Raw genomic sequence first — 55,884 nt, forward strand, 5'->3', positions numbered from 1 at the left:
CGATGTGTTTGTTTAATTACCCCCCGGGTGGGGGTTGTGCGATCGATACGCCCGCTGGGCGGGTTTTAACCCACCAAACGACAGCGGTTGTGGAACAGGCCGAGCCCCTGGCTGAGGCAGGCCCGTGGAACAGGCCGCGGGGGAGGTCAGTCGAGGTCGGCGAGGGCTTTGCGGGCGGCTTCCAGTTCGGCTTCGAGGGCGGCTACCTTGGCGGCCTGCTGCTCGCGGGCGGCTTCGATGACCTCGTCGATCGGGGTGGAGAGGTCCTCGTGCAGCTCCTTGGCGGCGCGGGAGACCGCGGCGGCCGCGACGGCGAGGTTGCGGGCCAGGTAGGTGGTGCCCTGCTTGAGCTCGGCGTGCCACTCGCCGTCGGCCGTGCCGGTGACGGTCAGCGTCAGCTCGAGGGTCTTGGTCTTCTTGCCGGCCGCCTTCTTCGCCGGAGCCTTCTTCGGCTTCTCCGCGGCCACAACAGCCTCGGGAGCCTCGACAACCTCGGAAGCCGGCGCCGGGTCGGCAGCCGGGCCAACGGTGTCGGGAGTGTCGGCGACGTCAGACGGCGCTTCTACTGCCAGAGTGTCTACAGTCATCGTTGCGGCGATCTCCTTCTGAACATCGCCCGCCGTGAGCGGGCTGGCGCTGAGCGTCTATTAGAACATACGTTCGAAGCCCAGCGCCAATCCGCCACACCACATCAAACCTCAGCTTTGCGTCTCCGACCGGTCGCCCGACCACTCGAGGTGGAAGGTCCCCTCGCGGTCCGTCCGCCGGTAGGTGTGCGCGCCGAACAGGTCACGCAGACCCTGGATCAGCGCAGCCGGCAGCCGCTCCGCCCGCAGACCGTCGTAGTACGACAGTGCGGCCGAGAACCCAGGCGCCGGTACGCCGACGGTCGCAGCCGTGGCGACCACTCGACGCCAAGCCTCCTGACCGTTCGAGACGGCGTCCTTGAAGTAGTCGTCGACGAGCAGCGACGGCAGGTCGGCGTTCCGGTCGTACGCCTCCTTGATGCGGTCCAGGAAGCGCGCCCGGATGATGCATCCGCCCCGCCAGATCGTCGCCATCGCACCCAGGTCGATGTCCCATCCGTACTGCTCGCTCGCCGCCCGGATCGCGTCGAATCCCTGCGCGTAGGCGACCAGCTTCGACGCGTACAGCGCGTGCCGCACGTCCTCGATGAACGCGTCCCGGTCCACGTCCGCCTTCGTGTCGGCCGGCCCCGGCAGCACGCCGGCGGCAGCAGTACGCCGTACGACGTCGCCCGACAGCGACCGGGCGAACACGGCCTCGGCCATGCCGCTCACGGGGATGCCCAGGTCGAGCGCAGACTGCACGGTCCACCGACCGGTGCCTTTCTGCTCCGCCTGGTCCAGTACGACGTCCACGAACGAGCCGCCCGTGGTCGGGTCGGTCTGGCTGAGCACCTCGGCAGTGATCTCGATCAGGAACGACTCGAGGTCGCCGGTGTTCCACTCCCGGAACACGTCGGCCAGCTCGGCCGGCGACAGACCCAGGACGTGCCGGAGCAGGTCGTACGCCTCCGCGATCAGCTGCATGTCGGCGTACTCGATGCCGTTGTGCAGCATCTTGACGAAGTGACCGGCGCCGTCCGGCCCGACGTGCACGCAGCACGGCTCGCCGTTCACGTGCGCGGAGATCTTGGTCAGCATCGGCTCGAGCGCCGCGTACGACTCCGGGGAGCCGCCGGGCATGATGCTCGGGCCGTTCAGCGCGCCCTCCTCGCCGCCGGACACGCCGCTGCCGACGAAGTGCAGGCCCTTCTCGCGCAGCGCGGTCTCCCGGCGCCGGGTGTCGGCGAAGTGCGCGTTGCCGGCGTCGACGACGATGTCGCCCTCGTCCAGCAGCGGCACCAGCTCGTCGATGACCGCGTCGGTCGGCTCGCCCGCCTTGACCATGATGATGATCTTGCGCGGCTGCTCCAGCGACGCGACCAGCGCGGGCAGGTCGGCGGCGGGGACGAACTCGCCCTCGTGGCCGAACTCCTTGACAAGGGCGTCGGTCCGGCTCTGCGACCGGTTGTGGACGGCGACACGGAACCCGTTGCGCGCCAGGTTCCGGGCCAGGTTGCGGCCCATCACCGCGAGGCCGGTGACGGCGATCTGGGCTGGAGCAGAACTCATCGAATCTCCCGCTGGTCAGTGTGGTGTCGGGACCCAGTCTGTCGCGCGCGGCAAGGGCGCGATCCGGCGGGCCCGACCCGTGGGACGGCCAGCCAATTTGCCCGCGAGGTCTTCTCAACCACCCGATCGCGATGGTAGACATCTCAGAAATCGATTTCCCACGAAGTCGGAAGGCCGCCCACATGCTCCGTCGTGTCGCCGCGCTCGCCCTCAGCGCGCTGCTCGCCCTCCCTGTTCTGACCACCCCGAGTACGGCGTCAGCCGCCAAGGAAGCCGCCAAGGAAGCCGCCACGGAAGCCGCCAAGGAAGCCGCCGAGCAAGCCGCCAAGCATGCGGCGCTGAACGGCCCGGTCGGCTGGGACGTGTACCGCAATCTCGACCGCCTGCCCGAGCTCCAGACCGGCGTCCGGACCAAGCAGTTCTCCAGCTTCGGCCGCGACGGAACCAACAACGACGGCTTCGACGGCAAGTACTCCTGCGTGCGGACCACCGCGCAGGGCTGCGTGATCGCCGAGGACGAAGGCCCGGGCGAGGTCGGGACGATCTGGTTCACCCGGGACGACGGCAACGTCACCAAGACCGGCACGATCACGATCGAGCTCGACGGCAAGCAGGTGATCCACACGTCCCTGCAGGACCTCGCCGACGGCAAGCTGGGCGCGCCGTTCGTGTTCCCGCTGGTCGCGAACGCGGAGGAGACCAGCGGCGGCGTCTACGTCCGGGTGCCGATGCCCTACCAGCGCTCGATGCGCATCACCACCCAGAGCAACCCGTACTTCTACCACGTCGGCTACCGCGAGTTCCCCGACGCGAGCGGCATCCGCACCTTCGACCCGGCCGACAAGGCCGAGGACGTCGTCGCGCTGCTGAAGGCGTCCGGCACGAAGGACCCCAAGCCGGCCCAGCCCAACAGCCAGACCAGGACCACGAGCCTGAACCTTGCCCCCGGCAAGCAGATCACGCTGGCCGACACCACGGGAGCAGGTGAGCTGAGCGCGCTGCGGCTCAAGCTGCCCGAGATCGTCGGCCTCGACCTGAAGTCGTTCGCGGACGACGGACGCGCGTTCACCGGCAGCAGCAAATTCACGGTCAAGGTCGATCCGGCCAACACCGGCGTGCAGCTGATCCGCCGGATGGACCTACGGATCGGCAACCAGCGGGCGAAGGTGCTCGTCGACGGCGTCGAGGCGGGCGAGTGGGCGCCGTTGAAGGCAGAGGGCGCGCAGTGGCACGACCAGGTCGTCGACCTCCCGGCCGCGCTGACCGCCGGCAAGTCGCAGCTCACGATTACCAACGAGTTCGTCTCGTCCGACCTCGACTTCAACGAGTTCACCTACTGGGCCGACTCGATCGTCGGCGGTACGGCGAAGCGCACCGACACCCTCGACCTCGGCCCGAACCACCTCGCGGAGGAGCAGGCGCACGGCTACGTCATCACCAAGCAGAACTGGAGCGGCATGCACTCGATGGCGTACGCCGCGACCGAGGAGGACGCGGCCCGCGTCAAGCCGTCCGACTCGCTGCTGGCCGGTGTCCGGGTGCAGGTGACGATCGACGGCAAGAAGCGCGTCGACGCCCCGATCGGGGAGTTCTTCGGCTCCGGTCTCGGCGAGAACCCGGTCCGCTCGCTGTTCTTCGCGATGGACCCCGACGGCTGGTACTCGTCCTGGTGGCCGATGCCGTACGCCGCCCGTGCCACGGTCACTCTGGTCAACAAGTCGACGTACCCACTGACCGGGCAGGCCGAGACGACGACGGCGCGGGACGCGCGCAAGGCGGTCGACCTGCTGACCGGGAAGACCGGCTACTTCACCGCGATCTCGCATCGCGGCGAGACCACGCAGGGCAGCGACTGGACGTTCGCGGACGTGAGTGGGCGCGGGAAGTTCGTCGGCGTCTCCCAGACGATGGAAGGTTTGCTTGCCGACGGCAACACGCGCGGCTACCTCGAGGGTGACGAGCGGGTGTACGTCGACGGCGAGCGGACGCCGGCGATCCACGGCACCGGGACCGAGGACTACTACGAGTCCGGCTGGTACTTCAACGCCGGCACCTACTCGACCCCGTTCCACGGCAACTCCGCACACGAGGTCAAGGCCGGGTTCTGCACCTATGAGTGCGACGGCGCCTGGCGGTTGCACATCACCGACGCGATCGGGTTCCAGAACCTGCTCGACTTCAGCATCGAGCACGGCCAGCAGGACGATCACCCGGCGATCTACGGCTCGACGGCGTTCCTCTACACCGCCGCGCAATTCGGCGCGCGCGAGACCGACCGGGTCGACACCGGCTCGGCGCAGAGCCGGCAGCAGCACGGGTACGTCGACACCGCGACACAAACTGAGCTGACGTCCGTGTACGAAGGTGAGTACGACGACATCGTGCTGACCGACCAGGTCCGGTCGACGACCCAGCCGATCAAGTTCAGCGTGACGATCGACCCGGCCAACCGCGGCGTGACGTTACGCAGGACGAGTGACCAAAACACCTCCGGCCAATCGGCCAAGGTGTTCGTCGACGGCAAGGACGCCGGCACCTGGCTGCAGCCGCTCGGCAACGATCGGCAGCGTTGGCTGGACGACAACTACCAGTTGCCTTCGGTACTCACCTTCGGTCGCACCGAGCTCGACATCGAGCTCCGCCCGACCGGGCCGAGCTGGACGGCATCGTCGTACGTCGTCCAGTCCCTGGTCCTCCCGTACGGCGACAACCGTGCGCCCGGCGCGGTTGCCGCAGTGACTGCGGCCGGGCGGACGAACAACGCGATCGACGTTCGCTGGTCCGACGCGGTCGACGAGAGCGGCGTCGCGCAGTACAAGGTCTATGGCACAAAGGCCGGCGGCTCCGAGAAGCTGATCGGCACGAGCCCGCTGCCCGGGTTCCTGCACCGGGATCTCGGGCTGCACGAGACCTGGTCGTACCGGGTCGCCGCGGTCGATCTCGCCGGACACACCGGCGCGAAGTCGGCGGTCGCCCAGGCGACGACCGGCAACACGCTGCGGGTCGAGGGTGAGTCGATGCTGCCGCCGGTTTCCTCGACCGTGCCGGTGGATCCGCAAGGCAACTGCTGCGGGGTGAGCTGGTCGAACGGCACCCAGGCCTGGATCCACGGAACCAAGGCCGGCGACAAGGTCGTCCTCGGGTTCACCGTCCCGACCACCGGCTCCTACGACCTGTCGACGGTCCTCACCAAGGCCGCCGACTACGGCATCGCGGAGCTCGAGGTGGCGGGAGCCAAGGTGACGTTCGACGGCTACGTGGCGGCCGGAGTGAGCACGCAGCAAGTGGATCTGGGGACCGCGCAACTCACCGCAGGCAGCCATCAGCTCACCATCACGCTGACCGGGAAGAACCCGGCCGCGACCGGCTACCTGGTCGGCCTCGACTTCCTCGACCTGGTGCTCAACTCATGATCCGCAAGGTTCTTGCCACAATTGTCGGCTTGGCATTCCTCACGACGCCGCTGCAGGCCGCGGCGTCTCCCGATCAGGTGCGCATCACGCCGTACGTCGAAGTCGACAAGGTGGTTGCGGCCGGGCCGTTCACCAAGGTCTACGACCCGAGTGTCGGCGAGACCGGGCCCTGGTACTACAACGATCACACGCTGGTGCAGAACCGTGAGACCGGCGTCTGGCACGTGTTCGCGATCACGCATGCCGAGCCGGCGAACCCGCTCGACGAAAAGAGCTTCGGGCACGCCACCGCGCCGACACCCAACGGTCCGTGGACCAAGCAACCACCTGCGCTGGTCGCCGATCCGGCGGCGGGCGAGAGCCACATCTGGGCCCCGTACGTGCTGTACGAGGCCGGGACGTACTACATGTTCTACGCCGCCGGCACGCCGGACCACACGGCGTACCGGATGCACCTCGCGACATCGACCGATCTCGTGCACTGGACCCGGGACGCGGCGAACCCGTTGTTCACCGACGGATTCGACGGGCGGGACCCGATGGTGCGCAAGGTCGGCGACCAGTGGGTGATGTACTACACGGCCAACTCGACCCCGGCCGGCGGCAACCACATCGTTGCCTACCGCACCAGTCCTGACCTGAAGAACTGGAGCGAGCGGCGGACGGCGTTCCAGCACCCGGTGACGGGGACGTTCGGTGGCCCGACGGAGTCGCCGTACGTCGTGCAGCGCGGCAGTGACTGGTACTTGTTCGTCTGCTGCGACGGCGGTTACGAAGTCACCAAGGTGTACAAGAGCAAGGACCCGCTGCACTTCACGGTCGATCAGCTGGCCGGGACGATCCCGGCACACGCGGCGGAGGTCGTCCAGGACGGCAGCGACTGGTACGCCACCGGAGCCGGTTGGGGGAAGGGCGGTCTGTTCGTCGCGCCGCTCGATTTTGCCAAGGTGCAGGTGACGAAGGGCCGTGTGGTGAGTACGGCGAACTACCGGGCGACGATCGAGACGAGTCCACGCGCGGCGCTGACCGGTCTGCAGGTCGACCCGGACGGTCGCCGTGACTACCGTCCGGTCCTGGACTCGAGCGGCCGCTCGACCGCGCCGTACCTTGCGGTCGGGAACTTCGGCGCGACCGACCTCAGCGGTCCGGCGGCGCGCGTGGACGCCGGCAGATCGTCGCTGAGACTGCGCGGCATCTCCTTCGGGGACGAGCCGGTCACGGCAGACTGGTCGTTCGACTTCGGCGCGACCACGTTCGACACCAGGCTCGACTGGACGGTGCACGACGACACGAACGCTCCGGTCTGGGAGGTCGCGCTGAACGTCGACTCGGCGCTGGCCGACCAGGATGACCCCGGCGGCTTCGGGCGGAACGGCGACGTCCCAGGGCTGCCGCGGTGGTCGATGGCGACCGGCGGCGGACTCAGTGTCGTGACGGCGTACCGGCCGGGCTCGGCGTGGTCCGCGGACAACCACTGGTACGACCCGCCGAACGGCTCGGTCGCCTGGCAGCCGCTCTGGCAGCCGGGAGGACGGCCACTCCCACCGGGTTCGTACGACGGTGGCCGGTGGCGGCTCGGGTTCTCCGGAACCGAGCGGGACGTCGCGTTCGCCGAAACCCTGGCCGATAGTCTCGGTGGGTGACCACACTCAGCCTTGACCCCCGCAGTACCGCACTGGTTCTGATCGACCTGATGCCGCGGATCGTGGCGCTGGAGACGGCGCCGCTGAGCGGTCCGGAAGTGCTTGAGCGATGCGTGGCGCTCGCGAAGGCGACACGGTCCGTCGGCGGGTTGGTCGTGAATGTGCGGGTGGAACGGCCCGGGGTCGAGGTGCAGCCGGAGGGCAGCGGGTTCGCGCCCGGCGCGGCGCCGGAGCCGGGTGATCTGGAGATCGTGAAGCGGACGATCGGCGCGTTCGGCCGGACCGAGCTGGACCACGAGCTCCAGACCCGCGGGATCGAGACGGTCGCGCTGGCCGGGATCGCGACGAACTTCGGCGTCGAGTCCACCGGCCGGGCCGCGGACGACCTCGGCTACGACACCGTCTACATCACGGACGCGATGACCGGGCTGGACGGCCGGGCCCACGAGCTCGCGGTGTCGATGATCTTCCCGCGGCTCGGCACCACCTGCTCCGGCACCGAGTACGTCGCCGCCCTGGGCCCCAACGCCTGAGTTTGTCACCGGCCGGCTCGGGCACAGGGCGGCCATGCTCCCCACTGCGACGTTTCCGGACGCCGCCCGGGCGATCCGCGACGTACTGCTGCCGGTGGTTGCGCAAGGCGCGATCCTGCGTCGCCCGGCGGCCTCCAGATCGGCCGAGCTCCTGCACGCCGACGACCACGCGCTCCGCCGGGTGCGGGCGCTGCGGGACAAGTACGGCGAGGGGCCGCTGCTGATCCGCCTTCCGGGCCGGACCATCGCGCTCGTCCTGGACCCCGGCCACGTCCACCGCATCCTGCACGAGACCCCCGAACCGTTCTCCGCGGCAACCAGTGACAAGGTCGGCGCGCTGAACCACTTCCAGCCGCACGCCGTCCTGGCCACCGACCCGCCGCTGCGGGCACCGCGCCGCGAGCTGAACGAGGAAGCGCTCGACACCCACCAGCCGGTCCATCGCCACGCCGAGTCGATGACCGCCGCCATCACCGAGGAGCTCCAGCTCGAAGGGACGTTCGGCTGGACCGACTTCCGGGCGGTCTGGTCGCGGATCGTCCGCCGGATCGTGCTCGGCGACGAGGCCCGCGACGACACCGAGCTCACCGACCTGCTCGACGTCCTGCGGTCGAACGCCAACTGGGCGACGCTGCATCCACGCAACCGGAACGCGCGGCAGCGGCTCGATCGAAAGCTGGCCGAGTACGTCGAGCACGACGCGCCCGGCAGTCTCGTCGATGCGCTGATGCTGAGCTCGATCAAGCGGGACAGCCGGACCGTGGCGCCCGGGGGAGGGCTCGATCCGGCCGGTCAGGTGCCGCACTGGTTGTTCGCCTTCGACGCCGCGGGCATTGCGCTGTGGCGACTGCTCGCCGTACTCGCGACGAGGCCTGACGTCGCCGAGCAGATCGCCAAGGACGACTCTCCGCTGCGGGCGTACGCCGGCGGCGCTGTTCTGGAGTCGCTGCGCTTGTGGCCGACGACGCTCGTCGTACTGCGCGAAGGCCGGACCGAGACCTTCTGGGATGCGGGTACGGCGCCGCCCGGGACCGAGTTCGCCATCGTGAGCTCGGTCTTCCACCGCGACGACGAGGCGCTGGACTTCGCGAACGACTTCGTCCCCGAGGTCTGGCTCGACGGCCGCTCGGACGGGTCGTGGCCGCTGATCCCGTTCAGCGAAGGCCCGGCGGTCTGTCCGGGCAGGAACGTCGTACTCCTCACCACCAGCACCGCAGCCCACCACCTCACCTCCAACTACGACCTCGACCTGGACCCGCACACCCGAGCCAAACTCACCCGCGGTCCCTTGCCCGCCACCTTCGACCACACGGCACCCCGCATGGGTTTCTGGAGGAAGCCATGAAGGCCAGACCGGCCGAGATCGGCGACCCGACGAGCACGGCTTCATCGTCCTCCGCGACCCCGAAGGCAACGAGTTCTGCGTCATTCAGGTCGACGACTAGACCGCGAGACGGCCACCGTCGATCGGGAGTGTGGCGCCGTGCACGAGGGCGGCTTCTTCTGAGGCCAGGAAGACGATTCCGGCGGCGATCTCGGAGGGAGTGCCGACGCGGTTGAGTGGGGTGGTGCCGGCCAGGTCGCCCAGCCCGTCGCCGAGCACCGCGGTCCCTTCCGTTCGGGTCGGCCCCGGGCTGACCGCGTTCACGCGCACGCCGTCCGGCCCGAACTCCGCCGCCCACGCCTTGGTCAGCAGCTGCAGCGCCGCCTTGCTGGAGCCGTACAGCGCCGCGCCGGCCATCCCGAACGACGCGACCATCGTGGTCAGGTTGACGATCGAGCCGCGGCCGTGCTCGGCCATCAGCGGCGCGAGCTCGGCGACCAGGTAGAACGGTGCGCGCACGTTGACGGCGTACACCTCGTCGAAGTCCGCGGCCGCGACCTCGGCCGTCGGCGCGAACGGGAACAACCCCGCGTTGTTGATCAGTACGTCGACCCGTCCGCGACCCAGCGCGATCGCCTGCTTGGCCAGCGACCGGACGCTGTCGAGATCGGCCAGGTCCGCCTGCACGAAGTCGGCCCGCCCGCCCGCGCCCCGGATCGCCTCGACCGCGGCGGTGCCCCGGGCCACGTCCCGGCCGCTGATCACCACGTGCGCACCCCGCTGGGCGAGCTGATTCGCGACCTCGCGCCCGATCCCGCTGTTTCCGCCGGTGACCAACGCAGTCTGCCCGGCAAAGTCCTGAGTCATCGCAGTCCTGTTCGGTAGTTGGAGTAATTGCTCCAATCCTTCGCCGGAGAAATTGGAGTATCAACTCCAAAAAGCTATGCTGGGTGCCGTGGGACTGACGAAGAAGGGACAGGCGACCCGGGACCGGATCGTCGCGGCGGCGTCCCAGCTCATGCTCGAGCAAGGGGTCGCGCGGACGACGATCGAGGACATCCAGGCCGCGGCCGGGGTCAGCCCGTCGCAGCTGTACCACTACTTCCCGGGGAAGAACGCGCTGGTGCTCGCGGTCATCGAGTACCAGACCGGCCGGGTGATGGACGTCCAGCACCAGGGGCTCGACGAGCTCGACACCCTCGGGTCACTCAGCCAGTGGCGTGACCTGATGGTCGGCATCCTGACCGAGACGCAGTGCGCCGGCGGCTGCCCGCTCGGCTCCCTCGCCAGCGACCTCGCCGAGAGCGACCCGGTCGCCCGCGTGCAGCTGGCCAACGCCTTCGCCCGGTGGGAGGAACTGATCCGCGACGGTCTGGTCCGGATGCAGAAGCGGGGCGAGCTGAGCGAGGCCGCCGACCCCGGCGATCTCGCGGTCGCCATGCTCGCCGCCGTACAGGGCGGCCTGCTGCTCAGTCAGGTCCGCCGCGACCCCGCGCCGCTGCGGACCGCGGTGGACACGATGATCGCCCACCTCCGCACGCTGACGACCTAGGCGAAGAGGCTCGCGTTCGAGTGGGTCCACTCCTGCAGGGTGCGGGGTTCGTGGCCGGTGACCATCGCGACGGTGTCGTTCACCGAGGTTTCGTCGATGATGCCGTCCCCGAAGAAGCTCTCGATCGCATCGGCGTACGGCGCGGGCATGGAGGCCTGCAGTTCGTCATGCGTCTCCGCCCGGCTCATCGGGTACGGCGCCAGCGGACGACCGAGCGCCTCGCCAAGGATCGCCACCTGCTCCGGCGGCGTGAGGGCGACCGGGCCGGTCAGGCGGTGGATGGCGCCGGCGTGGTCCTCGGTCAAGGCGCGGACCGCGACGTCGGCGATGTCGAGGGGGTGGATCGTCGAGATCGGGACCTCGGGGAACTGCACGCGGACCACGTCGCCGGCGCGCAGTTGGTCCAGCCAGCGCAGGGTGTTGGACATGAAGGAGTTGGGTCGGAGGAAGGTCCACTCGAGGCCGGATGCCTTCACCGCTTCCTCGGCCGCGTGATGGTAGGCCGCGATGGCGTTCGAGGTGTCCGCGCTGTCCAGTGAGCTGCTCGACAACAGCGCGACCTTGCGGACCCCCGCGCGTACGGCGTTGTCGAGCAACTCCTCGACCCGGTCGTAGCCGCTCAGCAGGAAGATGCCCGTCACACCGTCGAGCGCGTCGACGAACGTGTCCGGCTGGTTGAGATCGCCGTACACCGGGTCGATCCCCGCCGGCAGGGCGACCTCCTTGCGCACCAGCGCGCGCCCCGGCAGCCCCGCGGCCGCGAGTGCCTCCACCACCGCGCCGCCTGCATTGCCGGTCGCACCTGTCACCAGAACGGTCATGCCAGCTCATTTCTGTAGGCCTGCACGGCTGCCTGAAGCTCCGTGCGCGGGTCGTCCCGATGGTAGACGCGCTCGTCGGGCTCGATGTTGTCGAGGAAGGTCTGGTACATGACGGCGTAGATCAGATGGTTCAGGACCGTCATCGGCCGGAGAGCGCGCGGGGGATCGGCGTCCGGTCGGTGCTTCTTCCACGTGGTCGTCCACACGTCGAGCGCATCGGCCCGTTTGGCCTCCGGCAGCCAGTCGAGCAGCCGCGAGATGTCGGTCGCCGGGTGTCCGACGAAGGTGTCCGCCCAGTCCACGATCGCTCGCGCGGTGCCGTCCGAGCGCCAGTTGCCGGGGTGGAAGTCGCCGTGCACCAAGGTGATCGGCAGTCCCGCGATCTGGAGGTCGGCGACCATCGCAGGCAGTCGGGTCAGCAGTTCCTCGACGTCCACGCGGTCGGTCGCGGGCAGTTCGACGACGTCGAGGAGACGCCTGACTTGAGCAGCCAGGCCATCCGGGAGCATTCGAGGCGCTCGCAACCCGTCGAGGTCGTCTGCGAGTTGGGCCTGTACGGCGACCCACCGGCTGACCACGTTCTCGACGGTGGCCGGATCGGGTTCCCAGCAGTCGACTCCCGGGGCGTGGGCGAGCAGTGACCAGCGGTCCGCCATCGACCGGCCGAGGACGGTCGGCGCGAGCGTCTCGTCGTACCGCTGGACCTGCTCGATGATGTCGGCGTCCACGCTGGCGAACCGGCTCGTCGCCTTGACCCACGCGCCGTCGAACCGCATCAGGCACGACAGGTTCCACGTCTTCACCTGGACCGGCTCGCCCGGTCCGATGATCGACCGCGCCCACTCGGCCATTCGTTCCGGCCCGTCCACCTCGGCCCACGTTGCCCGCCGCGGCTGCGGCGCGACGATCGCGTCCCAGCCGTCGTACGGCGTCTCGTCCAGCACACCGGACCGGGGTTCGCCCATCGCCTGCACGTGGTACACGGTCCGCCCGCCCCGACCGATCACGTCCTCGTCCGCATGCACCAGCCGCAGTACGACGGTCCGCACCCCCAGCACCTGCTCGAGCCGACGGGTCACCCCCTCGACCTCCGACCACCACGCCGGCCCCACCTCGAACGCCGGCAAGCGCCCCACATACCGGGCCCCCACACTCACCAACGCCTCAACCCTCTTGACTTCCACCCGCCAAGTGTCCCCACCCGCCACCCGTAGGTCTCCAGGTTTTCGGAAAGAAGGTGTCGCGAGGTGGCAATGACCTTCCGGAAAGGTCAGCGCACTGGGCAGGACGGACTGCAGGGCGTGGCGTCCAGGCCCGGGTGGGTACGGCGCAGTACCAGCGAGTGTGAGTCGGCGGCGACATCGGCAATGATCGGTCTCAGCGATCCGCGATGGCGCAGGCGCGGACGATCGGCGAGGGCCTGCAGGATGTCCACCGTACTGACTCGGCCGCTTTGGCACGCCTCGGCGATGAGCGCCGCCGACTGCTCCAGCGACGGCGTGACGCCGACGATATCCAGTACGGCGTGCGCGGGTGTCCGCCGCGGTGGGACGACCCGGGAGAGACGGTCGGCCCAGTGCGCATCGCGGTGAATGACGAGCTCGGGCCGCGCCACCACCCGGCGCCGCTCCGGAATCGTCAGGTGAATCGGACGATTGCGGTCCGGTGCGATCAGGCCGAGCTGTTCCGCCGCGGTGTAATGGCTCCACGCGGCGTCGGGTCCGGCGTACAGCAGCGCTGCCAGCAGCCTCTCGTCGTACCCGATCGGCCCGGTGTGTGTCGCGTAGACACCGGGATGGACGGTCTGCCATCGCCTGCTGCGCAACGGCCGCCTGATCCGCGCCGCGGTCCAGCCGGCTGTCAGGAGCTGAGCTCGCGAGACGATCCGGCCTTGGTCGTGGATGAGCGCGTGCAGCCCACCGTCCGCGAGTTGCCGCTCCCACCACCACTCCATCCGCCCACCCTCCCCGATCCCACTCCCGCCCCGCAGACCCCCTGTGGATAACCGGCTCTCCGGAAGAAGGTGGTCGCTCAGTGACCACTTTCTTCCGGAGACCGCCGATGGCTGAGCCGGTGCCAGGTGCGTGGGCCGGACTTGAGTACGACGTCGGCGCTCAGGTCCACGGTGTCGGCTGGATCGGCGGCTCGGGTTCCGTTGATGGTTACCGCGCCGGCGCGGATCAGGCGGCGGAGGGCGGAGTTGCTGTCGGACGGGCGTGCAGCCTGGAGGAGTTCGAGAACGGTCGGTGTGTGGGACGGGACCAGGACCTCCGGGATGTCGGTCGGCTGGTGGCCCTCTGAGAACGTGCGGGTGAACGACTCGAGCTCGGCCCGGGCCGCGCCGGCGCCGTGGTAGCGGGTGACGACGGCTGCGGCCAGCCGGAGCTTGGCGTCGCGTGCCGCCGGCCCACCGGCGGACGCGGCCGCACCAAGAGCGGCGACTGTGTCGAGGGCAAGCTCGGTGTAGACGTGCGCGTAGCTCTCCACCAGCGAGTCCGGGATGCTCATCAGCTTGCCGAACTTGTCCCGCGGGCTGTCGGTCAGCCCGATGTAGTTGTTCAGCGACTTCGACTGCTTCGCCCGGCCGTCGATCCCCGGCGTGATCGTGGTCGTCATCACCACCTGCGGCGGCGCCCCAAGTCGCTGCTGGAAGTGCCGGCCGAGCTGCTCGTTGAACAGCTGGTCCGAGCCCACGATCGTGAGATCGCTGCGCATCGCGAAGCTGTCGTATCCCTGCAGCACCGGGTACACCAGTTCGTGCACCGCGATCTCCCGCCCGGCCGCGACCCGCTCCCGGAACATGTCCCGAGCCATCAGCTGGGCCTGCGTGACCTGGCCGAACAGGCTCAACAGCTCCGCCACGGCCATCCTGTCGTACCACTCGGAGTTGCGGCGGATCTCCAGCACCTCGGGGTCGGTGCGCAGCACGAGTGACACCTGTTCGAGGAAGGACTGCGCGTTCGCCTCGATCTGCGCCGGGGTGAGCTGCGGTCGGGTTTCGGAGCGGCCGGTCGGGTCGCCGACCCGCGTGGTCACGTCGCCGAGCAGGAAGACAACCTGGTGGCCGAGGTCCTGCAGCTGGCGCATCATCCACAGGTTGACCGCGTGTCCGAGGTGCAGGTCGGGCGCGGTGCAGTCGACGCCGTACTTGATCCGCAGCTGCCGGCCCGTGGCCAGCCGTTCGAGCAGCTCGCTCTCGCCGACGATGGTGTCGGTGGTACGGCGTAGTCGCTCGACCACCACCTGAGGTTCGACCATGGGATTCCTCTCGAGACAGGAGGCACCCCGCAGACGCCTCCGGGCGACAAGAAGGCACAGGAACCGGGTTCCTGTGCCGGAGGCTCTGGGTGGAGCGAGGTGTGGGTACTACCGAGTGCCGGCCCCTCCCAGAGCCGGTCGATACGCCACACGTCGCTTGATCACGCTCGACACAGTAGCAAACGACTCGTCGACTAGGCTCCTGGATTGTGACGGAGGAGCGCGTTGTGCTGCTGGACGAGGCCGGCCGGGCGATCGGGACCGAGGCCAAGGCGACGGTCCACCATGCGGCGACCCCGTTGCACCTGGCGTTCTCCAGCTACGTCGTCGACGAGGCCGGCCGGGTCCTGATCACCCAACGGGCGTTGGACAAACCGACCTGGCCCGGGGCGTGGACCAACAGTTGCTGCGGGCACCCACTTCCGGGCGAGCCGGTGGTGGACGCGGTACGGCGCCGCCTCGTCGACGAGCTCGGGATCGTCGCGGACCTGGTCGACCTGGTGCTGCCGGAGTTCCGGTACCGCGCCGAGATGCCGACCGGCGTGGTCGAGAACGAGCTGTGTCCCGTCTACCGGGTTCCCTGGACCGGCGACCCCACGCCGAATCCGAGCGAAGTCGCGTCGTACCGCTGGGCCGAGTGGCCGCTCGACCTCCCGGAGCTGTCTCCGTGGTGCGTCCTCCAGCTCACCGAGCTGCGCCGACTCGGCCCCGACCCGCTGGCCTGGCGCACCGCCGACCCGGCCGACCTCCCACCCGCCGCGCGCCTATGATTTGAGGTCGCGCTCCAGCAGATCGGCGTGCAGCGCGACGGCCGTCGTGCTCGCGTGGCCCGCCGCGCCGATCGCAAAGAGGCTCGGTACGGCGGTCGTTCCCACCGCATAGACGCCAGGGACTGTGGTCCGGCCGTTGCTGTCGACAACCACCGCGCCATCGTCGACCTGGCAACCGAGGCGAGCCGCCAGATCACTCTGCTGATGCTGGCGAACGACCACGAACACAGCCGCTGGGAGCAGCACATCACCGCCCTCGAGTACGACACGACCATTAACCACAGCCTCGACCTTCTCCCCGCGCACCCGCACGCCGGCAGTGTGCAATCGAGCCAGTTGTTCGTCGCTCAACTCGTCGCCGTCGGTGCAGAGCACGACCTCGTCGCTCCACCGGCTGAGCAACAGTGCGCGTTCGACCGACCGATCCGGCAAGCCCCGCATGCCCAACTGCACCAGCGGCTGGTCGCGAACTTCCCACCCGTGACAATGCGGACAGGCGACCACCAACCGTCCCCAGGCCTCGGCGACGCCTGGCACATCCGGCAGTTCGTCGCGCAACCCGGTTGCGAGCACGATCGCTCGCGCCTGCACGCTCGGACCCTCCACCGGGTCGACCACGAAGTCGTCGCTGATCTCGCTGACGCGAGCAGTCCGCACCTCGACGCCGTACTGCTCGAGCTGTTGGCGTCCGGCGGCGAGTAGCTCGGCCGGCGACGGACTCCCCACTCCCAGGTAGTTGTGCACGTGCGCGGCCGTCCGGTTGCGCGGGTGGCCGTCGTCGAACAGCACGACCCGCAGTCGCGCCCGCGCAATCGTCAGCGCAGCCTGCAGCCCGGCTACACTTCCGCCGACCACTGCCACGTCGTAGGCGATCATTATTCGAGAGTACTTGTAGCAAATATCGAGATCAGCTCTGGAGCTCGCGGAGGAGATCCGGACCGGGCCACGGGCGGCGGTTCGTCTCGGCCTCGCGGATCAGCTGCACGAGTTTGGCGTTGACCGGAGCGGGGCGGCCGAGGGAGTCGGCGAGGCGGACGACTTCGCCGTTCAGGTAGTCGATCTCGGTGGTGCGGCCGGCCTGGAGGTCCTCCCACATCGACGTGCGGGCGAGCGGGTCGATCGCGAGCATCTTGGCGGCAAGGCGACGGAACAGGAAGTCCGGCAGCCGGAGGATCATCGGGAAGCGGTGCATCGGGACCGGCAGGAGCTTGGCCGGTTCGATGCCGGCAGCATCCAGGAGCCCGAGCGTCTCGGCCTGCGCCGCGGCCAGGCAGCGCCGGTACGAGCGCTGCGACAGCTCGTCCCGCAACGGCAGGTCGGACAGCGCGTTGATCGGATTGTTCAAGTTCAGCAGGAGTTTCGCCCACTGCACCGGCAGGATGTCGTCGTGCTGCGTCAGCGGCAGCCCGGCCTTGGCGAAGGCTTCCAGGTACGGCGCCAGCCCCGGATGACGCTGGATGTCGAGCGCTCCCTCGGTGCCCTGGTGGAAGACGCCACCACCCCGGTTCAGCACGTTGAACGGGACCATCCCGGTGACCACGGCCTGATCGGTCAACCGCTCTCGCAGCAGTTCGCCGTTGCGGACGCCGTTCTGGAAGCTGATGACGAGCGCGCCGGGCTTGAGGACTTCGGCGAGCTCGGCGGCCGCGCCCTCGGTCGCCGCGGACTTCACCGTCACCAGGACCAGATCCGCCTCGGCGGCCGCGGCGGGTGACGTCTCGTACCGAACGTCCGCCGCCTCGACCCGCAGATCCGCGCCGAGGTAGTCCGTCAGCCGCAGCCCGTGCGTGGCCAACTCGTCCGCCAAGCGCTGCCGCCCGACGAACGTCACCGGCGCTCCGGTCGCGGCCAGCCTTCCGCCGACGTAGCACCCGATCCCGCCGGCGCCGTACACCACGATCTTCATGAGTCCACATCCAACCGGATCACACCGCGATTCGGGACCATCTAGGTGGTCTTGGCGGGGAGCTCGACGACGAAGCGAGCTCCGCCGCCGGGGCGGTCGGTGACGGTGATGGCGCCGTGGTGCCACTGGACGTGCCGGGCGACGATGGCCAGCCCGAGGCCGACGCCGCGGCTGCGGTTGCTGGTCTCGCCACGGCCGAAGCGTTCGAAGATCCGGTCCCGGTCGGCCGCGGGGATGCCGGGCCCGGCGTCGTCGACGGTGATGACGACACCCAGGCCGCCGGCTTCGACCCCGACGCCCTTGCAGCCGCCGGCGTGGTCCTCGGCGTTCTCGACCAGGTTGGCGATCACGCGCTCCAGCCGGCGCTTGTCCGCCTGCAGCGTCAGGCTCTCGGCCTCCGGCTCGACAGTCGTCACGTCCCGCCCGGCGGCCGCGTTCGCAGCGGCGCGGACCAGATCGGCGATCCGGACGATCTCCCGGCTGCCCCGGTCGCCGCCGTCGTCCCGGGAGATCTCCAGCAGGTCGATCACCAGCCGCCGGAAGCGCTCGAGATCGTCGCCGAGCAGCTCGACCGGCTCTCGTACGGCGCCCGGCAGCTCGGTGCGATGGTTCTGGATCAGCTGCATCGAGTTCAGCATCGTCATCAGCGGCGTCCGCAGCTCATGGCTGACGTCCCCGGCGAACCGCGCGTCGGCCGCCACCCGGCGCTCCAGGTCGGCCGCAGTCTGGTTGAACGACCGCGCCAGGCCACGCAGGTCGCGGTCGTCCTCGACCTGCAGCCGGGCATCCAGCTGTCCGCGCGCCACCGCGTCCGCGACCCGGGTCAGCGCGGCGAGCGGGCGCAGCGCCAGCGTGCTCGCGAGCCGTCCGACCGCGAGACCGATGAGCACGGTGACGAGCCCGGCCAGGATCAGCGTGAGCTTCAACGTCCGCAGCGTGTTGTCCAGGCTGCCGAGCGGATGCCACTCGAAGAAGACCTCTCCTGGCCCGCGCAGCGGTACGCCGACGGCGAGCACCGGCTGACCACCGACCACCAGGCGGCGTTGCGCCGTACTGCCGTTGCGGACCTGCTCGAGCAGGTCGGCGGGCAGGTCGGACGGCCGCCCGGTCATCGAGTACCACTGGCCGTCGTAGAACACCATCGAGGAGGCCGAGTCGGTGGACGGCAAGCTGTTCAGCAGGTCGATCACGCTGACGTCCGGCTTGAGGGTCGCGGTGCCGCACTCGACGTGCTCCCGGTCCGGCCGGCAGGGTTGCGGTGGGCCGAACAAGCCGTACTGGAACGCTGCCGCGTTGTCGGCTGTCTGCACCTGCGCCGACGTCTCACGCTGGTCGGTGAGGTACTCCGAGACCACGGTCCAGGTGACGAGAGCGAGCACCGCGGACAGTCCGAGCGCGAGCAGCCCGTAGGCCAGCATGACCCGGCCGCGCAGGCTGAGCCCGATCCGTTGCCGCCCCCACCGCGCCAGCCGCCTCCGCACCGGTCAGCTCACCAAGCGGTAGCCCAGGCCGCGCGCGGTGACCAGGTGCGTCGGGCTGGCCGGGTCGTGCTCGATCTTCAGCCGCAGTCGGCGGATGTGCACGTCCACGATCCGGCTGTCCCCGAAGTACCCGTAGCCCCACACCTTCGACAGCAGCTGCTCACGGCTCAGCACCTTGCCCTCGGCGCCGGCCAGCTCGGCGAGCAGCTTGAACTCGGTCCGGGTCAGCGACAGCACGGTGTCGCCCCGGGTCACCTCGTAGCCCAGCACGTCGATCCGCAGGTCGCCGACCACCAGCACCTCGGACTGCCGCGCGTTGGCCGGCTCGACCCGGCGCAGCAGCGCCCGGATCCGGGCCGACAGCTCCTTGGCCACCAGCGGTTTGGTCACGTAGTCGTCCGCTCCCGCCTCGAGCCCGGCCACCACGTCGTGGCTGTCGGTCCGCGCGGTCACCATGATCACCGGTACGTCGCTGGCCCGGCGGATCTCGCGGCAGACGGAGAAACCGTCGCGGTCGGGCAGCATCAGGTCCAGCAGCACCACGTCCGGCGGCTCCCGGCGCAGTGCGGCCATGGCGTCGTACCCGTTGGCGGCCTCGGCGATCTGGTAGCCCTCGTCCTCCAGGGCCAGCCGCAGGACCCGGCGGATCCGCGGCTCGTCGTCGACCAACAGCAAGCTGTGTGTCACCGGTCCAGTGTGACCCACAGCAGGCCCAACTGTGAGTGACGTCTGTCATGACTTCGTCATCTTCGCGCGGACTCGCGGTGACAAGGCTCTGACGGTTCTGTGACCGGCCTTCCGTACGGCGCTCGCCGTCCTAGCTTCGGCCTCATCGAGTCCCGGAGGAGGACCAATGGCCAGAAGACGGCTGGCGGCAGTATCCCTTGCCGCCGTGGCGACGCTCGCGCTCGCCGCATGCAGCAGTGGTGGCGGATCACCGTCCGGATCCGGAAGTACCGCGGCCACACCGGTCACCGGCGGCACCCTGAACATGCTCGGGGCCGGCGATGTCGACTACATGGATCCCAACATCAGCTACTACTCGGTCGGCTACCTGAACCTGCGGATGTGGAGCCGCCAGCTGTTCACCTACCCGGCCGAGCCGGGCGGCGCGAACACCAAGCCGGTGGCCGACCTGGCCACCGAGATCCCGACCAAGGACAACGGCGGGATCAGCGCCGACGGCAAGACGTACACGATCAAGATCCGGCCCGGCGCGCAGTGGAACACGTCCCCGGCCCGGCAGGTGACCGCCGCCGACATGGTCCGCGGCGTGAAGCGGACCGCGAACCCGGTCCAGCCGTTCGGCGGCATCCCCGACTTCGCGAACCTGATCGTGGGCTACAAGGCCTTCGCCGACGGTTTCGCCAAGGTGGACAAGACCCCGGCCGCGATCCAGGCCTACATCGACAAGACGCCGCTGCCCGGCGTGGTGGCCAAGGACCAGACCACGGTCGAGTTCCACCTCACCCAGCCGGCCACCTACTTCGTCGACATGCTCACGCTGCCGGCCTTCTCCCCGGCCCCGGTCGAGGTGCTGAAGTACCTGCCGGCCAGCACCGAGCTCGGCAACAACTACCCGTCCGACGGCCCGTACAAGGTCGACTCGTGGGTGCCGACCAAGTCGATCACGTACTCGCGGAACCCGGCTTGGGACGCCTCCACCGACCCGGTGCGCAAGGCGTACGTCGACAAGATCGTGGTGAACGAGACCGTCACCCAGGACTCGGTGCAGCAGCAACTGCAGACCGGTACGCCGACCGCCGACATGGAGTTCGACGTCCCGCCACCGCCGTCGCAGCTGCCGGCCCTGCAGGCCAAGAAGGACCCGAACCTGACCATCGGCGACACCGCGAGCTCGAACCCGTACGTCATCTACAACACCGTGTCGCCGAACAACAACAAGGCGCTGGAGAACCCGAAGGTGCGGCAGGCGATCAGTTACGCGATCAACCGTGACCACATCCTGCAGGTGCTCGGGGGCAAGACGCTGAACCCACCGCTCACCCACGTGCTGCCGGACGTGATCACCGGGTCCAAGCAGATCGACCCGTACCCGTACGACCCGGACAAGGCCAAGCAGCTGCTCGCCGAGGCCGGGTACCCGCACCTGACGCTGAAGTTCCTCTACCGCAACGCGACCGAGGGCAGCAGCAAGACGTTCCAGACGATCCAGCAGGACCTGTCCAAGGCCGGGATCACCGTCACCGGTGTGCCGTCGCCGAACGCGGACTTCTACGTGAAGTACCTGCAGGTCCCGGACGTCGCGCGGCGCGGGGTCTGGGACCTGTCGCTGGCCGGTTGGGGCGCGGACTGGTACGGCAACGCGGCGCTGTCCTTCTTCAACCCGTTGTTCTCCGGCGAGCCGTCGTTCCCGCCGATCGGCAGCAACTTCGGCCTCTACAACGACCCCGAGACCAACGCGCTGATCAAGCAGGCGATCGCGGCGCCGACGACCGACGCCGCCGCTGAGCTGTGGGCCAAGGCGGACGCGCGGGTGATGGACCAGGCCGCGTTCTACCCGCTGACCAACAACAAGCAGGCGAACTACCACGCCGAGCAGGTGAACAACGCCGTCTACGTCCCCTCGATGCAGAACTACGACCCGACCAACGTGTGGCTCTCCAAGGACAAGCAGGGCGGCTAACCTCATGGCCCTGCTTGAAGTGAGGGACCTCAGGGTCTCCTTCGACACCCCGGACGGTACCGTCCGTGCCGTCCGGGGTCTGTCGTTCGACGTCGAGGCCGGGCAGACGCTGGCGGTGGTCGGCGAGTCCGGCTCCGGCAAGAGCGTCGCCACCCAGACCATCACCGGCCTGACCAGGGGCGCCCAGGTCTCCGGTACGGCGTACTTCGACGGCACCGACCTGATCACCGCCGACCCGGCCACCCTGCGGCGGTTGCGCGGGGACCGGATCGGGATGATCTTCCAGGACCCGCTGTCCAGCCTGCACCCGCACTACCGGATCGGCTGGCAGATCGTCGAGATGATCCGGGCGCACGACCGGGCGATCGGCAAGGCGGCGGCCCGGCAACGCGCCGCCGACCTGCTCACGCTGGTCGGCATCCCGCGGGCCGCGGAGCGGATCGACGACTACCCGCACCAGTTCTCCGGCGGGATGCGGCAGCGGGTGATGATCGCGATGGCGATGGCCCTCGACCCGGCGCTGCTGATCGCCGACGAGCCGACCACCGCCCTCGACGTGACCGTGCAGGCCCAGGTGCTGAACGTGATGCGCCGGCTGCAGGACCAGTTCGGCACGGCGATCATCCTGATCACCCACGACCTCGGCGTGGTCGCGGAGATGGCCGACGACGTGGTCGTGATGTACGCCGGCTCGGTGATGGAACGCGCGCCGCGCCGCGACATCTTCTACCGCAACCATCACCCTTACACCCAAGGGCTGCTGGCCTCCCTGCCGGCCCGCTCCGGCGAGCGGCTGACGCCGATCCCGGGCAGCCCGCCGAGCCTGATCAGCCTCCCGGCCGGGTGCCCGTTCGCGTCCCGCTGCCCGCACGTGTTCGACAAGTGCCGCGCGGAGACGCCGCCGCTGGCCGACGTCGGCGGCGACCCCCGGCACCAGTCGGCCTGCTGGTTACCCCACGACGTAAGCGAGGCGATCGCTTCATGAACGACGACGTACTGCTGAGAGTGGAGAACGTCCGCAAGGAGTTCCCCACGCACTCGCGGGAGGTGGTCCGGGCGGTCGACGGGGTCTCCCTCGAGGTCCACAAGGGCGAGACCCTCGGCCTGGTCGGCGAGACCGGCTGCGGCAAGTCGACGCTGGCCCGCTGCATGGCCCACCTGTACGACGTGACGTCCGGCTCGGTCTGGTTCGACGGGACCGAGATCAGCACGCTGTCCCGCAAGGCGATGCGTCCGGTCCGGCGTGAGGTCCAGGTCATCTTCCAGGACCCGTACGGCTCGCTGAACCCGCGCCGCCGGGTCGGCTCGATCATCGGCGACCCATTCAGCATCCACGGCATCGCGTCGGGCCTGGACCGGAAGAAGAAGGTCCAGGAGTTGATGGAGCTGGTCGGGCTGAATCCCGAGCACTACAACCGGTTCCCGGCCGAGTTCTCCGGCGGGCAGCGGCAGCGGATCGGGGTCGCCCGGGCGCTGGCGCTGCGGCCGAAGCTGGTGATCTGCGACGAGCCGGTGTCCGCCCTCGACGTCTCGATCCAGGCGCAGATCATCAACCTGCTGGCGGATCTGCAGCGCGAGTTCGACCTCACCTACGTGTTCATCTCGCACGACCTGTCCGTGGTCCGGCACGTCAGCGACCGGATCGCGGTCATGTACCTGGGCCAGATCGCGGAGATCGCACCGACCGCCGACCTGTTCGCGCAGACCCGGCACCCGTACACCCGGGCGCTGCTGTCCGCGCTGCCGGTCGCGGATCCGGACACCGCCGACAGCCGCGAGCAGATCATCCTCGGCGGTGACATCCCCGCCGCGACGAATCCGCCGGCCGGCTGCCGGTTCCACACCCGGTGCCCGAAGGCCCGGGCCGACTGCGCAGCGGGCGAGCCGGCGCTGGTCGCCGTACTCGACGATCCCGACGACCACCGCACGGCCTGCCTCCATCCGCTGGAACTGGGCGAGGACCTGTCCACCGCCATACCGGATCTCAAGGCCTCATGACCACCGCGCTGGAGTTGGTGGACACCTCGGTCGAGGCGCCGGCGATCGAGGGGCGCAGCCCGTTTGCGCTTGCATTGCGGCGGTTGCGCCGGGACAAGGTCGCGGTGGTCTCGCTCGGGGTGATCGTGCTGATCGTGCTGATGGCGGTCTTCGCGCCGCTGTTCGCGCACGTCACCGGGCACCCGCCGAACGAGCAGTACCGCGACATCGGGCTGACCGAGGACGGGCTGCCACGCGGACCGAACGGGACGTTCTGGCTCGGCACCGACGACCTCGGCCGCGACATCCTGGTCCGGATCGCGTACGGCGCCCGCGTGTCCCTGCTCGTAGGCGTCATCGCCACCGCGATCACCGTCGCGATCGGCGTCGTCCTCGGGCTGGCCGCCGGGTTCCTCGGTGGGATCGTCGACACCGTGCTGGCCCGGCTGATCGACGTCGTACTGTCGGTGCCGTTCCTGTTGGTCGCGATCGCTCTGGTGTCGGTCACCGGGCCCAGCCTGACCGTGACCGTGCTGGTGATCGGGTTCTTCAGCTGGGCGTCGGTGGCCCGGATCGTGCGCGGGCAGGTGCTGTCGCTGCGCGAGCGTGAGTTCGTCGAGGCGGCCCGGTCGCTCGGCGCCGGCGACGTCCGGATCATGTTCGTCGACGTGCTGCCGAACGTGCTGGCGCCGGTGATCGTCTACACCACGCTGCTGATCCCGGTGGTGATCGTGACCCAGGCGACGCTGTCGTTCCTCGGGCTCGGGCTGCCGCCGCCGACCGCGGACTGGGGCGGGATGATCAGCGCGTCGCAGAACTACTACACGACCGCGTGGTGGTTCATCCTCTTCCCCGGTCTGGCGCTGCTGATCACCACGCTGGCGTTCAACCTGTTCGGTGACGGGGTCCGGGACGCCTTCGACCCCCGAGCGGATCGGACCTAGGACATGGCTCTGTTCCTGATTCGCCGGGTCGGCCACGGGATCCTCGTCCTCTGGCTGATCACGGTGGCGGTGTTCGCGCTGTTCTTCGTTGCTCCGAGCAACGTCGCGCAGACGCTCGCGGGCCGGCAGGCGACCCCGGAGACGATCGCGCTGATCAAGCACCGGCTCGGGCTGGACCTGCCGGTCTGGAAGCAGTACCTGCACTTCGTCGAGAACGCGGCGCAGGGCAACCTCGGGTACGACTACTACCACCAGGTGCCGGTGACCACGATCATCGGGCAGGCGCTGCCGATCACGGTGTCGCTCGCGCTCGGAGCCGCCGTACTGTGGTTGCTGCTCGGGGTGTTCAACGGGGTGATCTCGGCGGTGCACCCGCGGTCGCTCGCCGATCGTGGGCTGACGCTGTTCTCGTTGTTCTTCTACTCGTTCCCGTCGTTCCTGCTCGGGTTGCTGCTGCTGTACTTCCTGTACTTCCGGCTCACGCTGTCCGGGTTCGACTGGTTCCCGGCCGGCGGCTACTCGGCGCTGAGCGCGGGCTTCGGGCCGTGGTTCCAGCACCTGCTGCTGCCGTGGATCGCGCTGGCTTTGTTGCTCGCGGCCACGTACACGCGGCTGACCCGCGGCTCGATGCTCGACGTGCTGGGGGAGGACTACATCCGTACGGCGCGATCGAAGGGCCTGCGGGAGAGTCGCGTCATCGTCCGGCACGGCCTGCGCAGCGCGATGACGCCGGTGGTGACGCAGTTCGGCATCGACCTGGGTCAGCTGGTCGGCGGCGTGGTCGTCATCGAGACGGTCTTCAGCCTGCCCGGACTGGGCAAGACCGCGGTCACCGCGATCAACCAGCAGGACCTCCCGGTCATCATCGGCATCGTCCTGTTCGCCTCGGCCGCTGTCGTGGTGGCCAACATCCTGGTCGACATCGCGTACGCCGTCCTGGACCCGAGAGTGCGGCTGCACTAAATCAGTTGGTGGCTCTCCGGGATCGACCTACTCTGGGCGCATGGCTACTTGCCTCTGTGTCTAGCTGCGGACCCGCTTCCACGCGAGAAGTGTGTCCACCAGCTTTCACGGAGAGTAACCATGATCACCGTCCGCGGTGTAGATATTCGCGTCGGCGCCCACCTGCTGCTGTCCGACCTTTCCTTTCACGTCAGCCCTGGCGACCGCGTCGGGCTGGTCGGCCGTAACGGGGCCGGCAAGACCACCCTGATGAAGACGCTGGCCGGCGAGGACCGCGCGGCCGCCGGCTCCATCAGCGTGACCGGCTCCGTCGGGTACCTGCCGCAGGACCCGCGGGCCGCCGACCCGGCCATCACGGTCACCGACCGGATCCTGTCCGCTCGCGGGCTGGATGTCGCCGTCCGCGACCTGCGCAAGGCCGAGGCCGCGATGAGCACCGCCACCGGCGAGGCGCAGGAGCGGGCGATGGCGGCGTACGCCCGGGCCGAGACGCGGTTCCAGGCGGGCGGCGGCTACGCGGCCGAGGCGGAGGCGGCGCGGCTGGCGGCCGGCGTCGGACTGCCCAACCGGGCGCTCGAGCAGCCGGTCGGCGAGTTGTCCGGCGGTCAGCGGCGCCGGGTCGAGCTGGCCCGGATCCTGTTCGCGCAGCACGACACGCTGCTGCTCGACGAGCCGACCAACCACCTCGACGCGGACTCGGTGCAGTGGCTGCGGCAGTTCCTGCTCGGCTACCCGGGCGGCCTGATGGTCATCAGCCACGATCGCGAGTTGCTGGCGGCAACGGTCAACCGGGTGTTCCACCTGGACCCGCAGCGGACCACGATCGACCTCCACAACACCGGCTGGGCGAAGTACCTCGACCAGCTCGAGCTCGACGAGCGTCGCCGTACCCGGGAACGGGCCACGGCGGAGCGCAAGGCCGCGGTCCTGCACGCCCAGGCGGCGAAGATGCAGGCCGGCGCCAACACCGCCGTCGCCGCGCGCAACATGGCGCGGCGGGCGGACAAGCTGCTCTCCGACCTCGAGCCGGTACGGCGTGCCGCCCGGGTGGCCCGGATCCGTCTGCCGGAGCCGGCGCCGTCCGGGAAGACTCCGCTGCGCGCCACCGGTCTGCGGAAGGCGTACGGCGGCCTGCAGGTGCTGGACGGAGTCGACCTGGCCGTGGACCGGGGGAGTCGCGTGGTCGTGCTCGGGCTGAACGGCGCGGGCAAGACCACCCTGCTCCGGCTGCTCGGCGGTCGCGAGGAGCCGGACGCCGGCCAGGTGGTCCCCGGTCACGGGTTGCGGCTCGGGTACTTCGCCCAGGAGCACGACACCCTGGACCTCGCTGGGACTGTCCGGCAAAACCTGGCGTCGGTCGCGCCCGGCCTGACCGACGGCGAGGTCCGGAACGTGCTCGGCTCGTTCCTGTTCAGCGGTGACGACGCGGAGAAGCCGGCGCACGTGCTGTCCGGCGGGGAGAAGACCCGCCTGGCGCTGGCCGGGCTCGTTCACTCCGGCGCCAACGTGCTGCTGCTGGACGAGCCAACCAACAACCTGGACCCGGCTTCGCGCGACGAGGTGCTCGGAGCGGTCGGCAGCTACCCGGGCGCAATCGTCATGGTCACCCACGACGAGGGCGCCATCGAGGCCCTCCGCCCCGACCGGGTCCTGATCCTCCCCGACGCCACCGAAGACCTCTGGACCGACGACTACCTCGACCTGGTGTCGCTCGCGTGAGCGCCTGGTGCAGTTCGACAGGAGGTGTGCGTCGATCGAGCCGGCTGCCCGGCGGATTCAGCCGGGCAGCTTCCGGCCGTGGACGTATACGTCCTGTCGATCTGTACCCCTCACCCCAATCGCTCCTCGAGGTGGACGGTGATCTCGTCGCCGGGGTGCTTGCCGATCAGGTCGCGGAGCGTGCCCTTCACCGGGAGTTTGTGGGTGCCGTCGCCCAGCGCCATGAACGAGCTCTCGAAGGGGTGGCCGTCCATCGTGCCGCGGACCTTCACCAGGCCGCGGGTGCCGAAGTACTCGGCCGAGCCCGGCATCTGCACGAAGGTCCAGCCGCCCTTGGCGTCGCTCTTCTGCAGCGGCGCGGTGAACGTCTTGTCCAGCTTTCCGGTCTTCTTGGTCACGGTGAGTTCCTCTCTCGGGGTGCCTTCACCCACTAGGTAGAGACAGAGCACCGGTTTTCGACATCTATTGTTGATCGGTGATCACCATCCGACCGGCAGGGCACTCCGCCGTACCCGAGGTGCTGGCTTTGCTGGACGGCGCGACCGAGTGGCTGGTCGCGCGGGGACGGACCGACCAGTGGGGCACCGAGCCGCACTCGACGAACCCGCGGCGGATCGCGCAGATCACCGGGTTCGCCGACGACGGCGGGCTGTGGGTGGCCGAGGACGACGGGCGGGTCGTCGGGGCGCTGGCCGTGGGGGACGCGATGCCGTACGTGCCGCCGGCCGAGGAGCCGGAGCTGTACGTGCGCCTGCTCGTGACGGACCGGGCCTCCGCCGGCCAGGGCATCGGTACGGCGTTGCTCGACCACGCCCGCGAACTGGCGCGAGACGCCGGCGTCGGGCTGCTGCGGGTGGACTGCTTCGCCGGTGGCGACGGGGCACTGGTCCGGTACTACGAGAAGCAGGGCTTCACCCGGATGGTCGAGTTCGCCGTACCGGTCAATGACTCGGAATGGCCGGGTCAGGTCCTCTTCCAGCGGCTGTGATCGACCGGTGCACGGTGCCGTGTGCGTCGCTGCAGTGCGCGTCCACCTCGTCGCCGGTGGCGTGATCGACCTGGAGGGTCGAGTGGGTCAGGTTGTGACGCTCGGCCAGTAGCGCCTCGATCCGGACACGGATGTGGTGGCAGTCGAGCCCTTCCGCGACCAGGATGTGGGCGGAGGCGGCCGGTTCGCCGGAGGTGATCTCCCAGACGTGCAGGTCGTGCACCTCGACGACCCCCTCCACGGCGCACAGCTCGGCGCCGAGAGCCTGCGGGTCGAGTCCGGCGGGCGCGGCCTCGAGGAAGATCCGGCCGGAGTCGCGGACCAGCGCGACGCCGGCCTTCAGCATCAGCGCGGCGACGATCAGCGCGGCGATCGCGTCGGCGCGGGCGAAGCCGGTGACCAGGACGACGAGACCGGCGATCGCGGTTGCGATGAACGCGAACAAGTCGTTCAGGATGTGCTGGTAGGCGCCCTCGACGTTCAGGCTGCTGCGGTTCGCCTTGCTGATCATCCAGGTGGCGATCAGGTTCACCACGATGCCGACCACACCGGTGATCAGCACCAGCGCGCCCTTCACCTCGGGCGGGTCGATCATCCGGTGGATCGCCTCGTAGACGAAGTACGCCGCGAGCAGCAGCAGCGTGATGCCGTTCGCCTGCGCGGACAGGATCTCGACCCGCTTGAGGCCGAAGGTGAACCCCCCGGCCGGCGGCCGGGCGGCCAGCCGGATCGCGATCAGGGCCAGCACGATCGCGATCGCGTCGGTCAGCATGTGGGCCGCGTCGGTGATCAGCGCGAGCGAGCCGGCCGCGATACCGACGACCACCTCGGCGGCCATGAAGCCGACGATCAGCGCAAGCGCACCGCTCAGCAGCTTGCGGTCCGCGTCGGCGCTGACCCCGTGGCCGTGACCGTGGCCGTGTTCCTCGCTCATGCGTCGGACCTTTCGGGGTGGATGGCGTCGGTGTGCTCGGTGTGCGCGACCGCCAGGTCGACGAGCATCCGGACGTGGGCGTCGTCCAGGCGGTAGTACGCCATCCGGCCGTCCCGTCGTACGGCGACCACCCGGTGCGCCCGCAGCAGCCGGAGGGCGTGGGAGGTCGCGGACTCGCTCATCCCGGTGACGGCAGCGAGATCGCAGACGCACAGCTCGCCGTCGAGCAGCGCGACCAGCAGCTTCAGCCGGCGTGGATCGCCGAGCAGGCTGAACACGTCCGCCGTGTCGACCACGTCCGCCTCGGCGGGCATCCTGGCGTTGACGCTGGCCACCCGCTCCGGATCCACGAGCCGGACATTGCAGGCATCCGCACTCTGCACATCTGCAGAACTCTTCATACGTGGAGGCTAGAGCATCGGAAGGCGACACGCCAGGTCCCCGGGCACAATCAGTCCGTGACCGACTACCCACAGGTGGCTACCGACGAGCGCCCGATGCTGGAACAGTTCCTGGACTTCCACCGCGCGGCCGTGCTCCGTGCCCTGGACGGCCTCACCGACGAGCAGGCCGCTCAGCACCTCCTGCCGGCGACCGAGCTGACCGTCGGCGGGATCGTGAAGCATCTGGCCGCGATGGAGGACCTCTGGTTCAGCCACAAACTGCTCGACGCACCGAGCGCCGAGCCGTGGCGCTCGGCGCCGTTCGACGAGGACCCGGACTGGGAGTTCCACTCGGCGGCGGCTGACTCGGTCGCCGTACTGCGGGAGTTGTACGTCGAGGCATGCGACACCAGCCGGCGGATCACCGCGCGGATCGACTCACTGGATGCGTTGGCCGCCCGGGCGTCGTTCGGGGAGCAGCTGGTCAGCATGCGGTGGATCTATCTGCACATGATCGAGGAGACCGCGCAGCACCGCGGTCACCTCGATCTGCTGCTGGATGCGCTGCGCCAGAAGTAGTCGCCGAGGAGGTGCTGGGGCACGTGACCGGGGCCACATCGCGGTCTGAGACGATCGTCACGGCCGGTCATGTCCTGAGTAAGGACTGTGTGAAGAATCAGTGCTGACCGCCCGCCCGAGTGTGGATCACCCTGCGCCGGACCGTAAGTTCGAATCCGGGTGTCAGTCGAGGTCAGGAGTGAACGAAGTGCAACGGGGCTCACGGGGCGTGCCGTCGGCATGCCCGCGATCAGCGGCGCCGGGATCGTCGTGACGACGCTGAACAAGATTCTTGCCATCGCCGGAGCGGTCATCACCCTCGGCGGGGTGGCGCTCGGCTTCCGGTCGGTCTCGGCCGGTGGCACCGTCTGTGGTTCGGCGTTCCAGCCGGCCGCGGGCATCACCCCGATGGCCTGCGACAACGCCCTCAACAGCGCCGGCACGCTGGTCACGATCGTGATCAGCGCGGGCGTGCTCTGCCTGATCGCCGCAGCGGCCGTGAAGGTCGTCCGGGACAAGGTCAGCGCCTGAGCATCGAACCGTTCCGGCTGGACGTGCCGGAGAGCGACCTGGCCGACCTGCGCGCACGCCTCGACCTGACGCGCTGGCCGGACGAGCTCCCCGATGTCGGGTGGGCGTACGGCGTACCCAGGACGCATCTCCGGGAACTAGTCGAGTACTGGCGTCACGGTTACGACTGGCGCGCGGCGGAGCGGCGCCTGAACGAGTGGCCGCAGTACACGACCACCATCGACGGCGCGAACGTCCACTTCGCCCACATCCGCTCGCCCGAGCCGGAGGCGACGCCACTCCTCCTCACCCACGGCTGGCCGGGATCGATCGTCGAGTTCACCCACGTTGCCGGACCGCTGTCCGACCCCCGCGCGTACGGCGGCGACCCGGCCGACGCCTTCCACCTGGTGATCCCGAGCATCCCCGGATTCCCGCTGTCCGGGCCGACCCGCGACACCGGCTGGGAATTGCTCCGCATCGCCGAAGCCTGGTCCGAGCTGATGACGCGCCTGGGCTACCACCGGTACGGCGTCCAAGGTGGCGACTGGGGTGGCGCGATCTCACGTGAGCTCGGCCGGCTCCACCCCGAGCAGGTGGTCGGCGTACATCTCAACCTCATCCCGGGCGCGGGCGCGACCGCCGAGCCGACACCGGAAGAGCTCGAGCCACTCGACCCGGCCGAGCGCGAACGCACCTGGGCCTCGTGGCGCCGGTATCAGGAATGGGCGAAGGACAAGCAGGGGTACGCCGACCTGCAGTCGACGCGACCGCAGACCCTCGCCTACGCGCTCACCGACTCCCCGGTCGGGCAGCTGGCCTGGATCGCCGAGAAGTTCGCGGAGTGGTCGGATCCGGCGAGCGCCATCGACCGCGACCTGCTGCTCACCAACGTGATGCTCTACTGGCTCACGCGTACGGCGGGATCCGCGGGCCGCATCTACTACGAGCGAGCGCATGCGCCGTACTGGGGTCAGCCGCCGGAGCCGTCCGCCACCCCGACCGCCTTGCTTGATCTTGCGCACGACAACTTCATCCCGCTGCGCCACATCGCCGACCGGACCAACAACATCATCCGCTGGACCAGCCACCCGCACGGCGGTCACTTTGCCGCGCTCGAGCAACCCGGGGTCCTGGTCGACGACATCCGGGCGTTCTTCGGGTCCTTGGCCTGATGGCGGTGCGCCGGCATGCGCCAGGTCTTTGCCGGCGCACCTGCTCGGTCGGCAGACCGCCCCGGTACCCGCGGCGCAAACAGTCAATCAACCTCGAACTATCGTGACCGCATGAGTTTCACCGGTTTTCCTGCGGCGGCGCTGGACTTCTACGACGACCTCGAGATGGACAACAGCAAGACGTTCTGGACGGCGCACAAGCACGTCTACGAGGAGTCGGTCCGCGCTCCGATGGCGGCGCTGCTGGCGGAGCTGGAGGAGGAGTTCGGCCCGGCGAAGCTGTTCCGGCCGTACCGCGACGTGCGGTTCGCCAAGGACAAAACGCCGTACAAGACGCACCAGGGCGCGTTCATCGACGTCGCGCCGGCGACCGGGTGGTATGTGCAGGTCTCGGCGCCCGGTGTGCGGGTCGCGGCCGGGTTCTACGAGGCCAGCTCGGAGCGGCTCGGCCGGGTCCGGACGGCGATCGACGACGACCGGCGTGGCAAGCAGCTCGAGCGGTTGCTGGCCGACCTCACCGGGGCCGGCTGGGAGGTCGGCGGCGACAAGCTGAAGACGAGCCCGCGCGGGTACGACGCGGACCACCCGCGGATCGACCTGCTCCGGCACAAGTCGCTGACGGTGGGGAAGTCCTACGGCTTCGAGCCGGTGATCCACACGCCCGAGCTCGCCGAGCTGGTGCGTGCCGACTGGCGGGCGACCAAGCCGCTGATCACCTGGCTGACCGACAACAGCTGAACGCCGGACGGCGCGCTGGAACGTCAGTCGTCGTACGAGCGCAGGATGCGGGAGAGGATGTCGCGCGTCTTGTTCGGCGGCGGGGCCGCGACGCACAGCGCTTCCATGGTGGCCGTATACCGGTCCAGGTCCTCGAGCTTGTCCAAGTACAGCGCACTGGTCAGGTGCTCGATGTAGACGATGTCCGGCAGGTCCTGCTCCGGGAAACGCAGGATGCTGTACGCGCCGCCGGTCGCGGCGTGGCCGCCGCCCTCGAACTCCATCACCTGGAGGGTCAGGTTCGGCAGGTGGGTGGCCTCGAGCAGGTGCTCCAGCTGCAGCCGCATCGCCTTCACGCCGCCGATCGGCCGGCGCAGCACCGACTCGTCGACGACGGCCCACAGCCGCACCGGGTCGGGCCGGGTCAGGATGCCCTGCCGGTTCACCCGCAGCGCGACGCGGCGCTCGACCTCGTCGGCCGGGATCAGGCCGCGGCCGAGCTGGACGACGGCACGCACGTACTCCGGGGTCTGCAGCAGGCCGGGGATGAACTGCAGCTCGTAGGTACGGATCAGCTGGGCGGCGGACTCGAGGTCCAGGTAGGAGTGGAACCAGCTCGGCAGCACGTCGCCGAAGCGGTGCCACCAGCCGGGGTTGTTCGCGTCGCGCGCGAGGGAGAGCAGTCGCTCGCGCTCCTCGCCGTCGTCGAGGCCGTACAGCGTCAGGAGGTCGCTGACGTCGCGCTCCTTGAAGCCGACGCGGCCGAGCTCCATCCGGCTGACCTTGGACTCCGACGAGCGGATCTCCCAGCCTGCGTCGGAGCGGCTGATCCCCGCCGCCTCCCGCATCCTTCGCAGGTGCGCCCCCAGGATGATCCGGAGCGCAGTCGGCCCGCTTTGCGCGCCCGACTCGGTCACACCCACCTCCCACAGCCCCCAGCAGTTCGGCTCAGCGGCGACATCACTCCGCAGGCAGACATCATCGCATGGACGACCGGCAATCTGCCGAAGTTCTTACATAAGCCGCCAGTCTTCACATTCACGATCACACAGCGTAGTGCTGAACCGGTCAGTCGGGGCTTATTTGTCCTGACAAATGGATGCTCGGGATCGCTGTCGAACGGCGTTCGTCGGTCGCCTCGAGGGCTCTCTGCAGGCGGAAAACCAGGTTTTCGGGTCACGAAGTGGAAAACGTGCGGATGCACGTGCATCCGACGCTTGCATTCGCAGCGTGCCGACGCCATGATTGATTCATGCACAGAAGGTGAGCTGAATCTCGCGAAAAGTGACATCGCGTGATCCGGCAGGCCGGTCCTACAGACCGCCGGTGGCGCAAGCGCCGGCATGACTGGTTGGGGAACCCGAGTCGATGAACCACGACGACAGTGAGGCAGCCGAGCACACCGCCGACACGAGCGGACGCGCGCCCGACGAGCTGACCGAGCGGGAGATCCAGGAACTGGTCGCGCGTTGCCCCGAGCAACAGCGCTGGGCCTTCGAGGGCTGGCTGCGCGGCGTCCGTCACCTCGACGGCGACCCGATCGTGAGCTTGGCCCCATGACCACCGACCGAGCAGCAGGAGGCCGAAAGATGGTGCGGATCTGGCTGGGAGACCACCTGATCGCCGAGTACCTTGCCGAGCCCGACCGCGCATCGCGGTACCAGCGGGTGATGACGCCGAAGTTCACCGGATTGCGAATCACCGTTGACAATTCGGCCGGCGCGACGGCGTCCGAGCTGCCGAGTGAGCAGCTCTGGCCGCTCACCGTGCAGTAGTAGCTGCCTGCCCCAACCACAGACCAAGGCCGACCCTTGCCGGAGGGTCGGCCTTTGCTGTTCACCTGCAGTTCAGTACGGCGCTCTGCCGGACGCGCTCGGCGTCGTCGGCGGGGCGCCGTACTGCTGTCGTTTGACTCGTCGCGTTGCCGGTTGACTCGTCGCAGACAAGAAGAGGCCCCTTCGTCACTCGCCTGGCGAAGGGGCCTCTTGCTTCCGGTGAAGTTCAGACGAGGTCGTCGAACTCCCCATCGTTGACGCCGCCGAGGAACGCCTCGATCTCGGCCTTGGTGAACACCAGCGCCGGCCCGTCGGTGTGACGCGAGTTCCGCATCGCCACGCCGCCGCCCGGCAGTTTCGCGACCTCTACGCAGTTGCCGTTGGGGCCACTCCGCTGACTCTTCCGCCAGTTCAGCTCGGTGATCGAGTCGCCGGGCATGCCGTTGTAGACAGCAGTCATCAGCTGCACCTTCCGTACGTCTTTGGCATATGCACGTGCATTTGGCCTTGCATTTGCATCGTACACGCTTAGCGACGATGTGTCCGCCCCGTTACCCCGCGTGCCCAAAACCCCCCACCCCACCCCTCCCCAGTAGCCCCCCGTGACCGTTTCTCCCCACCACCCCGCCCCAAATGCCCACCACCCCCACCCCACGCCTCATCACCCGGCTCGGCTCCGCCGGGCACCTCGCCACCCGGCTCTGGGGTGGGGCGCCGGGTGGTGGTGCCCTCGGCTACCTCGGCCTGTGGTTCTGGAGGGTTGTTGGGGTTGGGGGGATGGGGGGTGGGGAAAGAGGGGGATGAAGGCGTTGCAGGTTGGTGGTTTGTCAGGACCTGGCGGATGTGAAAAGGCTTCTCTGGTTGAGGAATCAGGGAAACGAGCGGTTGCTTCGACCGACTTTCGGACCAACACCCCCGCCGGACCGAACCAGTGCTCCAACAGGTCCGCAACTGCCCTACGATGACAGTCCAGAATTCCCCGACACGAAGGCTGCGCCGATGGCGACTTCCGACACTTCGGATCCGAATCCGGAGTTCGACACTTCCCAACCGACCATCGCGCGCGTCTACGACGCACTGCTTGGTGGTAAAGACAACTTCGCCGCCGACCGAGAAGGCGCGGGGCTCTACCTGAAGTACGTCCCGGACGCCGGTCGCTGTGCGATCGAGAACCGGCAGGCGCTGGTGAAGGGCGTGCAGTACCTGGCCCGCCAGGCCGGGATCGACCAGTTCCTCGACATCGGCAGCGGCCTGCCGACGCAGAAGAACACCCACGAGGCGGCGCAGGACGTCAACCCCAACGCCAAGGTCGCGTACGTCGACAACGACCCGATCGTGCTCGCGCACGGCCGGGCGCTGCTGGCGACCAACAACAGCACCATCGTGGTGACCGCGGACCTGCGGCGGCCCCAGGAGATCCTGGACAACCCGGAGATCAACGCCCACCTGGACTTCAGCCGTCCGATCGCGCTGATGATCGTCGGTCTGCACATGCACTTCCACGACGACGAGAAGCCGGACGAGTGGGTCCGGACGATCATGAACAAGATGGTCCCGGGCAGCTACCTGTTCATCACCGACTTCGTCGACACCGGTGAGCCGCTGCAGAAGGGGATGGAGCGGGCCGGCCTGGAGAGCCTCGGCAACGGCTGGATCCGGACCCCGGAGCGGATCGAGCAGCACTTCCTCGGCATGCCGCTGATCCCGCCGGGCCTGGACTTCCTGGCCCGCTGGTTCCCGGAGGACCCCGACGCCGACATCCCGGCCGTCGACGAGCTGCAGCCCTACCAGCGCATCCTGATGGCAGGGATCGCCAAGAAGGAAGTCTGACCCTCAGCACCCCGCAAGGCGCGCGCCCCGGCACCCGGGACGCGCGCCTTTCGCATGCCCGGAAAATGGTTGGGTACCGCACCGATCGTGGACAGGGTGCAGAACGTCTGGGGCGAGCGAACGCCGCATGAGCGCGGTACGGCGTGGCCGGTCCGAGTGGATCAGGAGTTGTCCATCGCCGAGCACGAGGTCGATCGGTGGGTGCAGTCGGCCTGTGTGCTCTGCAGCAACGGCTGTGCCTGCGACATCGCGGTCAAGGACGGCAAGATGGTCGGCGTCCGCGGCCGGGCCGTGGACCGGATCAACCACGGGCGGCTCGGCCCGAAAGGGTTGTACGCCTCCTGGCAGTGGAGCGACCAGGACCGGTTGACCCAACCACTGGTTCGAACGCCTGACGGGCTGCGGCCGGCCTCCTGGGACGAGGCGATGAACCGGATCGTCGAGGAGTCGAAGAAGCGGCACCCGCTGCAGCACGGCTTCTACACCAGCGGCCAGTTGTTCCTCGAGGAGTACTACACCCTCGCGGTCATCGGGAAGGCCGGTCTAGGTACGCCGCACATGGACGGCAACACTCGCTTGTGCACGGCGACCGCGGGAGCGTCGCTCAAGGAGACGTTCGGCTCGGACGGCCAGCCCGGCAGCTATGAGGACATCGACTCGTGCGACGCGCTCTTCCTGTTCGGGCACAACATGGCCGCGACCCAGACAGTGCTGTGGTCCCGCGTCCTCGACCGGGTCGAAGGTCCGGACACCCCGGCGATCGTCGCCATCGACCCCCGCGACACCCCGGTCGCGCAGCTGGCCGCACGCACCGGCGGTCTGCATCTTGCGCCACTGCCCGGCACGAACCTGGCGTTGATGAACGGCCTGATCCACGAGCTGATCGAGCACGGGTACGTCGACCAGGAGTACGTCGCCCGCCACACCCTCGGGTACGACGAGCTGGTCGCGACCGTGGCGCCGTACGAGCCGAAGCAGGTTGCGGAGATCTGTGGCGTGAGCGCGGTCGACGTCCAGCGGGCGACCGAGCTCTTCGGGACGTCGGAACGCGTGCTGTCTACCGTGCTGCAGGGCTTCTACCAGTCGCACCAGGCGACCGCTTCGGCCTGCCAGGTCAACAATCTCCACCTGCTGCGCGGTCTGATCGGGAAGCCGGGCTGCGGCGTGCTGCAGATGAATGGGCAGCCGACCGCGGAGAACACCCGGGAGTGCGGGGCCGACGGGGACCTGCCCGGTTTCCGCAACTGGGCCAACCCGCAGCACATCGACGAGCTGGCGAGACTCTGGAACGTCGACCCGCTCAAGATCCCGCACTGGGCGCCGCCGACGCACGCGATGCAGTTGTGGCGGTACGTCGAACAGGGCTCGATCGACTTCCTCTGGATCTCCGCGACCAACCCGGCGGTGTCGCTGCCCGAGTTGCCGCGGATCCGGGAGATCCTCGACCGGGACGAGTTGTTCCTCGTCGTCCAGGACGGGTTCCTGACCGAGACGGCGCAGTACGCCGACGTCGTGCTGCCGGCCGCGCTCTGGGGTGAGAAGCAGGGCACGTTCACGAACGCGAGCCGCACTGTGCACCTGTCGGACCAGGCTGTCGATCCGCCGGGGGAGGCGCGCAGCGATCTCGAAATCTTCCTCGACTACGCCCGCCGGATGGACTTCCGCGACCGGGACGGCGATCCGCTGATCGGCTGGGCGACGCCCGAGGAGGCGTTCGAGGCGTGGAAGGAGTGCAGCCGCGGCAGGCCGTGTGACTACAGCGGCCTGACGTACGACGCTTTGCGCGGCGGCAGCGGGATCCCGTGGCCGTGCACCGACGAGGTGCCGGAGGGAACCGATCGGTTGTACGCGGACTCGGTGTTCCCGACCGACCCGGCGGTCTGCGAGGACTTCGGACACGACCTGTTGACCGGAGGCAGTACGACGCCCGATCAGTACAAGGCGAAGGTCCCGGCCGGGCGGGCGTTCCTGAAGGCGGCCGCGTTCCAGCCGCCGCCGGAGTGGATCTCGGCCGAGTATCCGCTGATCGCGACCACCGGGCGCTCGCCGTACCACTTCCACACCCGGACCAAGACGGGCCGGTCGCCGAAGCTCCGGCGCGCCGAGCCGTCGGTCTGGGTGGAGCTGTCCGCCGCGGACGCCGCCGACCTGGGGGTTGCCGAGGGCAACCAGGTGCGGGTGGAGTCGGCCCGCGGATGGATGGAAGGTCCGGCGCGGATCGGCACGGTCCGGCCGGGCGTCGTGTTCGTCCCGTTCCACTTCGGCTACTGGGACGACGATCGCCGTACGGCGGCCAACGAGTTCACGCTCACCGAGTGGGACCCGGTCTCGAAGCAACCGCTCTTCAAGGTCGCCGCCGTCCGGGTACGGAAGGTGTGACATGCATCTGTCCACGTACTTGGGCCTGCTGCACTCCGCGGAGGAGTCCCTGGCCGACGCATTCGGCAAGGTCGGCCGTGACCACGCCGACGAGCCGGACGTCGAGCACCTGTGTCATGCGCTCGGCGAGAAGGCAGCCGGTCATGTCGAGGCGCTCGGGCCGTTCATGAGCCGGTACGGCGAGCAGCGCGAGGACGAGCCGGATCGCCTCCGCGCGGCCGAGTTCAGCGGCACGCGGTCGGGCGGCGTCGGCCTGCTCCGAGATCTGCAGGACCTCTATGCGCTGGCGTCGTTCGTCGACATCACCTGGACCGTGGTCGGCCAGGCGGCGCAGGGCGTGCCCGACGGCGATCTCCTGAAGACCGTGAAATCGTGCCAGGCGGAGACAGCGACTCAGCTCAGCTGGCTCCAGACCCGGATCAAGCAGGCGGCTCCGCAGGCTCTGATCGTGGCGAAGTGAGCGGCTTGGTGGCCGGACCGTCCAGGTTCTGGCCGGTGTAGCTGAAGCGGGAGCCGTGGCAGTTGCAGTCCCAAGTGGTGTCGGCGGGGTTCCAGCGCAGCGGGCAGCCGAGGTGGGTGCAGACGGGGTCGACGGTGTAGAGGTCGCCGTCGTGGTCGCGGTAGGCGCCGACGGTGCTGCCGTCCTCGAGGGTGAGCAGGCCGCCCTGCCCGATCTCGAGGTGGTCGAGCCCGCCCTTCAGCCGGCCCAGGTGCCCGCTCGCGAACTCCTTGCCGACGTGCAGGTTGTCCTTCACCAGCTTCGCCACCGCCTGGATGTCGCCGATCCGGCCGGCGTCGTACAGACTCGCCGTCGGGTTGTCGCGGTCGAGGACCAGGTCGCGGAGGATGCCGGCGGCAACGGTCCCGTTACTCAGGCCCCACTTGTGCATGCCGGTGGCCACCAGGACCGGCGTACCCGGCGCCTTGCCGACGAACGGCAGCAGGTCCGGCGTGCTGTAGTCGTGCGCGGACCAGCGGTACTCCGGCACGGCCTCGAAGCCCCACGCCTCGCCGACCCAGTCGACCAGGCTCTGGTAGGTCGACTCGGCGTCGCTCTCCTCGTCGTTGCCGACGACGATCAGCCCGTTCGGGCCACCGCCCGGCCACGGTCGGGTCGACCGCGTGGGTGAGTCGACGGAGATCGCCATCCCGCGCGGCGCCTCGACCGGCAGCCGTACGGCGATGCCCTGCGACTGGCTTGGTCGGGTCCGCGCGAAGTACCCGCCGGTGAGCCCGATCGGCAGCAGCGTCGCGAGGATCGCGTGGTTGGCGCGGACCAGCGGTCCCTGCGCGGTCACGGCCTGGATGTCGTGGTCGGTGTTCAGCTCGGTCACCCGGCTGTTCTCGAAGATCCGGCCGCCGGCCTGAGTGAACGCCGTCGCGAGGCCGGCCAGGTACTGCGCCGGATGGAGCTGCACCTGGTCGTCGAAGCACACGACCTCGGCGACCTTCAGTGGCAGGTCGAGCTCGTCCGGGTCGACGAAGCGGGCCGGGAGCCCGAACGCTGCCGCGACATCGGCCTCGCGGCGCAGCGGCGAGTCGGGCGTCGCCGAGTAGACGAAAGCCGACGTACGGGTGAGCTCGCAGTCGATGCCGAGCCGGTCCACCAGCGCGGCGACCTCCTCGACGGCGGCCTGGTTGGCGGTCGCGTACTGACCCGCCTTGCCGGCGCCGTGCCGGTCGAGCAGATCGGCGTAGATCGCGCCGTGCTGGGATGTGACCTTGCCGGTCGTGTTGCCGCTGGTCCGCCCACCGACCCGGCCGGCTTCCAGCAGTACGACGTCCGCGCCCTCCTGCTGCAGGTACAGCGCGGTGGTCAGTCCGATCACGCCACCACCGACCACGACCACGTCAGCGTGCTTGTCGGCGAGAATCCCGTCGTACGCCGGAATCGTCGCGGTCGCGAGCCACACGGAACCTTGCGTCGTCATGTGGTTCCGGTACCCGCGCGGGGCGATCTCAGTGCTGCCGCTCGGCCAGTAATGCGAGCCGGCGCAGGGTTTCGTGGTTGCGGACGCTCAGGATCGGGTCGACCAGGCTGTGCGGGAGCGCGGCGGCCGGTCCCTTGACTGCCTGCTCGCGCATGACCAGGTGGCAGGCGCCGTCACGGTCGGTCGCGACGAACTCGACCTGGCCCTCGCCGGTCGGCCAGGCGCGTACGCGGAGTTGCAGGAAACGCAGTGGCTCGTACTGCTGGACGGTCGTGGTGTCGTCGATGACCAGCGGCCAGATCCCGACCGAGTGGTGCAGGCTGCGACCAGGCTGCGGGAACCCCTCCTCGACGTCCCGCACCCGGGATGCCCCGACCACCCAGGCGGCGTACGTCCACCCGTCGGTCAGGATCGCGAACACGTCGGCCACGGGCGCCCGGATCAACCATTCGTTCTCCGTCATGCGCCGCCTGTACCCAGGCCTGAAGCCTTGTCAACGTTCTGGTGACATGGATCTTGTCAACGGATCGATGACATGCTAAAACATGAAATGCGTGTTGACACCGACTGATGAACCTGGAGGTGGAACGATGTTGATGCGCACTGACCCGTTCCGGGAGTTCGACCGGCTCGCCCAGCAGTTGACCGGTGCGGTGTCACCGGGGACGTGGTCGCGGCCGAGCCCGATGCCGATGGACGCCTACCGGTCGGGTGACGATTACGTGATCGTGTTCGACCTGCCCGGAGTGAGCCCGGACGCGATCGACCTCGACATCGAGCGGAACGTGCTGACCGTGAAGGCGGAGCGCCGTCCGGCCGCGCTGGACGAGGACGTCGAGATGCAGGTGGCGGAGCGACCGCTCGGGGTGTTCTCGCGGCAGTTGTTCCTCGGTGACACCTTCGACGCGGACCGGATCAGCGCGTCGTACGAGAACGGCGTGCTGACGCTGAAGATCCCGGTCGCCGCGCAGGCCAAGCCGCGCAGGATCGCGGTCGCCGGCGGTGAGACCGGCAGCCGGACCGTGACCGGGGAGACTGTCGGCGACAGCAAACAGCTCGACGCCTGACCGCCGACGCCCGACAGGAGTTCCGATGGCACAGCCCGATACGCCCGCTCCGGCGGCGGCTCTGGAACTCTTGCTCGAGGTGCTGGGGAGGTTGCCCTCCGCCCCGAACGTCCCCGGGGTGGAGGGCGATTCCGCCGCGGACGAGGTGCTGGACGCGCTGGTGGCGCTCCGGGAACTGCGCGAGCAGCTGAACGGCTGGGAGCCACGGCTGATCGAGGCGGCCCGGGCCGCCGGGATCAGCTGGATCCGGTTGGCCCCCGTGCTCGGCGTCTCCAGCCGGCAAGCCGCCGAACGGCGTTATCTCCGGCTCAACCCGCACGCGTCGCAACCGGAACTGAACGGCGAGCAGCGGGTGCAGGCGGCCCGGGACGAGCGGGCCGGCGACCGCGCGGTCGCGAGCTGGGCCCGGGACAACGCTGCCGACCTGCGCAGGCTCGCCGGACAGGTCGCGGCCCTCGACGGGCTCGACGGTACGGCGCAGGCGAGTGTCGACGCCGTACACGATGCCCTCGGCAACAACGACTCGGCCGCTCTGCTCGCGCCGCTCGCCGCGGCGGGCGCGCAGCTCGGCAAGGATCACGAGGCGCTGGCCGACCGCATCACCGAGGTCGGCGCCCGCACCGACGAAGCCCGCCGCACGAGCCGAACCCGCCACAACGACACCCAGCCCGCCCCCACAGACAAGGCATAGGGTCGCGCGCGTGTCGCGCGCATGAGTTCTCGCCAGGTGGGGTACGGGCGAGATTGCAAGGGCATGACCGTGGTCCAGATACGTGCCACGCCGTGACTCACCGTCGCGAGGTCATACCAAATGGTCACCGTAGAACAGCAGGTTCCTGTTCAGTGTTCGACCGCGGCCGATCGGGCCGCCCGGGAAGCAGCCACCCGACAGCTGATGGAGCGCAGGGCTGCCAGCACCGACGAAGCAGAGCGGCAACGGCTGCTCGAAGAGGTCGTCGAGCTCAACATCGAGATGGCCCGCGGGATCGCCCGCCGGTTTCGAGGCCGCGGGGCCGAGGCGGACGACCTGGAGCAGGTCGCGTACCTGGGCCTCGTGAAGGCGGCCCACCACTACCGCCTCGACGCCGACACGCCGTTCATCGGGTTCGCCATCCCGACCATCCGGGGCGAGGTGAAACGCTACTTTCGCGACTGCGCGTGGACAGTGCGGATCCCGCGCCGGCTGCAGGAGATGCAGGGCACGATCGCGACCAAGCTGCCGCTGCTCGAGCAGCAGCTGAACCGCGAGCCGACGCCGGCCGAGATCGCCGCGCACCTGGACGTCGAGGTCAGCGAGGTCGAGCAAGCGCTCGCTGCCAAGGGGTGTTTCAACGTCCTGTCGCTGGACCGCCCGTCCGACGTGGACGCCGACCTGACGCTGGCCGACGTGGTCGCCGACACCGAGGACGGCAGCATCGACCAGCTGGAGACGGTCGAGATGCTGCAGCCGGTGCTGTCCGAGCTCGGGCCGCGGGAACGCCGGATCCTCCAGTTGCGGTTCGTCGAGGGCTGGACCCAGTCCGAGATCGGCCGCGACATCGGCGTCAGCCAGATGCAGGTCTCCCGGGTCCTCCGCAAGATCCTTGACGACCTCCGCACCAAGCTGGCCCCGCTCCCGGCCGCCGCCTGACCCGCACGCCGGTGCTTGCCCGGGGCAACCCCGGGCAGGTGCCGGCTGCCCGTGACGCCGGGTGGGCGTTCGTCGTTCATCTGTCCGTGCTCATGGTGGGGACTCACCCGCCCGGGATGGTCACGCCGGGCCCCGGGTGGTTGCACAATGGGGGAAACGACGGATGGAGTCGGTGGTTTTGGCGTTCCGGATGTTCAGGACAGTGCCCGCGGACGCGGTCACCATCGTGCGGTCGTACCCGCCGATGGTGGTCTGCTTCGCGGCCGCGTTGACCGGAACGGCGCTGGTCTTCGACGTCTTCTACCTGATCGCGAGCCCCGGGCTCACGCTGGCGCTGGTCTACACCGTGCCGGTCCTGGCCGGTCTGATCGCCGGTCTGGTCGCGGCGGCCGACGACTTCGGGCTGGAGCGTGCGGTGCTCCTGCGGACGGTCGGGGTGGCGGTCGCCTTCGGCCTCACCAACGCGGTCGTCGTGGCGATGCTCGCCGCGATGCGCCGGACCGACCCGACGAACTGGAAGGCCGGTGGCCAGGCGGTGCTGTTCGCCGGGTGCACGGTCGCCGCGGTCGCCATCTCGATCGTTGCCGTCAGCAAACTGATCGACGTACTGGGCCTCGAGCTGCGGACCAAGCTGCGGCGCCGCCCGGTCCGGGTCCCGGTCGCCGCGGTGGCGGTGGCGGCGGCCCCCCGGCCCCGGGCGAGCAAGGAGTCCGCCGCCCGCGCCCAGCCCGTGCCGGTCCCGGCGCCACCACCACCGACTCCGGACGACGAGGAGACGATCCACATCTACGTCCCGCCGCCGCCGAAGATCGTGGATCTGGAGGAGGCTCGTCCGGTCAGCGCTAGCGAGTCCACCGGCCACGCCGACCGGCTGGTCCCGCGAGTACGTCGTACTGCGACCCGCCGTGCGCACAAACCCGGTCGGCGTCCCGGTCAGTAGCAGGTCTGGTCGGTGGCCGGGAGGCGGCCGCTGATCAGGTAGGACACGACCCGGTTGTCGACGCAGTCGTTGCCGTACTCACCGAAGACGCCGTGCTTGCGCGCGTTCTTCAGGGTCAGCAGGCGTGCCTTCGTCAGGCCCTTCTGCAGTTGCGCGGCGTTCGCATAGATCGCGCGCGGGTCGCCGTCGGCCGCGACGATCAGCGCCGGCTCCCGGTTGGCGATCCGGGTCAACGGCTCCTGCGGCTGCACCGGCCAGAACGCGCACGGCGAGATCATCCGGGTGAGCGAACCGAAGTACGGCTCGGCACGCCGGTGCTGCTGGATGTCGCGCCAGTAGGTCTGCGGATCCCGCGAGACCGCCCGGTCGCCACACGGGATGGCGATCTGCGCGCTGATCAACTGCGAGAACGCAGGGGTCAGCAGCAGCTCGAGGAACCCGCCGAGCTTCTCGCCCGGCTCGACCGGCCCGTTGGTGGCCGCGAGCAACGTCTGCACGAACTCGGCGTACGTCGCCCGGGCCGGATCACGGTCGTCAGCCAGCGGGCCGAACAACACCATCGGCATCGACCCTTCGTCGAGCGTGTACTTCCCGATCCGTAGGCCCTTCTCGGCCGTCACCCGGTAGATCCGGTCGATCTTGGCCAGCACCTGCGCGGTCGTCGTACCCAGTTGGTACGTCGAGTGCCGGGCAGCCGCCCAGGTCGCCCAAGCACGCAGTGCGGCCTCGTTCGCCGGGCCGACGTCCCGCAGCAGCTGCGGTCCGTACTTCGACGGATCCATCGGCCCGTCCAGGACGACGCGATCCGTGCGGCCGGGGAACAGTTGCAGGTAGACCGCGCCGAGGTAGGTGCCGTACGAGTAGCCGAGGTATGAGATCTTCTCCTCGCCGAGCGCGATCCGGACCTGGTCGATGTCCCGGGCAGTGTTCCGCGTGGTGATGTACGACAGCACCGATCCCGCGTTCTCGGCGCACCGCGCGGCGATGTCGGCCTGCTGGCGGGTGGAACGCGCGAACGACGACCGGTCGCTGCCGCCGGACCACGGCCAGCCCGCCAGCGGGAGCTTGCAGTCCACCGGCGTACTGCGGCCGACGAAGCGCGGATCGAGTCCGATCAGGTCGTACCGCGACCCGGCTTCCTTCATCGCGACCCGCAGCCGCAGCGGCATCGTCAGCCCGGGACCACCCGGACCGCCGTCGTTGAGCACCATCGCACCGATCCGGTCACCGGTCGCCTTCAGCCGCGACATCGCGATGGTGATCTTCGGCCCGTCCGGCCGGCTGTAGTCGAGCGGCACCTTCAGCTCACCACACTCCGCCCCGGCCTCATCGAGCGCAGCGCCCTCGGCGTCGGCTTCGTTGAGCTGACAGTGGTGCCATTGGATGGCGGGCGGTTCTTCCGTGGCATGCGCCGTACCCGACAACAGCGCCAAGACCAGTAGCAGTTTCATCGATCCTCCTCGAAGTCACTCCCGACGCTAGAGATCGGCACGCCCCGGCACAGTGCGCCTGAGACCCGCTTGGAGGTCGCGTGCGCGCTACCGCTTCGCGACACTGGGAGGCGTGTGGGATCTCGTGGTGGTCGGGGCGGGGCCGGCCGGGGCTTCGGCGGCGTTGGGGGCGTTGGCCGTGGATCCCGGCCTGTCGGTGCTGCTGCTGGATCGGCACGAGTTCCCGCGGGACAAGGCGTGCGGGGACGGGATCGCGCCGCACGTGTTCGACCTGCTGGCCGAGGTCGGGGTGACCGGCATCGTCGACGACTGGACGCCGGTACGGCGGTTCACGCTGACCCGGGGCCCGGTCGGGGTCGACCGCGACATGGCCCGGCCGAACTGGGTGGTGCCGCGGACCGTCTTCGACCAGCGGCTCGCCGAGGCGGCCCAGGCCGCCGGGGCGGATCTGATTCGGCGTCGCGTCCGCGGGATCAGGGTCGCCAAGGACTTCATCACTGTGGACGGTGAGCTCGAGGCCCGGTTCGTCGTCGGCGCGGACGGCGCGCATTCCGTCGTACGGCGGGATCTCGGGGTGCCGCCGGGACCGGTCGCGCTGGCGATCCGCGGGTACGCGCCGACCCCGCCCGAGCGGGCGGCGAGCCAAGTGATCGCTTACGGTCCGGGCCGGCAGCCGTCGTACGCCTGGTCCTTCGACCGTGGCGACGGCTGGTCGAACGTCGGGTACGGCGAGCAGCTCACGGCCAGTCGCCCCCGCCCGACCCGAGCCGACCTGCTCGCGCACCTGGAGGAGTTGCTGCCCGGAGCAACCGACGGCGGGAAGTCCTGGTGGGGCCATCACCTGCCGCTGTCGAGCTGGTTCTGGCGCCCGCAGTCAGGCCCGGTGATGCTCGCCGGTGACGCCGCCGGGCTGATCAACCCGATGACCGGCGAGGGCATCTACTACGCCGTCGCGACCGGTCTCCTGGCCGGCCGAGCGGTCGCCGAGGCACTGCACGACAACAGCACCGACGCCGGTACGTCGTACCGCCGCCAGACGAGACGCCTGCTGGCGAAGCACCTCCGGCACACCGCGCTGACTGCTCAGCTCACGCGCTCTGCCCGCGTCCTCGACGCCGGTATCCGCGCCGCCGCGAACGATCAGGCCATCTTCGACGACCTGGTCGAGCTCGGGCTCGCCGACGGCCTCATCACCGGCCGCCTGCTGCGCTCGCTGGTCGTGTGACATCGTGAGCGAGTGGACTTTCCGACGACTGCGTGGCAAGGGGTTGAGCTCGAGCAGCGGCTGGCGTGGGCGCGGCGCTGGATGCAGCGGACCGCTGCGGCGGCCGGGCGGTTGCCGGACATGGCGTCCGTGCGGCTCGCGGTCACAGCGCACCTCGATCTGAAGTCGGCGCTGTTCCTCCAGGCGTACCGGGAGGCCGGGGCCGCGGTGATCGTGCACCCGGCCGATCCGGCGACGACCCGGCCGGACATTCAGCGACTGGTCGAGACCTGGGGGATCCAGGTCACCGACCCAGGCGCCTGTGTCGAGTGGGCTCCGACGCACACCGTCGAGATGGGCGGCGACATCGTGGTCGAGGCTGCGGCGCGCGGGTACGACGGCGTCGTCGCCGGGATCGAGATGACGCGGACCGGGCTCAACCGAGTCGCCGAGCTGGCGTTGTCCTACCCGGTGTTCGACCTGGACGGCGTACCGCTGAAGAACCAGTTGCACAACCGGTTCACGGTCGGCACTAGCACCTGGCACACGGTCGTCGCCCGGACCCAGCTCTCACTGAACGGCCTCGACATCCTGGTCGTCGGATACGGCGAGGTCGGCGCCGGCCTGGCCCGTACGGCGCGGGGCCTCGGAGCGATCGTGCAGGTCGCCGAGGTCGATCCGGCCCGCGCTCTCGTCGCGTCGTACGACGGCTTCGAGGTCGTCGATGTCGGTGGCGACCGGGCCGACATCGTGGTCACCGCGACCGGGCGGACCGGGACCGTCTCCGCGGACGTGATCCGCGGCCTGAAGGACGGGTGCCTGATCGTCAACGCCGGTCACTCCCCGGACGAGCTCGACCTCGAGGCGCTGGGGGCCGGCGAGCCGGCGATCCCGTCGGTCACGAGTCATCGGGTCGGCGGCCGCGAGATCCTGCTGTTCGCCGGCGGGCACGTGGCCAACCTGGCGGCGGGGGACGGCGACAGCCTGAACGCCTTCGACATCACCGCCGCGTTGATCGTCGACTCGGCCGGCTGGCTGGTGGCTCACGGCAACGAGTACCCGGCCGGGATGCACCCGTACCCAGGTCCTAGCTGAGCGCTGCCAGCTGCTCCGGCGAGAGCCGGGTCGGCGTCGGCACGGCCGTGTAGGTGTCCGCCGTCGGCTGGTCGAGGACGACCGGGTCGGTGTACTCGTCGTACTTGGTCGCATTGACGAGCGCCTCGGTGATGCGCTCAGGTGGCCAGCCCAAGGCTCCGGCCAGCTCGTCCGCGGTGAGCGGACGGGTCGCGTGCAGGAGCGCGGCGAGCACGGTGAAGGCGTCGTCGATGACCTCGAAGGCCGGCCCGCCGGCCATGTCCTCGCCCAAGCGGTGGAAGAAGTCGGCCATCTTGCCCAGGCGAACACCCGCAGGTGACTCGGAGCCGAGCAGTTCGGCGCCTTCGGCGGCGGTCTCGGCCCAGTTCAGGTTGGTGCGGGCGCTGACCTTCCAGGCGTGCACCCAGACGTCCTCGGCGATGATGTAGTGCTGGAGCCGGCGGCGTGGGTCGGGCTCCCGATGGATCATGCCGACCTGCTCCAGGTAGCCGACCGCCTTGGAGACCGAGGCCGGGCTGACCCGGAGGACCTGGACCAGTTCGGGCGCGGTCAGGCTGCTGGTGTCGGCGGTGTACAGCTGCGCGAGGACCCGGGCCGCCATCCGCGGGAGGCCGCCGTCGACCATCATCGCGGCGAAGCGCTCGGCGAAGTCCTGTACGACCGCCCGATCGCCGGCCGGCGACGCGTCCCGACCGGCCGGCCTACTCCGCCGGGCCCGTGAGCTCGTGGCGTAGTGGGCGTGGTCGGCCCGGTAGCCGTGGGCGCCGCCGTTCCGGGCGACCTCGCGGCTGACCGTCGACGTCGGACGGTCCAGCTCGCGGGCGATCTCGGCGTACCCGAGCCCGGACTCCAGGCCGGCCGCGATCCGCTGCCGGTCCTCGTGCGTCAGCCTGCCACCCGGCATCCGCGCCTCCTCAGTGCGTTCATCGTCAGCTCATTGCAACGGCCGGTTGCATTCGATCTCATCGTCATTGCACAGATTGCCACGTTTCGCCCCGAAAGTCAGGCGATCACGCCCTGAGAGGCGTTGCCGGGTACCTGAACGCAACGTAGCTTTCAGGAAATCGGAAACGAAAGGAGCCGCCTCATGGTGCTGGCGGTGGACGGCCTGCGGATGCGCTACGGCGACATCGAGGTCCTGCACGACGTCTCGTTCCAGGCCCGGCACGGCGAAGTCGTCGCCCTGCTCGGCCCGAACGGCGCCGGGAAGAGCACGACCATCGAGATCCTGGAGGGATTCCGGCTGCGGTCGGCCGGAACGGTCGAGGTGCTCGGCGTCGACCCGGCGCACGGCGACGAGCGCTGGCGTTCGCGGCTCGGCATCGTGCTGCAGTCCTGGCGCGACCACGGCAACTGGCGAGTCCGTGAGCTGCTGCACCACCTCGGCACGTACTACGCGCCGTACTCGACAAGCACCATCGATCGCCCGTGGGACGCCGACGAACTACTGGCTGCGGTCGGCCTCACCGATCACGCTGGCCAGAAGATCAGGACCCTGTCCGGCGGCCAGCGGCGCCGGCTCGACGTCGCGATCGGGATCGTCGGCCGGCCCGAGGTGCTTTTCCTGGACGAGCCGACCACGGGGTTCGACCCGCAGGCCCGCTACGACTTCCACGACCTGGTACGGCGCCTCGCCGCCGAGCACTCGACCACGATCCTGCTCACCACCCACGACCTCGACGAGGCGAGCAAGCTCGCACACCGGATCCTGATCCTCACCGACGGCCGGATCGTCGCGGCCGGTTCGCCGGCCGAGCTCACCACGCTGATCGCCGGCGACGACGAGGTCCGCTGGACCATCGACGGGCAGCACTTCCGCAGGTCCACCGCCGACTCGACCGAGTTCGTCCGCGCCCTCTTCACCCAGTACGGCGCCGCCGTCCGCGACCTCGAAGTACGGCGTGCCTCCCTGGAGGACACGTATCTCGCGCTGGTGCGTGGAAAGGAGCCGGTCGCATGAACGCGTCCGCCGTCCGGGCCGGGTGGAAGCGCGGCCTGATCGAGCTGCGCCAGTCCTTCACCAACGGGCCCGAGCTGTTCAGCCACTTCCTCTGGCCGCTGCTGATGCTGGTCGCGTTGTTCTTCCTGCGGGACCGGGACTTCGGCTCCACCGGCTTCCTGCTCGGCGCGCTCGCGTTGCCGAGCATCCTCGGCATGAACGCCGCGATGGGCATGGTCAGCATGAGCCAGCAGCTCACCGCGGACCGCGAGGACGGCACGCTGCTGCGGGCCAAGGCGACCCCGAACGGGATGCCGGGCTACCTCGCCGGCAAGGTCGTCTCGGTGGCCGGCGGAACGCTCGCCGACCTGGCCATCCTGCTGATCCCCGGCCTGCTCATCGTGGAGGGGCTTGCGCTCGGCTCGGCCGCGGGCTGGCTGACCCTGGTCTGGGTGCTGGTGCTCGGGATGGTCGCGACGCTGCCGATCGGTGCGGTCCTCGGCTCGGTCTTCACCACCGCGCGGTCGCAGGGGCTGATCCAGCTTCCGGTGCTCGGCCTGATCGCGATCTCCGGCATCTTCTACCCGGTCACCGCGCTGCCGGACTGGCTGGAGTGGATCGGCCAGCTGGGCCCGATCTACTGGATGGGCCTTGGGATGCGGTCGGCACTGCTGCCCGACAGCGCGGTCGTCGTCGAGATCGACGCCTCCTGGCGGCACCTGGAGACGGCCGCAGTGCTCGGCGTCTGGGCGGTGATCGGGCTGGCCGTCGCTCCCGTCGTACTCCGCCGGATGGCCCGCCGGGAGTCCGGCTCCAAGGTCGCCGAGCGCCGCGACCGGGCCCTCCGACGAGTCGCCTGAAGCGTTTTGAAAGGGGTGTTGAGCCTGACGACCCGGATGCGCCGGACCCGGACGAGGAGGAACCGTGGTGGCGACAGGAGACCGGCGGCTGAACGTCTGAGATGGTCGGAGGATGGGCGACCAGATGGACGTGTGGGCGGTGCAGCGGCCCGGGCCGATCGACGACGGGCCGTTGCAGCGGGTGCGCCGTCCGGTGCCGGAACCGGGGCCGGGAGAGGTGCTGGTCAAGGTCGAGGTGTGCGGGATCTGCCGGACGGACCTGCACCTGTGTGAGGGCGACCTGGAGCCGCGGCGGCCGGGCGTCGTACCCGGTCATCAGGTGGTGGGATCGGTGATTGGGCGTGCACCCGGGGCCGAGCGGTTCGCAGTGGGGGATCGGGTCGGGATCGCGTGGCTGCGTGGGACCTGCGGGTCGTGCGAGTTCTGCCAGGCGGGATCGGAGAACCTGTGCCCGCGGTCGTCGTACACGGGCTGGGACGCGGACGGCGGATTCGCCGAGTACGCCGTCGTGCCGCAGGACTACGCGTACGCGCTGCCGGCCGACCGCCCAGCCGCGGAGCTGGCGCCGTTCCTTTGTGCGGGGATCATCGGTTACCGCTCGCTGCTGCGGGCGAATCTCCCGCCGGGCGGCCGGCTCGGCATCTACGGGTTCGGCTCGAGCGCGCACCTGACGGCCCAGCTCGCGACCGCGCAGGGCGCCGAGCTGTTCGTGATGACCCGCGGCGAGCGGAACCGGGAGCTGGCCCGCTCACTCGGTGCCGCGTACGTCGGTGAGACTGCCGATCGACCGCCCGTCGCGCTGGACTCGGCGATCGTGTTCGCTCCGGCCGGCGAGGTCGTGCCGTACGCCTTGGAGGCGGTGAGGCCTGGCGGGACGGTCTCGGTGGCGGGGATCCATCTGACCGACGTCCCGCAACTGAACTACGAGCGTCATCTCTTCCACGAGCGCGACCTGCGCAGCGTCACCTCCAACACCCGGCGGGACGGCGAGGAGCTGTTCCGGCTGGTCGCGCGGCTGCCCGTCCGCGCTCACACCACCGTGGTCCCGTTCGACGCTGTCGACCGGGCGCTGTCCGACGTCGCGAACGGGCGGGCAGCTGGCTCGCTGGTCGCCGTACTTAACGTTTGAACCGTTCGGGGCCGCAGTTCGTTAGAACTGGGTGAAGATTCAATCCGGGGTGGGGTCGGGGCTTCAGCGCGGACGACTAGCTGCGTTAGATTTGATCAAATCCGACTGGGCTATCAGGGGAGTGTGAACGCCATATGCGAGGTCTGACCAGGCAGGTGTGGTCGGTCCTTGCGGCTGCCTTCCCGGCGCGACAGGTTGGGCAGTGCTGAGCAGGGTTCTCGGCGCGGTGGGTGTGGTCCTGCTGATCGCCGGGGTGGTGTTCGCCGTCCGCCCGGTCACCGTGGACGGCCGGGACTGCGGTTCGGTCTTCCAGCCGGACAAGGGGATCACGCCGATGCAGTGCGACCCGCGCCTGGACGCCCGCGGTGACGTCGTGGTCGGGCTCGGGACCGGCGGCGTCGCCCTGATGCTGACCGGATTCGCGGTCGCCGCCGTCCGCGACCGCCGGACCCGCGTCGCCTCCTGAGCCACCCGCTCACCAGTGCGTCAGTCTGCGCGCACGATCGTTGCTAGGACCTCGTTGAATGCCTCGGTCGACGACGGGTGCGTGTAGATCGAGTCGCGCAGCTCGGCCGCAGTGATCCGGTGCCGCATCGCCAGCGCGACCGTGTTGATCAGCTCCTGCGCATCGACGCTCAGCAGCGCCGCGCCGAGGATCTCGTCGGTCTCGGCGTCGACCACGAACTTCATCATCCCGCGGGTCTCCTCGACGATGTACGCCCGCGGCATCGCGACGATGTCGGCCACGTTCTCCAGCGCGATCCGGAGCCGGTAGCCGGCCGCGCGGGCCGTCTGCTCGGTCAGCCCGACGGTGGCCAGCGGCGGTGACATGAACAGCGTCTGCGGTACGCCGACCCGGTCGGCGGTGGACCGCTTGCCGCTGCCGAGCAGCTGGTCGAGCACGATCCGGCTGTCGTCGAGCGAGATGTAGGTGAACTGCGGGCCGCCGTTGACGTCGCCGAGGGCGAAGATGTGCGGCTGGCTGGTGCGGAGGTACTCATCCACCTCGATCGCCCCGCGTTCCGTCGTACGCACGCCTGCCTTGTCCAGCCCGAGGCCGGCGGTGACCGGAGCGCGGCCGGTGGCGGCCAGGATTGCGTCCACCATGAGCGTGTGCTCGCGGCCGTTCCGCTCGTACACGACTGTGTCCTCGCCGCGGATCTCCAGGACGTCGGCGCCGGTGACGAGCTCGATGCCGTCGGCGGACAGGATCCCCGCTGCCGCGGCGGCCACGTCCTCGTCCTCGCGGCCGAGGATCCGCGCCGCCGACTCGAGCACCGTCACCTGGGCGCCGAACCGGCGGCAGATGGACGCGAACTCGATGCCGAGGTAGCCGCCGCCGATGACCGCCAGCCGGCCGGGCAGCCGGGTGGTGTGGATCAGGTCGACGTTCGTGACGGTGCGCGGGCTCTCCCGTAGTCCGGGGATGTCCGGGATGACCGGCTCCGACCCGGTGTTGACCAGGAAGGTCTCGCCGGTCACCCGCAGATCATTGCCAACAGCAACCGTATGCGGATCGACGAAGCGGGCTTCGCCGGTGAGCACGGTGATCGTCTCCGCGCCGTTCAGAGCCTCGTAGTTGCCGGCCCGGAAGGTCGAGGTGAGTTCGCGCACCTCGCCGATCGCGTGCTCGAACCACTCCTGGGGCGGGTCGTCCGGGCGCCGCTTGCCGGAGTGGTGCACCAGCGCCTTGGTCGGCACGCAGCCGACGTTCGGGCAGGTGCCGCCGTACATCTGGTCGGAGCGCTCGATCAGCACCACCCGTTTCCCGGCCCGGCCGAGCGCGGCCGCGGCCACCTTGCCGCCCTTGCCGAACCCGATCACGACCACGTCCGCTTGCAGGGTAGAAGTCATGAGGTTGAGTTTGGTCGCTAGCATTGAGACGCAACAGCTCTTTTCGGCGCAATTTTCTGCTCAGGAGTCTCATGGACACCATCACGCGGCTCATCGAGCTGGCCCGGCCGGCGGCAACGGTGGACAAACGCTGCCTGCTGGCGGGCACGACCGAGATGAAGATCGCGCCGTACGGCGACACGGAAGCGGCGTTCCATTTCGTCCTCGCCGGCGAGTGCACGCTGGAGCTCCCCGGTCGTACGGTCCAGCTGAAGGCCGGTGACGCCGTCCTGCTCGCGAGCAGTCCGTCCCACACCATCCGTACGCCGGGCGCGGGCCGGGTGCGGCCGTCGGTCGAGACCCCGGGTACGGCGTTCGACACGATCCGCAGCCCGTCGGACGAGGAGCCGGTCACCGACATCTTCTGCGGCCACTACACAGTCGGCTCGCGGTCCGGCGGACTGCTCTTCCGCAGCCTGCCGGATCCGCTGGTCGTGTCCTTCGATCCGGATGACGAGGCAGTCCGGACGCTGAGCACCCTGATGCGCGCGGAGGCCCTCACCGAAGGACCCGGTACGGCGGCCATCCTCAACGCACTGTCCTGTGCCCTGTTCGCGATGATGCTGCGTCGCGGCGACCTGCCCGGGGTCGCGCCCTGGACGGCAGTCACCGACTCCCGGATCGCAGCCGGCATCGACGCCGTACTGCAGGATCCCGGCGCCGACTGGACCGTCGAACGACTGGCCGAGGTGGCCGCGATGTCCCGGGCGACGTTCGTCCGGCACTTCGGCCGGCACACCGGGACGACGGTCGCCGGGTTCGTGACGACGGTGCGGATGATGGTCGCGGCCGACCTGCTCACCGACCGCGATCTCACTGTCGCGGTCGTCGCCGATAGGGTCGGTTACCACTCGGAGTCGGCGTTCACCAAGGCCTTCCGGGACGCCACCGGCCAGACTCCCGGCCGGTTCCGCCGGGACATTTCCTGATCAGCCGTTGACCTTGACACCGTGTCAACCGGAAAGGTGGGGGCATGTTCACCATCGGGGACTTCGCGGCATTCGGGCAGGTTTCGGCCCGGATGCTCCGGCACTACGACGCGATCGGGTTGCTCCGGCCGGCAGTCGTCGACGCGGCGACCGGGTACCGCTACTACACGGCCGCGCAGCTCAGCCGGCTGAACCGGATCATCGCGCTGAAGGATCTCGGGTTCAGCCTGCAGCAGGTGCACGAGATCGTCGACGCCAAGCCGTCCACGGAGGAGCTGCGCGGCATGCTCCGGCTGCGGCGGGCGCAACTCGAGGACGAGCTGGCGCGGAGCGCGTCCCAGCTCATCAGTGTCGAGGCGAGGCTCCGTCTGATCGAGAAGGAGGGTCACATGCCCACTGACGACGTCGTACTGAAACACATCGCCCCGACCCGGGTCGCCCAGCTCACCGCGCTCGCCAAGAGCTACGACGGTGAGGACATCGCCCCGGTCATCCAGCCGCTGTTCGGCCAACTCATGGACCGCCTCGGCGCGGCCGGCGTGGTGCCGTCCGGTTCACCGCTCGCGTACTACGAGGACGCCGAGGACGACCAGATCCTCGTGCACGCCGCCGTACCCGTCGACGCCGACACAGTGGCCGACGTCGACGTGCACGAACTACCGGAGCTCGAGCAGGCCGCCACCATCGTGCACCAGGGAGACATGTACGAGGCGGACCGCAGCATGCAGACACTCGCCCGCTGGATCGAGGACAACGGGTACCGCAGCCACGGCTACGCCCGGGAGGTGACGCTGCAGTTCGACCCGGAGAACCCCGCCAACTGGGTGCACGAGTTCCAGATCCCGGTCACACGTCCAAACTAACTGTCGCGAACGAGTGCGGTGGCAGCGTGACCCGCAGGCCACGCGGGTCCGCTGCCAGGTCGGTGAGCGCCACCGGGGCCACCGCCCCGGGATCCGTGGGCGTGTTGTGCGTCTGCGGCTTCGATGCCGTGAGCAACCGTCCGGCCGGGTTGCGGAACTCCGCGCCTCGCAGGTCCAGTACGACGTCCGCCGGCGAGCTCGGGTCCAGGTTGCTGACCGAGATCAGCGCCTTGCCGTCCTTCACGCTGGCCGACGCGGACAGCAGGTCCATCGTCTTTCCGTCCAGCTCGTACGGCTCCGGCTGCTCGACCAGGTGCACCGGGACCGCCGTCGCGTCGTGGTGTCCCTTGTTCATCTCGAACACGTGGTACGTCGGGGTGAGCACGAGCCCACCGTCGTCGTCGGTCAGCAGCATCGCCTGCAGCACGTTGACCGTCTGGGCGATGTTCGCCATCACCAGCCGGTCCGCGTGCCGGTGGAACACGTCGAAGTGCACGCTCGCCACCAGCGCGTCCCGCAGCGCGTTCTGCTGGAACAGGAACCCGGGGTTGGTACCCGGCTCGACGTCCCACCAGGTGCCCCACTCGTCCAGCACCAGGCCGACCTTGCGTTCCG

Annotated in this window: 56 protein-coding genes (1 of these 56 only partly in view); 34 read left to right on the plus strand and 22 right to left on the minus strand. The window is 69.4% G+C overall.

The features are described 5' to 3' along the window. Window positions 1-146 precede the first annotated feature (146 nt). Together AB0H36_RS19780 and gndA are read right to left on the minus strand one after the other, a co-directional pair. Complete coding sequence (locus tag AB0H36_RS19780) at window positions 147-587, minus strand: DUF6319 family protein (RefSeq protein WP_360524884.1); 441 nt, start codon at window positions 585-587, stop codon at window positions 147-149. A 111-nt stretch (window positions 588-698) separates the two neighbouring features. Then, window positions 699-2,138, minus strand: a complete 1,440-nt coding sequence (gene gndA / locus AB0H36_RS19785; RefSeq protein ID WP_360524887.1) for an NADP-dependent phosphogluconate dehydrogenase — start codon at window positions 2,136-2,138, stop codon at window positions 699-701. A gap of 182 nt (window positions 2,139-2,320) precedes the next feature. Between gndA and AB0H36_RS19790 the strand changes: the two genes are divergently transcribed. Genes AB0H36_RS19790 through AB0H36_RS19805 form a run of 4 tightly spaced genes read left to right on the plus strand, consistent with a single transcriptional unit; the run spans window position 2,321 to window position 9,072 of the window. Continuing rightward, window positions 2,321-5,551 carry a DUF2961 domain-containing protein gene (locus AB0H36_RS19790; protein WP_360524890.1) on the plus strand — a complete coding sequence of 1,077 codons (3,231 nt, stop codon included), beginning with the start codon at window positions 2,321-2,323 and terminating at the stop codon, window positions 5,549-5,551. A gap of 29 nt (window positions 5,552-5,580) precedes the next feature. Continuing rightward, window positions 5,581-7,194 carry a family 43 glycosylhydrolase gene (locus tag AB0H36_RS19795; protein WP_360524893.1) on the plus strand — a complete coding sequence of 538 codons (1,614 nt, stop codon included), beginning with the start codon at window positions 5,581-5,583 and terminating at the stop codon, window positions 7,192-7,194. Then, window positions 7,191-7,727, plus strand: a complete 537-nt coding sequence (locus AB0H36_RS19800) for an isochorismatase family protein (RefSeq protein ID WP_360524896.1) — start codon at window positions 7,191-7,193, stop codon at window positions 7,725-7,727. Before AB0H36_RS19795 ends, AB0H36_RS19800 begins: the two co-directional genes overlap by 4 nt. 34 nt (window positions 7,728-7,761) lie before the next feature. Further along, window positions 7,762-9,072 carry a cytochrome P450 gene (locus tag AB0H36_RS19805; RefSeq protein WP_360524899.1) on the plus strand — a complete coding sequence of 437 codons (1,311 nt, stop codon included), beginning with the start codon at window positions 7,762-7,764 and terminating at the stop codon, window positions 9,070-9,072. A 96-nt stretch (window positions 9,073-9,168) separates the two neighbouring features. Here the strand turns inward: AB0H36_RS19805 and AB0H36_RS19810 are convergent, their stop codons facing one another. Beyond that, window positions 9,169-9,918 carry an SDR family oxidoreductase gene (locus AB0H36_RS19810; protein ID WP_360524902.1) on the minus strand — a complete coding sequence of 250 codons (750 nt, stop codon included), beginning with the start codon at window positions 9,916-9,918 and terminating at the stop codon, window positions 9,169-9,171. Between the two features lie 88 nt (window positions 9,919-10,006). On the opposite strand from AB0H36_RS19810, the gene AB0H36_RS19815 reads away from it, so the two are divergent. Further along, a complete protein-coding gene (locus tag AB0H36_RS19815) occupies window positions 10,007-10,603 on the plus strand; it encodes a TetR/AcrR family transcriptional regulator (protein WP_360524905.1) in 597 nt (198 codons plus the stop codon). Here the strand turns inward: AB0H36_RS19815 and AB0H36_RS19820 are convergent. The 4 genes from AB0H36_RS19820 to tyrS form a co-directional block, all read right to left on the minus strand. After that, window positions 10,600-11,424, minus strand: a complete 825-nt coding sequence (locus tag AB0H36_RS19820) for an NAD(P)H-binding protein (protein ID WP_360524908.1) — start codon at window positions 11,422-11,424, stop codon at window positions 10,600-10,602. The genes AB0H36_RS19815 and AB0H36_RS19820 overlap by 4 nt on opposite strands. Then, window positions 11,421-12,608, minus strand: coding sequence for an aminoglycoside phosphotransferase family protein (locus AB0H36_RS19825; RefSeq protein WP_360524911.1), 1,188 nt, complete (start codon window positions 12,606-12,608; stop codon window positions 11,421-11,423). The genes AB0H36_RS19820 and AB0H36_RS19825 overlap by 4 nt, the downstream gene beginning before the upstream one ends. Window positions 12,609-12,694: 86 nt before the next feature. Further along, window positions 12,695-13,378, minus strand: coding sequence for a hypothetical protein (locus AB0H36_RS19830; RefSeq protein ID WP_360524914.1), 684 nt, complete (start codon window positions 13,376-13,378; stop codon window positions 12,695-12,697). 77 nt (window positions 13,379-13,455) lie between these two features. Then, window positions 13,456-14,682: a tyrosine--tRNA ligase gene (gene tyrS / locus AB0H36_RS19835; RefSeq protein WP_360524917.1), complete on the minus strand. Its 1,227-nt coding sequence runs from the start codon at window positions 14,680-14,682 to the stop codon at window positions 13,456-13,458. A 209-nt stretch (window positions 14,683-14,891) separates the two neighbouring features. Here tyrS and idi point away from each other — a divergent pair, with 209 nt between their 5' ends. Continuing rightward, window positions 14,892-15,452 carry an isopentenyl-diphosphate Delta-isomerase gene (gene idi / locus AB0H36_RS19840; protein WP_360524920.1) on the plus strand — a complete coding sequence of 187 codons (561 nt, stop codon included), beginning with the start codon at window positions 14,892-14,894 and terminating at the stop codon, window positions 15,450-15,452. Here the strand turns inward: idi and AB0H36_RS19845 are convergent. The 4 genes from AB0H36_RS19845 to AB0H36_RS19860 are packed head-to-tail and all read right to left on the minus strand — an operon-like array spanning window position 15,447 to window position 19,526. Beyond that, window positions 15,447-16,328, minus strand: a complete 882-nt coding sequence (locus tag AB0H36_RS19845; RefSeq protein WP_360524923.1) for an NAD(P)/FAD-dependent oxidoreductase — start codon at window positions 16,326-16,328, stop codon at window positions 15,447-15,449. The two genes, idi and AB0H36_RS19845, sit on opposite strands and share 6 nt — an antisense overlap. Window positions 16,329-16,359: 31 nt before the next feature. Continuing rightward, window positions 16,360-17,358: a 2-dehydropantoate 2-reductase gene (locus AB0H36_RS19850; RefSeq protein ID WP_360524926.1), complete on the minus strand. Its 999-nt coding sequence runs from the start codon at window positions 17,356-17,358 to the stop codon at window positions 16,360-16,362. Between the two features lie 41 nt (window positions 17,359-17,399). After that, window positions 17,400-18,839 (minus strand): HAMP domain-containing sensor histidine kinase, encoded by a 1,440-nt coding sequence (locus AB0H36_RS19855; protein WP_360524929.1) that lies wholly within the window; start codon window positions 18,837-18,839, stop codon window positions 17,400-17,402. Window positions 18,840-18,842: 3 nt separating this feature from the next. Next, window positions 18,843-19,526 (minus strand): response regulator transcription factor, encoded by a 684-nt coding sequence (locus tag AB0H36_RS19860; RefSeq protein WP_360524932.1) that lies wholly within the window; start codon window positions 19,524-19,526, stop codon window positions 18,843-18,845. 166 nt (window positions 19,527-19,692) lie between these two features. Here AB0H36_RS19860 and AB0H36_RS19865 point away from each other — a divergent pair, with 166 nt between their 5' ends. The 6 genes from AB0H36_RS19865 (at window position 19,693) to AB0H36_RS19890 (ending at window position 27,089) form a co-directional block, all read left to right on the plus strand. Then, entirely contained in the window at window positions 19,693-21,486 is a 1,794-nt protein-coding gene (locus AB0H36_RS19865; protein WP_360524935.1) for an ABC transporter substrate-binding protein, read from the plus strand. A gap of 19 nt (window positions 21,487-21,505) precedes the next feature. After that, window positions 21,506-22,471, plus strand: coding sequence for an ABC transporter ATP-binding protein (locus tag AB0H36_RS19870; RefSeq protein ID WP_360524938.1), 966 nt, complete (start codon window positions 21,506-21,508; stop codon window positions 22,469-22,471). Further along, a complete protein-coding gene (locus tag AB0H36_RS19875) occupies window positions 22,468-23,484 on the plus strand; it encodes an oligopeptide/dipeptide ABC transporter ATP-binding protein (RefSeq protein WP_360524941.1) in 1,017 nt (338 codons plus the stop codon). Before AB0H36_RS19870 ends, AB0H36_RS19875 begins: the two co-directional genes overlap by 4 nt. Continuing rightward, the gene (locus tag AB0H36_RS19880) at window positions 23,481-24,407 is read left to right on the plus strand and encodes an ABC transporter permease (protein WP_360524944.1); all 927 of its coding nucleotides are present in this window, start codon (window positions 23,481-23,483) and stop codon (window positions 24,405-24,407) included. The genes AB0H36_RS19875 and AB0H36_RS19880 overlap by 4 nt, the downstream gene beginning before the upstream one ends. Before the next feature lie 3 nt (window positions 24,408-24,410). After that, on the plus strand, window positions 24,411-25,370 hold the full coding sequence (locus AB0H36_RS19885; protein ID WP_360524947.1) for an ABC transporter permease: 960 nt from the start codon (window positions 24,411-24,413) through the stop codon (window positions 25,368-25,370). A gap of 120 nt (window positions 25,371-25,490) precedes the next feature. After that, window positions 25,491-27,089, plus strand: coding sequence for an ABC-F family ATP-binding cassette domain-containing protein (locus AB0H36_RS19890; RefSeq protein WP_360524950.1), 1,599 nt, complete (start codon window positions 25,491-25,493; stop codon window positions 27,087-27,089). A 110-nt stretch (window positions 27,090-27,199) separates the two neighbouring features. Here the strand turns inward: AB0H36_RS19890 and AB0H36_RS19895 are convergent, their stop codons facing one another. Further along, the gene (locus AB0H36_RS19895; protein WP_360524953.1) at window positions 27,200-27,487 is read right to left on the minus strand and encodes a DUF1905 domain-containing protein; all 288 of its coding nucleotides are present in this window, start codon (window positions 27,485-27,487) and stop codon (window positions 27,200-27,202) included. Window positions 27,488-27,564: 77 nt separating this feature from the next. On the opposite strand from AB0H36_RS19895, the gene AB0H36_RS19900 reads away from it, so the two are divergent. Next, on the plus strand, window positions 27,565-28,077 hold the full coding sequence (locus AB0H36_RS19900; RefSeq protein ID WP_360524956.1) for a GNAT family N-acetyltransferase: 513 nt from the start codon (window positions 27,565-27,567) through the stop codon (window positions 28,075-28,077). Here AB0H36_RS19900 and AB0H36_RS19905 read toward each other — a convergent pair. Beyond that, complete coding sequence (locus tag AB0H36_RS19905; RefSeq protein WP_360524959.1) at window positions 28,031-29,011, minus strand: cation diffusion facilitator family transporter; 981 nt, start codon at window positions 29,009-29,011, stop codon at window positions 28,031-28,033. The two genes, AB0H36_RS19900 and AB0H36_RS19905, sit on opposite strands and share 47 nt — an antisense overlap. After that, window positions 29,008-29,412 carry a metalloregulator ArsR/SmtB family transcription factor gene (locus AB0H36_RS19910; protein WP_360524961.1) on the minus strand — a complete coding sequence of 135 codons (405 nt, stop codon included), beginning with the start codon at window positions 29,410-29,412 and terminating at the stop codon, window positions 29,008-29,010. Before AB0H36_RS19910 ends, AB0H36_RS19905 begins: the two co-directional genes overlap by 4 nt. A 57-nt stretch (window positions 29,413-29,469) precedes the next feature. On the opposite strand from AB0H36_RS19910, the gene AB0H36_RS19915 reads away from it, so the two are divergent. The 4 genes from AB0H36_RS19915 to AB0H36_RS19930 all read left to right on the plus strand — a co-directional run bounded on the left by AB0H36_RS19915 (window position 29,470) and on the right by AB0H36_RS19930 (window position 32,375). Next, window positions 29,470-29,973: a DinB family protein gene (locus tag AB0H36_RS19915; RefSeq protein WP_360524964.1), complete on the plus strand. Its 504-nt coding sequence runs from the start codon at window positions 29,470-29,472 to the stop codon at window positions 29,971-29,973. Between the two features lie 219 nt (window positions 29,974-30,192). Further along, a complete protein-coding gene (locus tag AB0H36_RS19920) occupies window positions 30,193-30,483 on the plus strand; it encodes a hypothetical protein (protein ID WP_360524967.1) in 291 nt (96 codons plus the stop codon). A 2-nt stretch (window positions 30,484-30,485) separates the two neighbouring features. Beyond that, complete coding sequence (locus AB0H36_RS19925) at window positions 30,486-31,637, plus strand: epoxide hydrolase family protein (RefSeq protein ID WP_360525199.1); 1,152 nt, start codon at window positions 30,486-30,488, stop codon at window positions 31,635-31,637. Between the two features lie 111 nt (window positions 31,638-31,748). Next, a complete protein-coding gene (locus AB0H36_RS19930) occupies window positions 31,749-32,375 on the plus strand; it encodes a DUF2461 domain-containing protein (protein WP_360524970.1) in 627 nt (208 codons plus the stop codon). A 23-nt stretch (window positions 32,376-32,398) separates the two neighbouring features. Here the strand turns inward: AB0H36_RS19930 and AB0H36_RS19935 are convergent, their stop codons facing one another. Then, entirely contained in the window at window positions 32,399-33,271 is an 873-nt protein-coding gene (locus AB0H36_RS19935; protein ID WP_360524973.1) for a helix-turn-helix transcriptional regulator, read from the minus strand. Window positions 33,272-33,722: 451 nt separating this feature from the next. Between AB0H36_RS19935 and AB0H36_RS19940 the strand changes: the two genes are divergently transcribed. Then, complete coding sequence (locus AB0H36_RS19940; RefSeq protein ID WP_360524976.1) at window positions 33,723-33,914, plus strand: hypothetical protein; 192 nt, start codon at window positions 33,723-33,725, stop codon at window positions 33,912-33,914. Continuing rightward, window positions 33,911-34,129: a hypothetical protein gene (locus tag AB0H36_RS19945; protein ID WP_360524979.1), complete on the plus strand. Its 219-nt coding sequence runs from the start codon at window positions 33,911-33,913 to the stop codon at window positions 34,127-34,129. The genes AB0H36_RS19940 and AB0H36_RS19945 overlap by 4 nt, the downstream gene beginning before the upstream one ends. Before the next feature lie 226 nt (window positions 34,130-34,355). On the opposite strand, the gene AB0H36_RS19950 is transcribed toward AB0H36_RS19945, so the two are convergent. After that, window positions 34,356-34,589: a DUF397 domain-containing protein gene (locus AB0H36_RS19950; RefSeq protein WP_360524982.1), complete on the minus strand. Its 234-nt coding sequence runs from the start codon at window positions 34,587-34,589 to the stop codon at window positions 34,356-34,358. 539 nt (window positions 34,590-35,128) lie between these two features. Here AB0H36_RS19950 and AB0H36_RS19955 point away from each other — a divergent pair. The 3 genes from AB0H36_RS19955 to AB0H36_RS19965 all read left to right on the plus strand — a co-directional run bounded on the left by AB0H36_RS19955 (window position 35,129) and on the right by AB0H36_RS19965 (window position 38,798). Beyond that, window positions 35,129-35,959: an SAM-dependent methyltransferase gene (locus AB0H36_RS19955; RefSeq protein WP_360524985.1), complete on the plus strand. Its 831-nt coding sequence runs from the start codon at window positions 35,129-35,131 to the stop codon at window positions 35,957-35,959. Window positions 35,960-36,046: 87 nt separating this feature from the next. Then, entirely contained in the window at window positions 36,047-38,338 is a 2,292-nt protein-coding gene (locus AB0H36_RS19960; protein WP_360524988.1) for a nitrate reductase, read from the plus strand. A gap of 1 nt (window position 38,339) precedes the next feature. Beyond that, entirely contained in the window at window positions 38,340-38,798 is a 459-nt protein-coding gene (locus tag AB0H36_RS19965) for a hypothetical protein (RefSeq protein WP_360524991.1), read from the plus strand. On the opposite strand, the gene AB0H36_RS19970 is transcribed toward AB0H36_RS19965, so the two are convergent. Next, a complete protein-coding gene (locus tag AB0H36_RS19970) occupies window positions 38,758-40,269 on the minus strand; it encodes an FAD-dependent oxidoreductase (RefSeq protein WP_360524994.1) in 1,512 nt (503 codons plus the stop codon). The two genes, AB0H36_RS19965 and AB0H36_RS19970, sit on opposite strands and share 41 nt — an antisense overlap. Before the next feature lie 28 nt (window positions 40,270-40,297). Beyond that, window positions 40,298-40,732: an SRPBCC family protein gene (locus AB0H36_RS19975; protein WP_360524997.1), complete on the minus strand. Its 435-nt coding sequence runs from the start codon at window positions 40,730-40,732 to the stop codon at window positions 40,298-40,300. A gap of 127 nt (window positions 40,733-40,859) precedes the next feature. Between AB0H36_RS19975 and AB0H36_RS19980 the strand changes: the two genes are divergently transcribed. From AB0H36_RS19980 to AB0H36_RS19995, 4 genes are all read left to right on the plus strand, one after another. Then, entirely contained in the window at window positions 40,860-41,336 is a 477-nt protein-coding gene (locus AB0H36_RS19980; RefSeq protein ID WP_360525000.1) for an Hsp20/alpha crystallin family protein, read from the plus strand. A 25-nt stretch (window positions 41,337-41,361) separates the two neighbouring features. Beyond that, the gene (locus AB0H36_RS19985) at window positions 41,362-42,027 is read left to right on the plus strand and encodes a hypothetical protein (protein WP_360525003.1); all 666 of its coding nucleotides are present in this window, start codon (window positions 41,362-41,364) and stop codon (window positions 42,025-42,027) included. A gap of 204 nt (window positions 42,028-42,231) precedes the next feature. Further along, window positions 42,232-42,966: a sigma-70 family RNA polymerase sigma factor gene (locus AB0H36_RS19990; RefSeq protein ID WP_360525006.1), complete on the plus strand. Its 735-nt coding sequence runs from the start codon at window positions 42,232-42,234 to the stop codon at window positions 42,964-42,966. Window positions 42,967-43,129: 163 nt separating this feature from the next. Then, window positions 43,130-43,906, plus strand: coding sequence for a hypothetical protein (locus AB0H36_RS19995; RefSeq protein WP_360525009.1), 777 nt, complete (start codon window positions 43,130-43,132; stop codon window positions 43,904-43,906). On the opposite strand, the gene AB0H36_RS20000 is transcribed toward AB0H36_RS19995, so the two are convergent. Beyond that, a complete protein-coding gene (locus tag AB0H36_RS20000; protein ID WP_360525012.1) occupies window positions 43,900-45,357 on the minus strand; it encodes an alpha/beta hydrolase in 1,458 nt (485 codons plus the stop codon). The genes AB0H36_RS19995 and AB0H36_RS20000 overlap by 7 nt on opposite strands. Window positions 45,358-45,469: 112 nt before the next feature. On the opposite strand from AB0H36_RS20000, the gene AB0H36_RS20005 reads away from it, so the two are divergent. Together AB0H36_RS20005 and AB0H36_RS20010 are read left to right on the plus strand one after the other, a co-directional pair. Beyond that, complete coding sequence (locus tag AB0H36_RS20005; RefSeq protein WP_360525015.1) at window positions 45,470-46,582, plus strand: NAD(P)/FAD-dependent oxidoreductase; 1,113 nt, start codon at window positions 45,470-45,472, stop codon at window positions 46,580-46,582. A 12-nt stretch (window positions 46,583-46,594) separates the two neighbouring features. Further along, on the plus strand, window positions 46,595-47,656 hold the full coding sequence (locus AB0H36_RS20010) for a hypothetical protein (protein ID WP_360525018.1): 1,062 nt from the start codon (window positions 46,595-46,597) through the stop codon (window positions 47,654-47,656). On the opposite strand, the gene AB0H36_RS20015 is transcribed toward AB0H36_RS20010, so the two are convergent. Continuing rightward, window positions 47,649-48,560, minus strand: coding sequence for a MarR family transcriptional regulator (locus AB0H36_RS20015; protein ID WP_360525021.1), 912 nt, complete (start codon window positions 48,558-48,560; stop codon window positions 47,649-47,651). The two genes, AB0H36_RS20010 and AB0H36_RS20015, sit on opposite strands and share 8 nt — an antisense overlap. 183 nt (window positions 48,561-48,743) lie before the next feature. Between AB0H36_RS20015 and AB0H36_RS20020 the strand changes: the two genes are divergently transcribed. From AB0H36_RS20020 to AB0H36_RS20035, 4 genes are all read left to right on the plus strand, one after another. After that, window positions 48,744-49,616, plus strand: coding sequence for an ABC transporter ATP-binding protein (locus AB0H36_RS20020; protein ID WP_360525024.1), 873 nt, complete (start codon window positions 48,744-48,746; stop codon window positions 49,614-49,616). Beyond that, window positions 49,613-50,455: an ABC transporter permease gene (locus AB0H36_RS20025; RefSeq protein WP_360525027.1), complete on the plus strand. Its 843-nt coding sequence runs from the start codon at window positions 49,613-49,615 to the stop codon at window positions 50,453-50,455. Before AB0H36_RS20020 ends, AB0H36_RS20025 begins: the two co-directional genes overlap by 4 nt. Window positions 50,456-50,567: 112 nt before the next feature. Further along, a complete protein-coding gene (locus tag AB0H36_RS20030) occupies window positions 50,568-51,584 on the plus strand; it encodes a zinc-dependent alcohol dehydrogenase family protein (protein WP_360525030.1) in 1,017 nt (338 codons plus the stop codon). 202 nt (window positions 51,585-51,786) lie between these two features. After that, complete coding sequence (locus AB0H36_RS20035; RefSeq protein WP_360525033.1) at window positions 51,787-52,050, plus strand: hypothetical protein; 264 nt, start codon at window positions 51,787-51,789, stop codon at window positions 52,048-52,050. Window positions 52,051-52,070: 20 nt separating this feature from the next. Here the strand turns inward: AB0H36_RS20035 and AB0H36_RS20040 are convergent, their stop codons facing one another. Next, entirely contained in the window at window positions 52,071-53,438 is a 1,368-nt protein-coding gene (locus AB0H36_RS20040) for an FAD-dependent oxidoreductase (protein ID WP_360525036.1), read from the minus strand. Between the two features lie 71 nt (window positions 53,439-53,509). Between AB0H36_RS20040 and AB0H36_RS20045 the strand changes: the two genes are divergently transcribed. Together AB0H36_RS20045 and AB0H36_RS20050 are read left to right on the plus strand one after the other, a co-directional pair. Next, window positions 53,510-54,406: an AraC family transcriptional regulator gene (locus tag AB0H36_RS20045; protein WP_360525039.1), complete on the plus strand. Its 897-nt coding sequence runs from the start codon at window positions 53,510-53,512 to the stop codon at window positions 54,404-54,406. Window positions 54,407-54,450: 44 nt separating this feature from the next. After that, window positions 54,451-55,269: a MerR family transcriptional regulator gene (locus AB0H36_RS20050; protein ID WP_360525042.1), complete on the plus strand. Its 819-nt coding sequence runs from the start codon at window positions 54,451-54,453 to the stop codon at window positions 55,267-55,269. Here the strand turns inward: AB0H36_RS20050 and AB0H36_RS20055 are convergent. Then, window positions 55,253-55,884, minus strand: partial view of an alpha-L-arabinofuranosidase C-terminal domain-containing protein gene (locus AB0H36_RS20055; protein ID WP_360525045.1) — the 3' end only. It continues 895 nt past the right edge of the window; only the last 632 of its 1,527 coding nucleotides appear in the window; the start codon falls outside the window, past its right edge — the gene reads right to left on this strand; its stop codon occupies window positions 55,253-55,255. The two genes, AB0H36_RS20050 and AB0H36_RS20055, sit on opposite strands and share 17 nt — an antisense overlap.

The organism is Kribbella sp. NPDC050820 (genome assembly GCF_040653975.1).
In the GTDB taxonomy this organism is placed as follows: Bacteria; Actinomycetota; Actinomycetes; order Propionibacteriales; family Kribbellaceae; genus Kribbella.

Coding starts and splice junctions, on each gene's coding strand:
- AB0H36_RS19780 (WP_360524884.1), bottom strand. CDS start 587: ATGACTGTAGACACTCTGGCAGTAGAAGCGCCGTCTGACGTCGCCGAC.
- gndA (WP_360524887.1), bottom strand. CDS start 2,138: ATGAGTTCTGCTCCAGCCCAGATCGCCGTCACCGGCCTCGCGGTGATG.
- AB0H36_RS19790 (WP_360524890.1), top strand. CDS start 2,321: ATGCTCCGTCGTGTCGCCGCGCTCGCCCTCAGCGCGCTGCTCGCCCTC.
- AB0H36_RS19805 (WP_360524899.1), top strand. CDS start 7,762: ATGCTCCCCACTGCGACGTTTCCGGACGCCGCCCGGGCGATCCGCGAC.
- AB0H36_RS19810 (WP_360524902.1), bottom strand. CDS start 9,918: ATGACTCAGGACTTTGCCGGGCAGACTGCGTTGGTCACCGGCGGAAAC.
- AB0H36_RS19820 (WP_360524908.1), bottom strand. CDS start 11,424: ATGACCGTTCTGGTGACAGGTGCGACCGGCAATGCAGGCGGCGCGGTG.
- AB0H36_RS19830 (WP_360524914.1), bottom strand. CDS start 13,378: ATGGAGTGGTGGTGGGAGCGGCAACTCGCGGACGGTGGGCTGCACGCG.
- tyrS (WP_360524917.1), bottom strand. CDS start 14,682: ATGGTCGAACCTCAGGTGGTGGTCGAGCGACTACGCCGTACCACCGAC.
- AB0H36_RS19845 (WP_360524923.1), bottom strand. CDS start 16,328: ATGATCGCCTACGACGTGGCAGTGGTCGGCGGAAGTGTAGCCGGGCTG.
- AB0H36_RS19850 (WP_360524926.1), bottom strand. CDS start 17,358: ATGAAGATCGTGGTGTACGGCGCCGGCGGGATCGGGTGCTACGTCGGC.
- AB0H36_RS19865 (WP_360524935.1), top strand. CDS start 19,693: ATGGCCAGAAGACGGCTGGCGGCAGTATCCCTTGCCGCCGTGGCGACG.
- AB0H36_RS19875 (WP_360524941.1), top strand. CDS start 22,468: ATGAACGACGACGTACTGCTGAGAGTGGAGAACGTCCGCAAGGAGTTC.
- AB0H36_RS19880 (WP_360524944.1), top strand. CDS start 23,481: ATGACCACCGCGCTGGAGTTGGTGGACACCTCGGTCGAGGCGCCGGCG.
- AB0H36_RS19885 (WP_360524947.1), top strand. CDS start 24,411: ATGGCTCTGTTCCTGATTCGCCGGGTCGGCCACGGGATCCTCGTCCTC.
- AB0H36_RS19890 (WP_360524950.1), top strand. CDS start 25,491: ATGATCACCGTCCGCGGTGTAGATATTCGCGTCGGCGCCCACCTGCTG.
- AB0H36_RS19905 (WP_360524959.1), bottom strand. CDS start 29,011: ATGAGCGAGGAACACGGCCACGGTCACGGCCACGGGGTCAGCGCCGAC.
- AB0H36_RS19910 (WP_360524961.1), bottom strand. CDS start 29,412: ATGAAGAGTTCTGCAGATGTGCAGAGTGCGGATGCCTGCAATGTCCGG.
- AB0H36_RS19920 (WP_360524967.1), top strand. CDS start 30,193: ATGCCCGCGATCAGCGGCGCCGGGATCGTCGTGACGACGCTGAACAAG.
- AB0H36_RS19930 (WP_360524970.1), top strand. CDS start 31,749: ATGAGTTTCACCGGTTTTCCTGCGGCGGCGCTGGACTTCTACGACGAC.
- AB0H36_RS19940 (WP_360524976.1), top strand. CDS start 33,723: ATGAACCACGACGACAGTGAGGCAGCCGAGCACACCGCCGACACGAGC.
- AB0H36_RS19945 (WP_360524979.1), top strand. CDS start 33,911: ATGACCACCGACCGAGCAGCAGGAGGCCGAAAGATGGTGCGGATCTGG.
- AB0H36_RS19950 (WP_360524982.1), bottom strand. CDS start 34,589: ATGACTGCTGTCTACAACGGCATGCCCGGCGACTCGATCACCGAGCTG.
- AB0H36_RS19955 (WP_360524985.1), top strand. CDS start 35,129: ATGGCGACTTCCGACACTTCGGATCCGAATCCGGAGTTCGACACTTCC.
- AB0H36_RS19965 (WP_360524991.1), top strand. CDS start 38,340: ATGCATCTGTCCACGTACTTGGGCCTGCTGCACTCCGCGGAGGAGTCC.
- AB0H36_RS19970 (WP_360524994.1), bottom strand. CDS start 40,269: ATGACGACGCAAGGTTCCGTGTGGCTCGCGACCGCGACGATTCCGGCG.
- AB0H36_RS19975 (WP_360524997.1), bottom strand. CDS start 40,732: ATGACGGAGAACGAATGGTTGATCCGGGCGCCCGTGGCCGACGTGTTC.
- AB0H36_RS19980 (WP_360525000.1), top strand. CDS start 40,860: ATGTTGATGCGCACTGACCCGTTCCGGGAGTTCGACCGGCTCGCCCAG.
- AB0H36_RS19985 (WP_360525003.1), top strand. CDS start 41,362: ATGGCACAGCCCGATACGCCCGCTCCGGCGGCGGCTCTGGAACTCTTG.
- AB0H36_RS19990 (WP_360525006.1), top strand. CDS start 42,232: ATGGAGCGCAGGGCTGCCAGCACCGACGAAGCAGAGCGGCAACGGCTG.
- AB0H36_RS19995 (WP_360525009.1), top strand. CDS start 43,130: ATGGAGTCGGTGGTTTTGGCGTTCCGGATGTTCAGGACAGTGCCCGCG.
- AB0H36_RS20000 (WP_360525012.1), bottom strand. CDS start 45,357: ATGAAACTGCTACTGGTCTTGGCGCTGTTGTCGGGTACGGCGCATGCC.
- AB0H36_RS20015 (WP_360525021.1), bottom strand. CDS start 48,560: ATGCCGGGTGGCAGGCTGACGCACGAGGACCGGCAGCGGATCGCGGCC.
- AB0H36_RS20020 (WP_360525024.1), top strand. CDS start 48,744: ATGGTGCTGGCGGTGGACGGCCTGCGGATGCGCTACGGCGACATCGAG.
- AB0H36_RS20025 (WP_360525027.1), top strand. CDS start 49,613: ATGAACGCGTCCGCCGTCCGGGCCGGGTGGAAGCGCGGCCTGATCGAG.
- AB0H36_RS20030 (WP_360525030.1), top strand. CDS start 50,568: ATGGGCGACCAGATGGACGTGTGGGCGGTGCAGCGGCCCGGGCCGATC.
- AB0H36_RS20040 (WP_360525036.1), bottom strand. CDS start 53,438: ATGACTTCTACCCTGCAAGCGGACGTGGTCGTGATCGGGTTCGGCAAG.
- AB0H36_RS20045 (WP_360525039.1), top strand. CDS start 53,510: ATGGACACCATCACGCGGCTCATCGAGCTGGCCCGGCCGGCGGCAACG.
- AB0H36_RS20050 (WP_360525042.1), top strand. CDS start 54,451: ATGTTCACCATCGGGGACTTCGCGGCATTCGGGCAGGTTTCGGCCCGG.